This window comes from Roseimicrobium gellanilyticum, assembly GCF_003315205.1.
Classification (GTDB): Bacteria; Verrucomicrobiota; Verrucomicrobiia; order Verrucomicrobiales; family Verrucomicrobiaceae; genus Roseimicrobium; species Roseimicrobium gellanilyticum.
In genome coordinates this window covers 230,687-288,357 of sequence record NZ_QNRR01000004.1, presented here as the reverse complement: position 1 = coordinate 288,357, position 57,671 = coordinate 230,687, and the positions used below count along the sequence as shown (strand labels likewise).

Here is a 57,671-nt window from a genome sequence, read left to right as displayed (position 1 = left end):
CGCGGCGGCACGACCACTGCCGGACTTGTTCTGTTCCAGCTTGCAGATGTGGTGCGCGGACATCTTGTTGTTGCCGCCGTAGACTTCATCAATGCTCGCCAGCACGACGTTGTTCTCCGCAGCCCACTGGCGCATCTTGCCGAGCGTGGAGTCGTCCGGGGCATTGTTCAGCGCGTCACGGCTCTGGTCGGTCCAGAGCACCACGGTCCAGTCAGGATTGTCCCGCTTGTTCTTCGCCAGGGAATCCATGAAGGCCTTCTGCTTCGGCACCGTTTCATTGAGCGGATTGCCCACCCAGATGGAGTGCTGCAGTGGCGCGATGCCGTTGGAGAGAGGCTTCGGCGCCAGCTGATCCGGAGCGAGCTCGCCCACGTCCGGCATGTCGCGGTGCGGATCTTCATGCTTCCGCGCCATGTTAATCTTCTCAAAAAAAGCCTGGCCCTGATCCTGACCCAGGTTTCCAAAGTCATAGTCACTCAGAGGACTGTCTGGAACAGTGCTGATGAGACCAAAGGGATCGAGATTTTTCCACGTACCAAAATCAGGCTGTTCCCCTGTGGTATAGCCAGGATCCAGGCCCGGCATGATGTTGGTATCGATCAGATCGTTGATGACGGCGTCGGTTGGCATAATGGGAGAAGGTTCGGCGATGGATGGAGAGGCTGCCTCCGGAGCGCACACGCGCTGCAATGCAGAAGACCTAGCCTCGACAAAGGAAGCTGTTCGGCAAAATGTCGGAGAAGTTACAAAAAGATAGTGGTCTTTTTTCCAACGTTATATGGTCACCATAAATGCACCATTGGCACATAAACATTTCTGTATTTAAGGTGAACTTCCATAAAGCGAGCGCGCGGCACTGAGCATTTATGCAGGGCGCATGCCTGCCATTGCAAAAGCATGCTCCGCCACATTGCGATTCGCCCACGCAACCCTCTCAGCCACACTCCAGTGCACTACTTCGCGCCTTCGTCCTTCTTCGAATGCCGCGGATCGTAGTAGATGTGCACGTCCGCCTCCTTCGCACCGATGATCTCCTGGGCGCGTTTCAGTGCATTTCGCGTGGAGATATTCGGATTCTGCGCGCTGCCCATGAAGAAGTTTTCGCGACCGATGTCCTTGAGCACGCCGCTGTCGCGCAGCACGCGGTACACGTCCTTACCAGCACCGCTGATAATCAGGTCGCGCCCCGCTTTGCGCATGGTCTGCACCAGTTCCTCCAGGGCCATCACGCTCGTGGCATCGAGGTGGCGGGCATTCTTCAAGCGCAGGATGATGATGCGCAGGTTCGGGTCGGAGCAGGTGCGCTGAATCTGCGTCCGGAAGAGTTCCGCCGCACCGAAGAAGAGATCCCCCTCCACGTGTACAATGGAGATGGAAGGATGCTGGCGCTGGGCATTGAGGGCGGCCTCCGCGAGATTGCCTTCCTTGTTGAACTCATACTCCACCAGCGAGGGACGCGCGGCCTTCCGCAGGTAGAGCATGATGGCCACCCCCACCCCGGTGAAGATGGCCACGTGCAGCGGCACCAGCAGGGTGGCGATGAAGGTGACCATGAACACAAACGCGTCCGACTTCGTGGCACGCAGGCAGATGCGGATCTGCCTCCGGTGAATGAGGGAGATCGCGATGCAGATCACCAGCGTGGCGAGAGCCGCCTTCGGCAGATACACGATGAGCGGGCCGAGGGTGAGTGCACCGGTGAGGCATACAGCACCACCCACCAGGCTGGAAACAGCGGTGCGCGCACCGCTTTCAAAGTTCAACGCAGATCGCGTGAGGCTGCCACTGGCTGGCATGCCGGCGAGGTAGGCACAGGCGAGGTTTGCCGCGCCGAGGCTGAGCATGTCCTGATTGCCATCCACGCGGTAGTTGCCGCGGCTGGCGAGGGTCTTGGCCATGATGCTGTTCTCCAGATTCGCCACGAAGGCGATACCGAGGGCCAGGCCAAAGAGCTGGGCGAACTGGGAGGGCGCCTCCGAGGAGAGGAAGGACGGAAACGGCGGCAGGAGATTCGCCGCGTCCAGTTCCCCACTCGCAAAGGTAGGCAGGAAAATGTTGAAGCGCTGCAGCAGCAGGCACACGAGCGGCCCGGGCAGCATGCTGATGAGGAATGCGGGCCACTTCGGCTTCCAGTGGCGCAGGGCCACATAACATCCGGCGGTAGCGAGCGCCACGAGAAGGGCCCACCAGTTTGCCGCACTCAGGTGCGTGAGGAAGTTCCACACATTGCCAAAGACATTCCCAGGCGCGGTCTCCCCCTCCTTCACCCGGGTGGCCACCCGCTCCACACCGAGGAGCAAGGGGGCCTGGTTGATCACAATCATCACAGACGCGCCGGTCACATACGCCACGATGACGCTGCGGCTGATGTACTGCGCGAGATCCGCGATGCGGAAATAGGCGCCGAGGATGAGCATGGCCCCCACCAGAAAGACCAGCATGGGCATGAGCTGCAGCTGGTCCAGGTGAGGGTATGATGCAAAATAGGAGAAGATGATGAAGGCGGAGCCATTCGTAGGCCCCAACACCGTGTGACGGGAACTGGCCAGCCACGGACCAATCAGCGCGGAGATGGCGGAGCACATCACGCCATACCGCAGCGGCAAGCCCGCCATGGAGGCGAAGGCCATGCCCTGGCAGAAGCCGAGCAGCGCCACATTGATGCCCGCGCGCACGTCCGCCTTCGCCTTCACCGTATTGTACCCCGTGAGGGTGCGCTTCAGCGGGAAGGGGTCGAGCGGGTTCTCCAGGGCAAACTTGCGCGCGGCATCCCAGATGGTCCACAATCCGTGCCAGACTTTTGCCGTGCCTGCCTGCCAGTCCAAGTGCGTCCTTTCTGAGTCAGGCCACCGTATGGGCGCCCCGGGGTTGTTGCTCGCTCTGTGGTGCCTTCACATGTCACACCATGACCTACGTCTGCACCTACTTCTCCATGCCGAAGAAGTCACGAAAGACACGGAGATACACGTCACGCTTGAAGCGCGGCACCCAGCTCATGTCGAACTTTTCCGGCCGGATCCACTTCCACTTGTCGAATTCGCGGTGGGCCGTGTTCAGATTGACGTCCGAGTCGCGGCCAAGGAAGCGGCAGAGGTAGTATACCTGCTCCTGCCCGGCGTAGACGCCGTACTTCAGCCGGCCCTTGGGGAATTCATAGCGGTAGCCACCTTTGCGGTCGAGGATTTGGATGTTCTCGGGCTTGAGGCCGATTTCCTCCTCCACCTCGCGGTAGAGGGCCTCATCCCAGCCTTCCCCCATGTCCACCCCACCCTGTGGGAACTGCCACGCGCCCTTCAATCCGGCGCGCTGGGCCACCAGGATGTTGTTCTCCATGTTCAGGATGATGGCAGCGACGTTTGGCCGGTAGAGAATGGGGGCCGACGAAGGCACACCGCGACCTGCCGTCGTTCCCTCCGAGGGAACCGGCTGCTCAACCGTCACATCTTGAGGAGGGACTGGCATGGATTGGCCTTTTAAAATTTCTTCCATTTCCAAAGATTTGCAAACTGGTTTGTCAAGAACTCTTAAGTTTCTGGCCACAACCGTTCCGACCCGTTACCAAGCACGGGTCGGGCCGGATGGATACCTTTTTTCACTTGGCAGGGGCGGTCATTTGAGCTTCGTGGAGAACGACAAACCCCACCATGAAAGCGTTCATCTTTGACCTCGACGGCACCTTGATAGATTCCCTGGCGGACATCGCGGAGGCGGTGAACCGCATGCTGGTAGAGCGTGGCTTCCCCCGGGCACCCCTTTCCGCCTTCCCCCGCTACGTCGGCGACGGCGTGCGCCCCCTCGTGGAGCGCGCCCTCCCCCCGGAGGCCTTGGACAAGGTGGACATCGATGCCTGTGTGGCGGACTACCAGCGCCACTACAACGACACGTGGAAGGACGCGACCGTCCCCTACACCGGGATGCGCGAGACCCTGGCCGACCTGCGCGAGCGAGGCATGAAGCTGGCCGTGCTCTCCAACAAACCCGACCACTTTACGAAGCTCTGCTGCGCCCACTTCTTCCCGGAAGCAGGATTCGAGATCGTACTCGGCGCCCGCGCCAATGTGCCCCGCAAACCCCATCCCCAAGGCGCCTTTGACATCTGCGAGGCTCTCGGCGTGATACCCGCGGATTGCGCCTATGTAGGCGACTCAGGCATCGACATGGAACTCGCTGTGAATGCCGGCATGCTCCCCGTGGGCGTGCGCTGGGGCTTCCGCGGCGAAACTGAGCTGAAGGAAAATGGCGCACGGCAAATCGTGGCGCACCCGGATGATTTGTTGTGTCTGGTGAATGGGGTGTGTTGAGGGGCAGTAGCCACTGGTCGTCAGTCATTGGGCGGGAGGGCGCGGTTGGGAACTTCCTTCCTTCTCGTCCTCGAAACTCTCAGTCTCCGAAGTTCCTCTGCGTCTCTGTGTCTCTGTGTTGAATCCAATGCAGCCTGCCACACCCAGCATTGCCATCACATCATCCCACTCGCCCTCAGCACCGTCTCCTGCACCGCGAGGTCATGCTCCGGCGTGAACTCCCACGCCTTCTCCCCGCGAATCGCTTTCGCGAAGTCCACCCAATCCGCCGCATAGCGCGGCAGGTTCTCCACCTTCACGGTCTGGATGCCCTTCTTGTACTCGCCACGCGGACGATCCAGCATGAGCCGCACCACGGGAGCCTCCAGCGGCAGAATCTCCACGGTGCCCATGTTCCCGCACACCACGAACTGACGCCGCGCGCCGCCCTGTACTTCAATCATGGAGCTGCGCACCGTGGCGGTTGCCTTGGGATAGTCCAGCACGGCAAGCATGTTGTCCGCCCAACCATCCTTTCCGCGCTGGATGTGTGGCGACACTTTCTCCGGCTTTCCCAGCAGGCGCACCACGGAGTCGATGACATGGCAGCCCAGCTCAAACATCGAGCCGCCCTTGTACGGCAACATCTCCACGCGGCCCGCGTCATCCATGAACTTGCTCATCTCCGCATGGATCACGGAAATCTCGCCCAGCCATCCCTCGCGAACAGCTTTCACCGCGAGATCGAAGCCTGAGTTGTAGCGGAACATGTAGCCCATTTTCACAAGACGCTTCTTCGTCGTCGCCGTGTCCAGGATGCGCTTGAACTGCTCCAGCGATTCCCCTGCGGGTTTGTCGAGATGCAGGTGCAGTCCAGCATTCACCACCTTCTCCGCCGTGTTCAGCAGGTCACTCACATCCGTCTCCACCGACACCGCCTGCAATCCGGTCGTATTCAGCAGTTGCTCCTCCGTGAGCCAGGGCAGCCCGGCATACGCCTTGTCCTTCTCCACCTTCTTGCGCTGTGCTTCATCAGGCTCCACGATGCCCACGACCTCGTAGTCACCACACGCACGCAACGTTTCGAGCTGGCCGGAGGCATGTGCATGCTTCGTCCCGATCTGGCCTACACGAATAGGCTTCACACTGTCGCCGGCTCCGTGGATGGATGATGAGAATGCAGAGGCTCCTGCGCCCAAGGCGAGTGTGTGAAAAGTGCGGCGGTTCATCGTGTGATGGTGACAGTGATGGATGGGGTGCAAAGGCAAACGAAGCGCGTGGGGGGGGCCTTGCGGGATTTGGTGAGATCAAACCAAGCAGCCGCGCTGGAACGAGAACGAGCACGCTCTGAGCATGAAGGTCAGGTTAGCGAAATCGAAGCGGTGCCGAAGGCCTTGGACTGCGTGCAGCCTGCTGCCGCTTTACCAAAGTGCAGCAGGCTGCACGCAGTCCAAGGACGCTTCGCGTCACAGCATCCGAATCAGTCGTGAAACATTGCGTTTCCATCCGATATCACGCAGTTTTCCCAACCTGACTCCTATGCTCTTTGCGTGAACTCATCCGCATCCTCTCAGTCTCCGAAGTTCCTCTGCGTCTCTGTGTCTCTGCGTTGAATCCAATGCAGCCCACCACACCCAGCACCCTTGCATCAACCACCCCGCATCACACCACTTACTCACAACCACAATACGCCAAAACAAAAAACGCCGCCCCGTTCCCGAGGCGGCGTTTGTGAAATGAATTCTCGTCTTCGCGTCGACGGCTACTTCTTCGCCAGCGCCTCCAGATAATCCAGAAGGCTCGCAAACTCACGCACGGTCAGGTTGTTCACCAAGCCGGGCGGCATCATGGAGATGGGGAGCTTGTCGCGCTTCGTGATGTCCTTCACCGCATAGGTGAATTCCTGCGAGGCGATGTTGCGGATCTTCACACTGTCAGCGCTCTCCAGCGTGATGAAGCCCATCTGCTGGCTGCCGTCCTTCAGGGTGAAAAGCTCTGAGGCAAAGCCCTGCGCAATGGTCTTGTTCGGGTCGATGATGTTCTGCGCGAGTTCAGGGCGCTTGTAGGTCTGGGCAATGTTCCCCAGGTACGGTCCCTTCTGCGGCTGGTCCATGCTGGTGGTGTGGCAGGCCACACACGTCGCACGCGCAAAGATTTGCTCACCGAGTGCCACATCCCCCTTGGTCTTCAACACCTGGGCAATCACATCCTCCGGCTTCAAGGTGCCGATGAGCGGCCCACTCGCAGCCGTCTTCTTCTCCAGCTTCATCGCCTTCGCAGCGTTCTGCGCCGCGGAGGCCACGGTTTTGTCTGGGTCGTCCATCGCAGCCAGCACCTTGTCCGCATACGGATTGTGCTTCAGCGAAGCCACCGCCTTGAGGATTTGCGCGCGGCGTTTCACATCATGCTGCCAGCCGGCATCAAGCGCCTTGCCGGAGAGTTCGCGGGACTCAGGGCTGCCGCTGGTGCGGGCACTGAGATTGAGCAGAGCCATGTCAGCCCACTGTGCCGTCGGCGTGCCGACCTTCTCCGCTTCCACTTCAAGAAGCTGGTGATGGTTCTCCAGCTTCGGGGAGTTCAGGAAGGCATTGCGCGCAGCTTCCTGTTCCTTGCCTGCGCCCTGGGCCTTGGCCAGTGTCACCAGTGCGGTGAGGGAAGCCTTCGCACCATCCGCGCTGTCCGTCTTCGCAAGTGCGGCAATGGCTTGGGAAAGCACCGTCGCACTGCTCGACTCATTCTGCGCGGCAGCCACGAGGAGCGGCACACCGGCAGCAGGGATATTCTCCGCGGCAGCGAGCTGGCCAACGGCATCCGGGATGAGCTTGGCATCGTTCTTCGCCAGCGTGAGGATGCGCTCCAGCGCTTCATTGAACTGGATGCGGTTGCGATTCAACTCGCTCACGAGGAAGGAAGATTCTTCCGGCGTGGCTTTGCTCAGCACCTCCTTGATGGCAGCAGCCACCTTCGGAGTCTCACCCCAGGCTTCGGGCTGGTAATACGGTCCGCGTGTATCGGGACGGGTACCCCACGAGTCCCCCTTCCACTCGCCTTCATGGAAATGCAGACGGCACAGGGCGGAGAGGAGCAGCTTGCGAGGCTCGCTCGCGGTCGTTTCGTTGATGCGCTTGATCAGGCCATCCACCACGGCGGGCTCATGCATCTTCTGCAATGCGCGAGTGGCATTGAGCTTCACCTGCGCGGTGCTATCGGCGCTGTCGAAGAGCGCGAAGCACACTTCATAAGCCTTGAGCTTCGCAAGCGCCTGCACAGACACATGTTGTGTCACTGCATCCCCATCACCGAAGGCGAGCTTTGCATAGTTCTCCAGCACCTCCTTGGGCCAGTCCTTCACGTTCGCCATGAAGCGCGAAAGCTCTGCCAGCCCCGCAGGGGTCTGGAAGGCCTTGGGAATGGAGAATTCCTTTCCTTTGCCCGGAGGCACCACGATACTGGCAACGTCGGCGAGACCCTTCGCCGCGATGGCAGCGAAGACGGTGTCATCGTCGGCAATGGGCTTGTTGCCCACCGTCACCATCGCCTTTGCAGGCACCTGTGTCGCTGCGAAGTAGGCGGCGGCACGCGTGGCAAGTGGTGCCTCGGTATTGTGAATATAAGCACTCAGACCCTCTTGCGCATCCGTGGGCAGGCCACGACGCACGAGTTCACGCTGCGCTTCCATGCGGCGGCGGTTGCTCGGGCTCTCCATCAGCTTCACCAGCTCCGCATCGCTGGCCTTCGTGAAGTTCGGCAGCGGCTCTGCCTTGTAGCCCTTCGGCTTCACACAGACAATGTAGCCCACGTTCGGCCCTTCCCAGTTGAAGGTCGCGCCCTTCCAGCTTGCCAGGAATACGCGGCTCATGGCATCCACATCGCCATCCGTGGGACGAGTCATCTTAATGAAGGGCTTCGGAGCTTCCGTCTCCTCATAGGTCGCGCCCTTGCGCTTCACGCTGTGGTGCCACAGGGCACCCGTGCCCCAGTCCGCGGTGAAGGGAGCGTTGTTCCACTCGCCGAACCCGGGCTCATCAATGTACACCGCACCGCAGCCCGAGCCGCCACCGTAGTCGGCCAGCGGCTGGATGGCTTCGTCATTGAAATTCTTGTACAAGCGGGGATAACCGTGATCACCGAAGCCGCCGGTGAAGTGGTGGAAGCGCACGTTCCAACCGCCACCGTCGTTGGTGTTGTCACGCGTGAAGATGTCCATGAGAGGGCTCACGGCGACTTCGAGGATGTTGCGCGTGCCCGTGGAGTACAGCGAAAGACCGGTGCCATCAGGACGCAGGCGGATGACGCCGCCGCCTCGATGCTGCAGGTGCGTGCCATCGGTGCCTTCCGCATCCATGAAACCGAAGTCACCACCGGCGATGTACAACCAGCCATCGATGCCGAGGCTGAGACCATTCGTGGTGTGGTCTGCGGGACGATCCTTGTAGCCGAACGCAATTCCCTTGATGAGTGTCTTGCGCTCTTCCGCCTCGCCATCGCCATCCTTGTCGATGAAGACACTGAGATCGGGAGGATGCACGACATAGAGACGGTCGTTGTCCCACACGAGGCCACGAGGGGCGTCGAGATCCTTCACAAACTCCTTCACTTCATCGGCGCGTCCATCGCCATCCTTGTCACGCAGGCGCAGGATGCGGCCACGCTTCGGGCTGCGGCCCAGCGAGCCGTTGCCATCGCTGGAGACATAAAGGTCACCATTTGGCGCGGCGGCGATGAAGACAGGATAGTTTGCCATCTGCGGCGGAGCGAAGAGCGTGGCCTCGAAGCCATCCGGAACTTTCACATCCTTCAGGATTTCCGCTTCCTGTTCCGGTGTGAGCTTCACCACCTGCGGCGGCACGTTGCCCTCTTTGGAATAGGGGTCCGCCGCCTTAGCCTCTTCCTTCTTTGCTGCAGCCACCTGCTTGGCATTTGCCTGCGCGCCGAGGGACTTGATGCCTTCGCCCTTTAGCGATACCTCGCGAATGCTCGCCCATCCACCCTGTGAAGTGCCGAGCACGTTGACGCGCACAAACTTGATGTCCTTCCCCGTGAAGCTGTGTGTGCTGTCTCCGCCCTTGTCATTGTTCTTCGCATCCGCGAGCACGGTCCATTTCTTGCCATCGGCCGATCCCTCGACCACGTGCTTGTACGCATTGTTGCCGCTCTCCCACACGATGCTCGCGCCGGTGAGCTGCTGGGGTTTCTCAAACTCCACCTGGAGCCACTGTGGGAAGTCGCCGCCGTTCGCGCACCAGCGGGAGTTCTTGTCACCATCCACCGCACGCCAGGCGAAGTTACTCTTGGCGGACTCTTCGCTGGAAGCGGTGAGCTTCACGGGAGTCGCGTCCTTCGCGATGGCACCAGGCTGTGCCGCAGGAGCAGGAGCAGCGGCGGCAGCAGGTGCCTCGGGCTTGGGAAGATTCACGAATGTTCCCGGCTCACCCTTATACGGCTTGAGATAGTCGTCATTGAGCTTGCCGGCGGCCCAGAGCAGACCGCGTGTCACCAGGTCCAGGTAGCGCGCATCCGCCACGGTGTCGTTGTTGTGGCCAATGGTGGTGCTGAAGACCTTCGTCTTCTTGTCGCCATATTCATTCGTCCAGGCGACGATGTAGTCCACGTCCTTCGTGCTGCCGTCCTTCTGCTTGATGCGCTGCTTGCCCATGGCCAGCGGGTGCGCACCGAAGACGTTCACATTGTTGTACAACTCCTCCTTGATCGTGGTCCAGTCCTTGAGCGGCTTCGTGATGGGATGCTCCGCGTCAACGAACTTGATGTCGATGGGCTCCTGCGGCCCGTGGCCGGTCGATTGCAGGCCGATGTAGTCGAACCAGTCATTCTTCCCGATGCGGTAGGAATGCATCGCGCAGTGCAGGTTCACCCCGGGCAGGCCATTGCGGTGCGCATCCAGGATGTTCTGCACATACTGTGGCTCCTTCATGCTGGCCGCGCACTCATCGTGGATGATGATGTCGTAGCCCTTGGACCAGTCCTTGTTCTCGTAGATGGGGAAATGCGGGGCGGTGCCGCGGTCTTCTGCATGGATCACACTCACCTGCACATTCGCTCGTGCCTGGATGCCATCCTTCAGGATGACATGCTGCCTGGCATAGTCATGGCAGCAGCCGCCGCAGACGAGCAGCGCGCGGAGAGGTTTGGTTTCTGCGGAGTAGACCGTCGCCGTGAAGGCGCTGGTGATGAGTAAGGCGAGCGAGACTAGGGTGAGCTTCATTGAAAAACGGGAGAGCACAATACGCGGACTCAGGAGCATTTTTGCATCACATTTGGAGAATGTGACTATCACAGGTTGTCATGAGCGACTCTTCGCAGCACTCGACACACCTACACGCTTGAGGAACAACCCTCTGCGCATCTTCGCATTCTGAAGATGCGTGCCCCATCACGCCCGATGCTGGGCGTCGATGAAGGCCTTCACCGCTTCCGGAGTTGCTTCCAGCGGATGCGTTTCCAATGGCTTGCTCTTCAGCGCTTCCAGCGTGGGATGCGTGGGCTCAGCGCCCGTGGCGGACTGCACCACATCCGGAAACTTCGCAGGATGCGCCGTGGCGAGCACCACGCTCACGCGATCCGAAGCCATGCCAGTGAAGCCGCACGCGGTGTGGGGATCCATCACATAACCGTAGGAGGCATAGATGCGGCCAATGGTCTCACGAATCTCTGCGTCCGTCATGCGGGAGGCTTTCATCGCAGTCTGGCCAGAGGGAATGTTCACGGCATCGCCGCTGCGCATCTGCTCCATCACCTCACGCACCTTGGTGGCATCTTCGCCGAGCAGGAAATAGAGGTAGCGCTCAAAGTTCGACGCCGCCTGGATGTCCATGCTGGGCGCATAGCTGGGATGCACGTCTCCCTGGCGATACTCACCCGAGGTGAAGAATCGGTAGAGGATGTCATTCTGATTCGTCGCCACGCGGAAGGATCCTGCGGGCAGTCCCATGCGCTGTGCCATCCAACCGGCGAGCACGTTGCCGAAGTTTCCCGTGGGCACCACGAACTCCACCCCTCCCCTCGCCTCCGGCGGGAGGCGCAGCCATGCCCAGATGTAATACACGCACTGAGCGAGCACGCGGGCGATGTTGATGGAGTTCACTGCAGAGAGGTGCTGCGTCGCCGCAAAAGCGGTGTCACCAAAGGTCTGCTTCACCACACGCTGCGCATCATCGAACGTGCCCGGCACCGGGATGGCATACACATTCGACGCGCCCGTGCAGGCCATCTGGCGCTCCTGCAGCGGAGCCACGCGGCCATTCGGATACAGGATGAAAATGGAGATACCCTCCTGCCCCATGCAGCCATGGATGGCCGCCGAGCCCGTGTCCCCAGAGGTCGCACCCAGTACGGCGAGCCGCTTCCCCGTGTGCTCCACCTGGCGCTTGTACAGCAGGCCAAGGAGTTGCAGGGCGAAGTCCTTGAACGCCAGCGTGGGTCCGTGGAAGAGCTCCAGCACATACGTTTTCTCATCCAGCTTCCGCAGCGGAGCCACGTCGGGAGAATCAAAGCGCTCGTACGCCCTCTGCGTCAGCGAGTGCCACTCCTCACGAGGAATGTCCGGCGCAAAGAGTGTGAAAAATTCCGCCGCCAGCTCCGCGTAGCCCAGCTTCTCCCAATCCCCGAGCTTGCCACTGATGTCTGGCCATGAATCTGGCAGAAAGAGGCCGCCATCCGGCGCCAGACCAGCTTCGACCGCCTGGGAGAAGGTGTGAGGTTGCGTGAGGCCGCGTGTGGAGATGTACTGCATGGACTGGGAGGGCCGACAAGATGGCCGAACCCAGCCAGATCACCAAGCGGAAATGGTGAAGTTTGGGGCAGGAGCCTTTCCCTCGTCTGGGGTAGACTCCATGCAACTTGAAAGAGCTCCGAAGAACCGGCTCGCAGCGATCCTTAGAACTTCCAGTTCACATTTAGTGAGATGGTGTGCTCCGCATCCTCGTTGCGGCCGAAGTTCGCGTGGTAGTAGAGGCTGGTGGAGAAATGATCGCCGAACAGGGCATTCACCCCCACACCGGCATAGATGGCATCCTTGTCCGGAGTTTCGGTGATGTAGTTGAACGCAGGGCCGTTGCCACCATCGAGCGTGGCATGGATGCTCTCGCCACCCTGCATGAATTCGTGCTGCCAGAAGGCCCGCACCTCGGGGATCAACACCACTTCATCACTGAGCTGGAAGGTGCAGGCCACACGGGCGCCAAGGTAGGAACGCAGGCTTTCCTCCTCTGCGTCCCGCACATCCAGGCTCAGGCTGCCAGCGCCACGTTCCGTGAAGCCATCGAGCTCCACCTTCGTGTACTGCACGCTCAATGAGGGACCGAAGGTGAAGGGACCCGCGTGGAAATCATATCCCGTGCCGAGCATGGTGAAGAACTCCGTGCCATCCGTGTCGCTTCTCGCACTGCGGTTCAGCGTGGCCCAGCGGATGGAGCGCTGCACGTCATAGTCTGTGCTACCACCGCCCACCACGCCATGCGCGTAGAATCCGCCCAAGTCCACCGTGGCATACGCACCGAAGCGGACCGAATCCAGGTCGAGGTCTCCACCATGGTCATAGTCGCTCCAGCCTTCCTGATATCCCGCAAACAAGCCCACGGAGACATGCTCGCTGAGAGCGTAGTCGGCTCCGGCAAGATAGGTGCCGCTCTCGAAGTCCTCACCCGGAGTGAGGCTCAGTCCGCCCTCGGAGAACATGCCACTGCCCAGCACCCACGCATTCCAGCGAGGCTCATACGCGGCGGCCACTTGGGGAGCCTGCACGTGCTTCGCTCCCTTGCCTCCCACGGCAGGCACTTGCGATGGTGTCGCAGACGCTGTGGCGCTCTGAGTTCTCGTCCCCAGACGCCGGGCGCTGAGTTGCTGATGCAACAACTGCCCCTGGCTGTGACTCAGCTCGATGGCGGTGGTCAGTGCCGTTTCATAATATCCGGGCATGATGGCCGCAAAGGCTGCGGGATAGTGTTCCTCCGTCAGAAGGTCGAGCGCCAGCGTCACTTCCCCGATGTCTCCATCCTCAATGCCAATCCACTGGTCCAGCGCCTGCGCCACACGCGTTTCATTGCCTGTGTGTGCCACCAAGGTGTAGCTGGTGGGAGCCACGAGCAGGATGCCGGCGTGACCAGCATTGAGGAAGCGACCACGGAAGCGCTCATCCTGCGGCATGAGGATGCGGTCAAACTTCCCCACGATCCGGCCTGCCTGCAGGAAGGGCACCTGCTGGCCGAAGGCGAACTGGTTGCCGCCATAGTTGCGCACATCCAGCGTGCCATCGAGACGTGCCGTGCCCCTGATCTGCAGACGGTCGAATACGCGTGGACTGGCGACTTCGATTCGCAGCGTGCCCGTGCGGGTCTGCGTGTAATTGCCATGAATGCTCAGCGTGCCGGGCGAGTTCCCCGGAGAGACGAGGCCAGCGTTGATCACATGGCCCACAATCAAGCCGCTGCCACCGAGCACACCGCCACTCCCCACATGCACGCTGCTAGTGTGCAGCGTGCCATTCACCAGCATCGTGCCTTGATTGATGAAACTCGCGCCGCCTACTTGCAAAAACGTATTTGCCACCAGCAAGCCACTGCCGTTCTTGTGGAAGTCACCAGGCACAATCACGCTACCACCGTTGATGCTCGCACTGCCACCCGTGACGGTGAAGTTGCCACTCGTCACCCTCAGGTTGTTGTACACCTGCAGTGTGCTGCCAGGATGGAAGGTGAGCGAGTTCACCATGTTGCTCTGCGCGGGATTGCCAGTCGTGACAGCGCCATCCACCAGGAAGTTCGCCATCGGCGGTGTACCGGTGGGCAGGGCATTCTGAATGATGCGCCCGCCGATCAGGCTTCCATCATAGAAGTTGAAATACAGCTCGGTAAAGTCCTCGCTCATAAGGAAGGAGCCCGTGGCACCACTGAAGCTCAGAAGACCCAGATCCCACGGCGTTCCGGGGTCGAGACCATCGATCAACAGGAACATCTGAGTGCTGTTCAATCCCCCCAGATTGTTGAAGGAGAACAGTGCGGGGGCGCTGAGCGTGCCGAGGCCATCGTCCACAAAGATGGTATCCGACACACCACCAGCGCCGAGGTCCATGAGCAGGCCACCACCTTGCAGACGGAGGCTATCTACGGTGACATCCAGCACCGTGCCTGCACCGCCCGGGCTGAATGCCCCACCCGTCACTGTCACCGAGGAACTGGCCAGGTTCATTCCCGCAAGAGTGCCCGCATGGATGATGGTGTTGCCACTGTGGGTGAAATTCTGGTCGAGCGTCCAGGTGCCCGTGCCCTGCTTGATGAGCGTGCCGTTGAAGGTCGTGGTTCCCGTGACCGCGGCGGAGTAGAGTTGGGTGCCCGCGCCATCAAGCGTGAAGGTGACGGCACTGTTGGTGCTCATGTTCAGGTCACCCGTGATTTCACTTCCGGTGAAGAGTGTCACGGCGTTGGCATAGTCACCCATCACCACCCCACGCTGGATGATGCCGCCGCCGCTGGCACTGCCATTGATCAACGTACCGGCAGCTCCCGCAAAGCTGACTCCCACCCCGTGGCTGCCCATGGCGCCACCACCACTCGTGCCACCGCGATTGCCGCCCGCGATGGTACCTTCATTCGTTAGAGCGCCTCCGCCGGTGAAACTAACTCCCGCACCACCATTGCTACCGCCAGCGAAGGCGCCACTCGCGCCACCATTACCACCTACGATGGTGCCTCCATTCGTCAGCGTTCCGGAGTCCCCAAAGGAAACCCCTGCGGCACCGTTTTTGCCGACGCCAAAGGCGGCGCCAGTGCTCCCGCCATTCCCGCCGGTGATGGTGCCGGAGCTTTGATTGGTGACTGTTCCGCCTGCCGCGAAGTCGATGCCAGCGGCAGCAGCGCCCGGGGTTGAGTTCGCTCCCCGGCCACCGTCGCCGCCTGCTATTGCGCCGGCATTGGTCACGGTGCCCGCCGCGCCAAAGCTCACCCCCGCAGCTCCATCGCCACCAACGTTACTACCATTGGCGCCAGTCAGCGGGGGGCTGCCACCATCACCGCCGCTGATGGCTCCAGTGCTGTTGTTGGTCAGGGTGCCCCCAAGGGCGAACACCACTCCCACGCCCCCACCACCACTGGTGGCAGAGCCCATCGTGGCACCCGATGCATTGAGCACGTCCAGTTCGTGCGAACCAGAGCCCCCCGCTCCACCGGTGATGATGCCATCATTGGTGACCGCGCCGAGAGCACCAAAGACCACACCCGCTCCACCAGTCCCGCCCCAGTTGGCGCCGCCTTGGGCGCTGTGGGTGATTGCGGTACTGCCGTTGCCACCTGCGCCACCGTTGATTCCTCCCGTGTTGGTCAGGGTACCGCCTAAATCAAAATAGAGGCCCGTCCCGCCATTGCCACCGGCGGTCATGCCGCCCACGCCATCATTGGTGAGATTGGAGAGACTGTTTCCTCCCACACCGCCATTCACGGTGCCGGTATTCTCCAGCAAGGAACCAGCGTCACTGAAGGTGATGGCCGTGCCCCCATTCCCACCCATGGAGCCGCCGCTGATGGCTCCCGTGCCCACTTGCACGGTGGAACTCCCTCCGGATCCGCCATTGATGGTACCAGCATTGGATTGCGCACCATTGGTAAAGATGATCGCCGTGGCACCATTCCCGGCCTGTGTGATGCTTCCGCTGCCATCCGCAGTGGCTGCGGTATCCGCTCCGTTTCCACCAGTCACCGTAGCACTTGCCATGGTGTTAAAAGTTGCGCCACTGTTCACCGTCACGGCGACGGTCGAAGGGAGAACAGACGTCCCATCTCTTCCGACCAAGGCAGCAGGGTCGACGCCGTTGCCAAGTTGCAGAACTCCTCCATTCACCGTCGTGCCACCCGTAAAGGTATTCACCCCAGTGAGCACGATCGTCCCGCTACCCGTTTTGCTCAGTCCCCCATCGCCAGTGAGGGGCACATCAAGGGTGGCTGTCAGTCCTGCATCGATACGGAACTCCGCTCCACCCACAGCCAGTGAGAAGGCACCGTTGTTGTCCGCATCAGCCAGGAGATACCCATCCGTACTGAAATGCAGGCCGCTGATGGTCTGAGTGCCATCCACCTCCACCGTGCCACCGGCTGTGCCGCTGAAGACCGCCGTGAGATCACTCCACACGTTCTGGCCGTTGCCATTGCCGTCCGTCCAGTTGGAATTCGTAGCATTCCAGATGCCGCTGCCCCCATTGACCTCACCGTTGGTAGCAGGACCATTTCCATCCCAGAATTGCAGACCCGTGTAGTCAGCAGTCAAATTCACCTCCCCTAGGGTCGACGTATCCAGCGTGAAGTTGTAGCCAGCCAGGAGATTGCCTAGTTCGAGACCATTGTTCGTCAGATCTCCATCGTAGTTGATCAACCGGAACGTACCGGAACCAAAACCTCCGGCATTGGCGACATTGAGTACTCCATCCAGCACCAGATCTCCCGTCCCGCCCGAGCCGCTCTCCACGCTGATGAGATCGCTGTCGACCCCTGCGGTGCCAGCGGGATCCCCCAGTTCAAAATCAAGCAGTGATCCATTGCTCAGAATCAGTTCATCTACCGTCAGAGTGCCGGGGCTACTGCCAGGCGCGAGAGTCCCGCCATCAGCCACGGTGATCGCCCCCGTAATCTCGCCTGAACCACCCAATGCGCCCCCGTTGTGAACCTCGATGTCTGAAGTCATGGAACCGTCGACTTGCAGGAGGCCGGCCTCGATCGTGGTGCTGCCACTATGGCTCCACGCCTCATCAAGAATCCAGGTGCCGGCCCCTTGCTTGATGAGCGCACCATTGAAGACCGTCCCGTCCGTGACTGCAGCGGAGTAGAGCTGGCTGCCCGTGCTGCCATCCAGCGTGAGCGTCGTTGTCGTGTTGTTGCTCATGTTCAAGCCGCCCACGATCTCACTGCCGATGAACAGAGTCACGGCATTGGCAGCATCGGCCATCTCCACGCCGCCATGGATCGTGCCACCGCCACTGTTGCTGCCGTTGGTCAATGTTCCCGCAGCGTCACTGAACCTGACACCAATCCCGACCACCCCTGAAGTGGTACTTCCAATGCCACCCGCTCCGCGGCTGATGGTCCCGGTGTTGGTCAGCGTGCCACCGTTGACAAAGACGACACCAGCACCGCCGCCCCCTCCGGTTCCAGCATGGACGCCAATGCCGGTACCGTCACCTCCGTTGCCAGCCGTGATGGTACCGCTGTTGGTCAGCGTTCCACCACTCGCGAGTTCCACGCCCGCTCCGCCCGCGCCTCCAGTACCGGAGCCACCTGAATCACGGCCAATGCCAAGGCCACCGTCCTCGCCACTGATGGTACCACTGTTGATCAATTCGCCACTGCCCGTGAACCTCACCCCCGCACCACCGCCGCCACCGTAGCTGTGGCCAAAACCCTGGCCGCTGCCACCTTTACCGCCCTGGCCGCCGGTGATGGTGCCAGCATTGGTCAACAAGCCACTGCTCGTGAAATATACCCCCGCTGCTCCGGAGCCACCATTTGGAGAGCCCCCGTCGCCTCCTTTGCCGCCCTTGATCGTTCCGCCGTTGTTATTGGTCAGTTCGCCAATGGTCGTGAAAAACACCCCCGAGGCTCCACTGCCACCGACTCCATAAATATCGAAGCCACCAACGCCGCCAGCGATGGCGCCACTGTTGGTCAGTGCGCCCTCGCCATTAAATTCTACACCTGCTCCGCCACGGCCACCATACACTCCCATGCCGTTGCCCCCGTTGCCGCCGTCGATGGTACCGCTTCCATGGTTGGTCAGTTCGCCACCGTCCCGGAAGAATACCCCCGCTGCTGCAAGGCCGCCGTAGCCGTATTCGCCGCTGCCGCTGCCACCGTTGCCGCCCTTGATGGTGCCTTCGTTGGTGATGGTGCCGCCGTTCCGAAGTACCACCCCTTCCGCTCCGTCCCCCGCATAGGCGAGCCCGAAGGTATTGCCCCCATTAGACCTGAAGGTATCGGTATCGCCGCCATGGCCACCGGAGATGATGCCGGTATTGGCGTTGGTAATGGTGCCGCCGTTGTAGAACATGACTCCCACGCCGCCATCGCCACCGTACCCGTTGTTCTGGTCGCCAATGCCCCAACTGTTATCAAGACCACCGCCATCGGCAAAGCCACCGTTGCCTCCGGAGATGAGGCCGGCATTGGTCAGTGTCCCAACGCCGAGGAATGATGCTCCTGCTCCGCCATCACCGGTTTCCATGGTTCCGGGGCCCAGGTCTTCATTCCCCTCGATATCGCGCAAACCGTCGCCACCGTTGCCTCCGCGGATGATGCCGCTGACCGTATTGATCAGTGTGCTGCTATTCCCAAAACTCACTCCCGTTCCTCCCCAACCACTGTAGGCATCTCCGAAGATTTCAATGGATACGTAACCTCCATTACCCCCACTGATGGTGCCAGCATTGGTCAGTGTTCCGCTCCCATTGAATATTGTTCCTGCTCCGCCAGAGCCACCCATGCTATCCCCATAGGTCGCGATGGAGGCATCTCCACCTTTACCGCCCGTGACTGTGGCATTGGCCAGGACGTTGAAGGTGCCACCATTGTTGTTGATGGTCACCCCTACGAGACCGGTGCCACCTATGGCAAAAGCGTCATCTTCCAGAGCCAGAACATCGTTTCCATTTTTTCCACCAAGCGATGCCGCATCAATACCGTTGCCGAGTTGCAGGCTTCCCGCGTTGACTGTGGTGCCACCAGTGTGGGTATTCACCCCGGTCAGTATCGTCTTTCCGGTGCCGAAAAAGTTCACCGTCGTAGAGCCGGAAATGACCACCGCAGCACCGGTAGCCGTGCCATCCTTCGTGAAGTAGTACTCCGCGTCTGTGTGGTTGAAGTTCAGCACCGCCGTGCCTGCGCCGCCGTGCACTCCGCTGGCATTCAGGACACCGGCATTTGTGTTGCCCTCAATGAAAAGGGTACCGGTGGAGCCAGACTGACTGGCCAGGGTGATCAGCGAAGTCCCATTGTTTACGCTCAGCACACCACCGTCCAAGATGGCAAGACTACCGACAGATGTCGTTCCCAAGGTGATGGATGAGGCATTCCCGACGGTCGTGAGATTCGCTATGCCGCCATTGTTGATGATCGCATGATCTCCGATTTGCGGTGGAGCCAGCAACGACCAGTTCGCGCCATTTTCCCAGGCACCAGCACCGACGTTAATCCAACTGTTGTCCGCCGCCGCAACTGGCTTGGGAGCGAGAGAACCGAGTACCAGCAACAGCAGCAGTAGCGCCGGGGCAAACGGGAACCTCTCATGGTGTGACGTATGAATGGATGCAGGGGCAGACCTCGGGGGTAGATTCATGGGAGAGGTGTTGGGAGAAAGAAATTTCCCACTTAGCAGTGCGTGTGAGTCTGCCTGAACCCAGAGCGCATCAGGCCCACGTCGCGGATTCTTTTACCGCGAAGAGCCAGTGCCTGAAGTTGAGAACGACGGTTCAGTGAGAGTTGACTGGTTTTGCACCTAGAGAACGGTAAATATGGAAATTCCTTAGTATTCTAAAGCCCATTTTAGGGCATTCCGCACGAGAGTCAGGTGAGGACTCTCCTTATCGAGATCCGTTCTGCTTCGGCGTTTAAAAATGCGGCTGCCTCTTGCGACTCATGCGGACGCAGCACTCTGCGAACGGGCGGGGAACAGGAAGGCCTACGACAGGATGAGCCCTATCACGGCTAGAGCGACGTACAGGCGCTGTCACACAGCCTTCGCCAGGACTCTCTGCACTGCATCGCTGGCAGAGTTGATGGGCGGCAGATTCAGCACGGAGACATAGTGCTCAGCAGCGTCGTCCTTGTGCACCCAGGCATAGGCACGGTCCGCAGTTTCATGCCCGGTCAGGCGAAAGATCTCCACCTGTCCACTCCACAGCGTGCGACCATCCCGCACCTCATGCACCAGCGTGCTCTGCAAATGCTCCGCTGCGCATCCGTGCACGGACTGTACCGCACGGCGTAGGGCAGCGATTTTCAGGGGCATGGGAAAAGTCTGCCGAACACGAGCAGTTTGATCAACCCTAAGGCACCCTTCATTAGATCTAAGGATTGCAGGATCCAACCTCAGACATTGATGTAAGCAAGCACTCGCAAAGAATTGAGCGCTAGGAGATCCCACTACTTTCCGCGCAAAACGCAGGAATTACTCGATCGACGTGTTTATTTTTGCAGACAATTCTTTTCTTTATGAAACAAATAATGCACATCTTGTTGATCCATTTGCAGGCTGAATGCATGTTTACCGTCCAATCTTGACTGTTATGGACACACACAAGTCCTCCGAACTGGGCAATGCGAAGTGGCGGGTACAGTTTCTCCAACGAGTACTTCATGTCCACCGATGTACGACAGGTTTTCACGGTGAAGCGTGGACGGTACATGAGAAGCACTTCCTTCAGCAGATTGCGGCGGCCGAAGAGTGCCTTCACGAATTGGAAGCCTCGTGTGCAGAGGTGGTGGAAGCGCCTGTCGACATACCGCGTCCCTACCGCGCCAGTGGCACCCCGGGCGACGGACCGGGGCTGATTTCTCGGGGTGTCTACGCCCAGTACCCGGCCCCTTTCAGGACGGCAAATGTCTTCTCAAGCGGCTCTCTGTCTGAGTAATCAGCAACCACGGAGTGCTTGAGTACAATGGACTCTGACATCTTTTTACGCAAGGGACGTGCGCGCCCGCTGCACACGGTTCCAGGCGCACTCCCTTACGTCGAGTCCGACCGATGGTCGTGATGTCAAGCCGTACAGGGCTGACTGCGCCTTGGCCATCTTCCAAGGAAAGGCAGGGCCAGGCCCATACCCCAGCCGTAAAGCCGCACCAGTTCCGACCTTCTTGGAAGACGGTTTCCGGCGCATTCCTCCTTGCGTTGGAGCCCCTTTGACCGCAGTAGAAACGGGTCACATGCTCACGCTGCACAAAGTCACCAAGTCCTTCGCCAACCGCGTCCTTTTCAAGGATGCGGCCATGACCATCAACTACGCGGAAAAAGCCGCCCTCGTGGGGCCGAACGGTGCGGGCAAGTCGACCCTTTTCTCCCTCATCCTGAAACAGGACACGCCCGACTCCGGCGAGATCCAACGCGATGAATGGACGACCCTCGGCCACCTTCGCCAGGAAGCAGAGCCTTCGGGAAACGAAACCATCCTCGACATCGCCGTCGGCAAAGCGGGTGAGATGGAACGGCTGGAGGCCATCCTGAAGGACTATGAATCCCGCAGTGACGTCTCCGCTCCGGAGTACCTCGAGGCGCATGCCAAGCACGATGCCCTACAGGACCCCAAGGCCGAGGCGAAGGCAAAGAAGATTCTCGCGGGCTTCGGCTTCAAGCCTGAGCAACTCAACCAGCCTGCGCGTGAGTTCAGCGGTGGCTGGATCATGCGCGCGCACCTGGCACAGCTTCTCGTCATCGAGCCGGACCTGCTGCTGCTGGACGAACCCACGAACCACCTGGACCTCATGTCCCTCATGTGGTTCCGCAACTACCTGAAGCATTACCCCGGCGCGCTGCTCCTCATTTCGCACGACCGCGACTTCATGGATGAGCTCATCGAGCAGGTCTACGAGGTGGATGACGGCCAGCTCACCGCCTACAGCGGGAACTACTCCGAGTACCTGAAGCAACGCGAGGAGAATCACGAGCGCGCTATGACGGCGTACAAGAACCAGCAGCGCGAGATCGAGCAGATTCAGGACTTCATCGACAAGTTCCGCTCCGTGGCCTCCAAGGCCGCGCAAGCGCAGAGCCGCGAGAAGCAGCTCGCGAAAATGGACAAGCTCGACAAGCCGAAGCCGCTGAGAAAAGCCTTCCGCTTCAACTTCCCCCAACCTGCCCGTAGCGGGCAGCGTGTCATCGGACTCACGGGCATTCACCAGGCGTATGGGGAAAAGAAAGTGTACGAAAATCTCGACCTCGATGTGGAGCGCGGTGAGCGCACTGCCTTGGTGGGACCGAACGGCGCAGGCAAGTCCACACTGCTGAAGATCCTCGCCGGCATCATCCCTTTCCAGAAGGGCGAACGGCGTCTCGGCACGAACACGAAGCTGGGCTACTTCTCCCAGCACCGCTCGGACACACTCGACCCTGAGAAGACCATTCTCGAAGAAGTGCGCGATGCGTCACCGGAACTGCGCGACGATGACATCCGCTCCATCCTCGGCTCCTTCCTCTTCAAGCGCGAAGACGTGTTCAAGAAGACCAAGGTGTTGAGCGGTGGTGAGAAGAGCCGCGTGAACCTCGTGAAGTTCCTCGTGGATCCGCCGAACATCCTGCTGATGGACGAGCCCACGACGCACCTGGACATCTGGAGCATCGAAGGCCTCATCCTCGCCCTGCAGCGCTTCGAAGGCACGCTGGTCTTCATCAGCCACGACGTGCACTTCATCCGTTCCATCGCGACGAAGGTGCTGCACATCAACACCGGCAAGGTCATGCCGTATGCCGGTGGCTATGATTACTACCTGGAGAAGGCGGGTGTCGCAGAAGAAGACGCACGCGCGGCGGTGATTGCGTCGTTGTGAGGAACTCTCTGTGCGTGGGGGAAATCTGCACGTGTCCCATGCAGTGTAGCTCAGCGGTTGGTTCACACCGTAGTGGATGTGGTCACGTGCGGTGAGTTCAACACAGAGACGCAGAGACACAGAGGGGACTTCGAAGACTGAGGGATGCGAAATTCGCAGTCCGAAGTGCCGGTGGCGTATGACGCCGATTCTGGCGCAAACCGAGAACTGTATTTTCAGTTTCAGTCTCCGAAGTTTCCTCTGCGTCTCTGCGTCTCTGTGTTGAATCCAGTGCAGCCCGCCACACCCACCACCATCAGAGCCAACCCTCCCCCGTCTCAGCACCCCAACCGACTTCCAACCCCTCCCTTTCACAATTGCGACAGAGTCTCATTATCTTCTTGCACTTTCCACCTTCCCTGCCAACATCCCACTCACCCCCCCTGAGCACCGGCCACCTTCTCCCCCCTTCCCGCCCAACTATGTCTGCCATCAAGCGCTGCCGTCCGCTGCTGGGTACCTTCGTGGAAATCTCCCTGTCTGACCCCGACCTTCCCGAACGCGACTTGGAGGACATGGCCGACCTCGCCTTCGGGCGGATTGCACGAGTGCAGTCGCTGATGAGTTTCCATGACCCCTCCAGCGAGCTCTCCCGCCTCAACGCCTGCGGTCATCTCCATCCCCTGCCGGTGAATGAATGGACGCATGAGGTCATTGGGGAGGCCGTGCGTCTCAGCCGGGTCTCTGAGGGCATCTTCGATATCGCATCGCCTGCGGACGAAGCCATGGCCGGTAAAGGCAACTTCCGCGACATCGTGATGCACCGGGATGGCCGCGTGAGCTTCCGCCGCCAACTCTCACTCGATCTCAGCGTCATCTCCCGCGGCTACGCCGTGGACAAGGCGGCCGACCTTCTCGCTGCGCAGAACGTCCGCCAGGCCACCATCAATGCGGGCGGCGACATTCGCTTCGTCGGCTCCCGTCCTTCCAATCTCTCCATCGGCGCTCCCGTGGCCTCGCAGCAGGTGCAGCTTCACGCCCAAGTCACCGGCCCCGCCGTCGCCACCACGTCGGCTTGCATCTCCAATCGTCGTCATCATTGGAAAAAAGTGAGCGACATCCTGCATCCCCGCACGCAGAAGCCGATGAAGTCGAATGTAAGCGTCAGCGTCTTCGCCAACACCTGCGTGCAGGCAGATGCCCTCGCCTGGGTCGTGCTGCTGGATGAGCCGCAATCATGGCAGTCTCTACTGGCGAAAGAGAAAGCCAGCGCCGTGTTTGTCACCGCGAAGGGTGAGATGGTAAGGTTCCCCGCCGCGGCATAGCGCAGCGAGCCATGCCATTGTTGAGTTGCCCCCATCAAACAAAGCAATAGGCTGCGACATTCACGCGGTCATATGCAGTGTCTGACCAAATCCCAATACTCCGAATGGCTGAGGCAGTATCAAATCATTGAAGAGCCGTACTCCCGTGAGGAGGCTCACAGGATGTTCCGTTTGCAGTTTGAGGCGCCCGAGTACGCACGAGCGCAGTCAGCCGTGGTGCGGTGGCTTTTTCGAACGTTCGGCAAGTTCGACGGTGCCCTCGTTGTGTTTTCCGACTGGCCCCTCTACGAACCGGATGAGATGGCAATCATCACAGGTCTAAGGAGGGGGCACGGTGATCGGCGTAACTTGATTGATGCCCCCGGTCACTTGTTCGGCAAACATGAAGAAGCGGAAGCGATTGGCCATTGCTATCTGGCCCTCCTATTTGGATGGAATGTGTATCTCTATCTTCCCAGCGGAGCAGTGACTGTGCAATTCTGGGAGGGAGATCTAGTGGACGTCTGGACGGGAGATAAACAGCTGGAGAATTCCATCCGCGAAGTCGCCGAACGGTTTCATCTTCAGATCAAGCCTTGATAGGACATCTGAAGCATTCTCCCTTCACAACAAAAAAAACCGCCGGCATCACCCGGCGGTTTTTTGTGGCTTGAGCAGTCGGTCAACTCTCTCGCCAGACAACAAGCATCACATTACATCCTATCACAGAAACTTACACCAGACCGTGGGTCTGGGCGTACTTGAGAATGTCCACCGTGGTGCGGAGGCCGGTCTTGCAGCACAGGTTGTGCTTGTGCACGGCCACCGTCTTCGGGCTGAGGCAGAGGTCGCTGGCGACCTGCTTGGGCGTCTTGCCACGGGCGATCTGGAGCATCACTTCCAGCTCACGGTTGGAGAGGCGCTCATGGGCCAGCGGGGTGGAATTCTTCGAGCGGGTGTCCTGGGAATACTTTTCCGCGAGGTCCTTCGAGATGTAGGAGCGGCCATCGCGAGTGGAGCGGATGGCATCGAACAATTCGGAGGAAGGAGCATCCTTCGCCACATAGGCCTTGGCACCGAGCTGCATGGAGCGGGAAACAAACGTGGCTTCCTGGTGCACGGACACGGCAATCACCACCGGAGGATTCGGCAGGGTGCGCAGTTCCATCGTTAGCTCCATGCCGGAGCGATCGCCCAGCTCAATGTCCACGAGGGCGACTTCGTAGTTGTTGCGACGAGCGGCGCCAAGCGCCTCGGTGCACGAACCAGTCACCTCGACGGTAGCGTCGGGGAACTCTCTCCGGAGCATGGTGGCAAAAGCCTCACGTACCAGCGCATGGTCGTCAACCACCAGGATATTGAAGTTGGGTCCTGTTTTCATGTTGAGGGTCATTGAAGGGGAGTTTGTAGCTGAGATCATCATCAAGACTTGGCTGGAAGGGACATGTGCAAATGCACGGAGCTGGCACCATCTGGATCCGTGGACGAGACAAAAAGTCGAGCCGGGAGCACAGAGATACGTGCTTTGATCCAGGAGAGTTCGGCATCATCACCATGGGCGATGGCTGCAGAATCCTCTCCATCGTGAAGCAGGACAAATTCCAACGCATCACTGGAGAAGCGGCAATGAATGGAAACCATGGAGGACAGACCGGTGCGCACACACCTGCCGGCCAGTGCCTCAAGGATACGATAGACGCTGAGGCGTTTCTCCAAGGGAAGAGTAAACTCGTTCCCCTCCACGGTGAGGCTGACCTCCGCCGTACCGGCCTCGGTCATCTTCTTCGCAAGCTTGTCGAGTGCAAACACCAATCCAAACGCCTTGAGAGCGAGAGGATATTGTTCCTCCGTGATCTCGCGGACGACCTGCACGGCCTGCCTGAGTGAAGACTCCAGCTTGAGGATGGACTCCTTGATGGCATTCAGTTCATCGCCTTGCTCGCAACCCATGCGGGCCATTTCACTCAGGGACGTGCAAACCACCAATCCCCCTGCCACATCGCGATGGAGACGCTGTGCCAGCAGGAGCCTGCGTTGGTCATCTTCAGCCAACAACTCCCCCACTGCGGCACATGGAAGATCTGCGCAAAGCGCCTCGATCATCGTGCCGTCAGTCACACCATCGTCGTCTACCGGCGTCGACACTGGTGGTGCTACGTTCATGACAGGGTTGGTGGCAAGACTAAATGAATCCTAAAGAAAAGGAAAGCACTGAACCATCAAACTTCAGGATCAAAGCATGATGAAATTAATGTAAAATTATGGCTAATATGAAAGCATTAAACTGCATGCAGACATCTAAATAACGATTCATATTAAATGAACCGTGTAGGATTGGACTTTAGATGTTTTTCTTATTGATATTTAGGCCAGCCCTCCGCGCAACCTGCACATCCCCCTTAATTACTCGTGACAGTTGTGGGCTCCCGGGGCGCTTCAATGGTGTCCGCCAAGGCCGTCAAAAGATCCTCTGCCGTATAAGGCTTGTGTAGGAAGTGCTTCACACCCAAGCTCCTGGCTTCGGCAGCAAGCTCGTTGTTCAACCCACTCGCACCCACAAACCGGAGGCTGGAGTCGATGCGGCGCAGTTCGCGAATCATGGCGGGGCCATCCATTATAGGCATCATCATGTCCGTAAAAACTACGGAAGGTCGCTCCTGACAGTTCTGAAAAAGCTCTACTGCCTCTGCCCCGTTTGAGGCGGTCAGCACACGGTAGCCAAATGTTTCCAGAATATGGCTGCCGGTTTCACGGATTGGTTTCTCATCGTCGACCACCAGCACAAGCTCGCCGCGGCCATCCCGCCTGCCCTGCTGCTTCTCCTGTTCCTTCGCTTCCGGTCCGCTGGGGCGGGCGGGAAGGAGGATGCGGAAAACGGTGCCTTCACCGGGCTGGCTATCCACTTCGATCACACCCCGGTGCGACTTCACGATCCCGATGGTGGTGGAGAGGCCGAGGCCTGTCCCCTTGCCGAATTCCTTCGTCGTGAAGAAGGGCTCGAAAATACGATCGCGAATATCAAGAGGGATGCCGGTGCCGGTATCCCGGACCTCCATCACCACGCATGGCCCCGGTTTGGCCTCGGGATGAAGCCGCACATACCGATCGTCGATGATCGTGTTGCTCAATCCGATACACAGCAGGCCGCCGTTGGGCATGGCATCGCGGGCATTCACGCACAGGTTCAGCAGCATCTGGTGGAGCTGTGTGGGGTCACCATTCAGCTCCCAGAGATCGTCCGCATACGCCACACGGAACTCGATGTTCTTCGGGAAGGTCTCTTTGACGATGCGCTCGATCTCCTTCACGATGTTCTTCGGGCGCAGGTGGATGCTCTTGCCTTCCACACCGCGGGCGAAGCTCAGAATCTGCTGCACCATGTCCGCCCCACGATTGGTATTGGACTCCAGCGTCTTGAGCATCTCCTTGTCGCGCGGAGCATTGAGCTTCATCTTGAGGATGCTCAACGCCATCATGATGGGCGCGAGGATGTTGTTCAGGTCATGAGCGATGCCGCCGGCCAGTGTGCCGATGCTCTCCATGCGCTGGGCACGCAGGAACTGGGACTCGAGCTGGCGCTTTTCCGTCACATCCGTGATGAATCCCTCCAGGAAGTCCGCCTTGCCGTGCTCGGAGAAAATGCCCTGGCCACGTTCCCAGATCCAGCGCTCCTTGCCGTCCTTGGCGCGGATGCGGTAGGTGGCCTCATAGGTGCGGTCTCCAGCCAGTGCTTCGCCGATGGCGCCCTGCACCGCCACGAGGTCATCCGGGTGCATCAGGCTGGCAAAGCTCACCTGGCTGTTGCCCATGAGTTCACAAGGTTCGTAGCCGCTGATTTCCGCGCAGCCTTCGCTGACGAACTCCAGCGTGCGCGCCTTGTCATTCCGGCAGCGGAAGGCGGCTCCCGGCAGATTGCTCAGGAGGGTCGTGAGCATGCGCTCGTTCTCCGCCAGCGCATCCACCGCCTGGAGGCGCGCCTTTTCCTTTTCCCAGGATTCTATGGCAAAGGAGAGGTTCTCCGCGAGCATGTTCAGCACGCGCAGTTCCTCGTGCTTGAAGAACTGGGCCTCGTCCGCATACAGCACAATGCAGCCAATGCACTTGCCGTCAGGCTTCAATGGAAAAGCAGCGCAGGATCGGAAGCCGCAGGTCATGGCCTCCTTCCGGAATTGGAAGGAAGCGTCCTCCTCGACGTCGTTGCACACGGCCGTCTGATTGGTGCGCAACGTCTGTCCGCAGACCCCAAAACCTTGTTCCACCAGATCGGGCGTCTTGGAGACAAAGTCCATGTACCCCTGGTCCACGCCTGCCTTGGCCACCGCACGCACCTGGCCGGTGGCGGAATCATACGCCGCCACCCATGCCATCCTCAGCATGCCCGTATCGACGGCAATCTGCGTGGCTGCCTCATAGACGCGCTGCGGATCACGCACGCGGACCATCACGTCATTGATGCTGCTCGCGACGGCATAGAGACGGTTGAGGCGGCGCACCCGCTCCTCAGACATCTTCAAGTCGTGGATGTCCAGGTGCGAGCCCGCCATGCGGCAGGGATCACCGTCGGCATTCCAGATGGCCTGGCCACGCGCGGAGAACCAGTGGTAGCCATCCTTCTTTGTGAGGAACCGGTAGTCGACACGGTACGGCTCCTTGAAATGCAGGTGCCGCTCCATGGACTCACGCACCTGGGGAAGGTCGTCCGGGTGGATCCGGCGCTCCCAGGCGTACACCGTGTTGGGCAGCTCATCCTGACTGTATCCAGTCATCTCACGGAATCGTGGAGAGTAATACACCGCGCCGGAGACCAGGTCCCAGTCCCACACCCCTGCCGCCGAGGCGCTGGCAGCCAGGGCGTAGCGCTCCTCACTGATGCGCAGCGCACTCTCCGCCATGTGCCGCTCCAGGGCGGCGGCGGCACGCGCGGCGAAGATCTGGAAGATGGTCTGGAACTGCTCAATCTGATCCATCGGCCGGTCATTGAAGGCCGAGAGGATGCCGATGGTGCGACCGTCTCCGCTGTGGAGCGGAACGCCGATATAGCTGTCGACGCCCTGATCCTTGAAGTAGAGATCATCCGGGAATTGCTTCTGCACTCCGGTGGAGAAGAAGCACACTTCACCATCGAAGGCCTTGTGGCAGGGCGTGCCAACGAGCGAGTAGGTGATGTTCTCCAGAATGGCGCCATCACCCGCGAAGCCCAGCGTGCGCGCCATGCGGTCACGCTCGGGCACGAGCATGGCCACGCAGGCAAATTTCATCTCCAGGATGCGGGCCAGGTTCAGGCACAGGAACTGGAAGAAGGCCTCATCACTCGATCCAGCCACCCCCTGCGCCATGGCGCGCAGCGCATCTTCAATCCTGCGCTCGTTCGTAATGTCCGTGGCCAGCGAAAGGATGGAGAGGAGTTCTCCCTTTTCATCCAGAATGGCCGAATTGTGCCATTCACAAATACGCACCCGCCTGTCTTTTGTCAGGTTGCGGTTGATGCAGCTGTTCCGGGACTCGGTACGCTCCTGCAGACGGCGGATGTTGGCCGCGACCAGCATCTCGTCCTCGGGATGGATGAATTCCAACTCGGAAATCAGGCGCCCTCTCACCTCCTCCGCTCTCCAGCCAAAGATGCGCTCGGCTTGCGGTGACCAGTTCTTCACGCGGAAGTCCGCATCTGTCTCCATCAGGGCGAGCGCGCTGCTCTCCAAGTGGAAGAGCAGAGCCGCGTGCGCTTTTTGCAGCGCCTCCTCATGCTCACGACGGGAGGTGACATCGCGGATGTTGCCAATGATTGCCGTGGGCCTGCCCGAAGGATCACGCACCACCGAGCAACTGTCACTCATCCAGCGGAAGCCGGTGTTCCTATTAAGGAAGCGATACTCCACCACGGGCTTGTAGTGATGATCGTCAGAGGCCTCGATCACCAACCGGTCGAGCCTTGCGCAGTGGGCATCCACATCGTCCGGATGGATGCGGGAGACGAAAAGGCGCAGGCCGCCATCCATGAGTTCCGTCATGGAGAGCCCCAGCATCTGTTCCACGGCCGGGCTCAGGTAATCATAGGAGAGGCTCTGCAGGTTCAGGCAGTAGACGGGATCCCGGCTGCTGCCCAGAAGCAGGCGGAAGCGCTCTTCACTCTGGCGCAGGGCGTACTCAGCCAGCTTGCGCCGCGAGATGTCGCGCACCGAGACGACCAGCCGCACCTGCCCATCCAGCACCGCCTGGCTCATGTGCACCTCCACCCAAAAGAGGGAGCCGGAGCGAGCCTTGGCCTGCCACTCGAAGAGCTGCATGCCATCATGGAACGTGCGCTGCATCCAGCGTAGCGCATCCTCCTGACTGTAGGGAGAAACGTTGGAACTGATGTCCGCCACTGTGCAGCGGCACATTTCCCCAGGGCTGTAGCCGTAGAGCTCGCATGCACGCCGGTTGGCATGCAGAATCGCCCCCGTGGACGCATCATGAATGAAGATGGCGTCGCCAAGGCAATCAAAGACACCCTGGATCCAGCCCATACCCTGCCGCGGCTGCTCTGCGGCAAAGTTGCTTCCCACGCGTCGAGTGACCAGTCCTTCCATGTTTCGGGGTAAGAGTAGGACGATGCGCCGCGTCAGGCTCTAGGAGTGGCAGGCACCTTCCGTCCGCATGGTGGGGCTACCCGGGGCGCTTTGCACGTTTTTTTCCGCGGGGTCTGCACTATGAACCGCGGCTTGCACCGCTTGAATCAGAGGTTTCATGCCGCGCTCCTTGTTCACGTACTGATGGACGCCAAGGTCTTGCAGCGCAGGCGCTACTTCCTCCGCCTCATAGCTGCTGAAGACTACGACCTTCAAACCCTGCTTCATATAGGGCTGCCATCCTTCAATGATGTCCGTTGCCATGCCATCCGGGAGGGTCATGTCCAGCAGTGCCACGGCAAGCGACTCTACTGGCGCGACTGTGCGCGCGGTCATGACACTGTCTGCCTCCACGATCTGGCAGTCAGGCAGCATTTTGGACAGGGTCGCTGCTACGATCTGCCGGTAGGAGTCGTTATCCTCCACCAGGAGAATGGTCTTGGGTTGCGGAGATTCCTGGAGAGGGGTGTTCACAGTTCAAAATTGGGCAAAGATGGACCGCTGTGAGCCTTCGTCACAGAACAGTAAAATATCAGCGGCGCCTTCTAAAAAATCAATAAACTTTGTTTATTCTCATAAGTTCCCCATGTATGTAACGCAGGAATTATCTACTAAATGAACATTCAGACTCTGGAGGTGCATCTTGACCTCATCCTCCAGCACCTCGTTATTTTTAAGATAGTAAAAGTTCCCTCAAAGGCATCCCAACCCCCAAGTTCAGATACTCCCCGGGTTCTCAAGCAACAAAGATGATCACCTCCTTGGCTTCACCCTCCACGGATTCCCCAGTCAGCCCGCCCACCGCAGGGCAAGCTTCTCAGACGGCCAGCACGGAACGCAGCACCTTCCTCTCTCGTGCCGGCCACGAGATGCGCAACCCCCTGTCCAATATCCTCGCTCTCGTGGAGGGGATTCAAGATGGCATCTACGGCGACATCGGCCTGCGCCAGAGTGAAGCGCTCGGTACCATCTCCGAAAATGCCCAGCGCCTGCTGACCTTGGTCAACGGATTCCTGGACGCGGAAAAGATCCACGTCGGCGGCATCGCGTTGCAAAGTCAGACCTTCGATCTGGAGGAGCTGGCTGCCCAGGCCTCCAAGCAACTCCGACCCATCGCCGAGAGCCGGTCTCTGGATCTCCGGCACGCTGTGTCGCCCCAAGCCATCACCACTGAGGGAGATTGCAAGCGTCTGCTGCAGATCATGCTTGAGGTGCTCGGCTGCGTCCTGGTCTCCGTACCGGCCAAAGGGAAAGCGCAACTGGACGTCATCGCCGATCCCGCGCGGCAATCTTTGATTATTCGCGCCTGGGGAGGCTCACCCACCCTGACAATCTCCGCACAGGATGAGACCACTCCCTCCGCCGTCGCGATGGATCGTCTGCGCAAACTCAAAGGCATTGGCGTTTCCCTGGTCGAAACCTTGATCAAACTCCATGGTGATGGGGAGTTGGTGGCCTGTGAACTGCCGGGAAATGGCCTGCTCGTAAAAGCACGGCTCCCTCTGAACTGCTCTTTGGCAACGGACGCTCAAGGTGCCACCATCTACAGCGCATCAGATTTGGAAGACACCTTTGCCTCTTCCGGTAGCGACAGCGAGTCCCATGCCACCGGCTCACCGCTCATCCTGCTGGTGGACGATGAAGATGTGCTGCGCAACATCACCCACGACTATTTGGAGAGTGTCGGTTATCGCGTGCTCGCCGCAACAAACGGTCGCGAAGCGCTCGAACTGGCGAACCACGAAACGCCGGACCTCGTGATCATGGACATGCTGATGCCGATCATGGACGGCATGGAGACGCTGCAAAAGATCCGCCAGAGTTCCAGTCCTTCACTCGCACAGGTGCCCATCATCGCCATGTCCGGTCTCGCCGTGCCTGCAGAGCGGGACAAATGTATGGCAGCCGGAGCGGACGCCTGTCTCGTAAAGCCATTTGGCATCAAACAACTCGAAATGGCAATGAACCAATTCTTAAGTTCCCGGCACACCAACACTTCAGCATAACCACGCGCGATAAACTGTCTGTCTGATCCGGATTTGCGATCACCCGAAACCATGAATGCACCCTGTAAATGCAGTTCGTTGATTTTCCATAGTTGAACTGCTGCAAAACATGAAATTTCCACGCTGCAAGATGGACCTGATTGCCGACGCGTGTATAAACATCGCAATCATCACCACCTTCACACATTTTTTTGCAACCGACCGCGTGATGCCCACGGCGTGCTAACATGGAGAATTCTGAAAATCCCCTGCCCATAAACACTTCCGGCGGAGAGCGTCTCAGTCTCATCATCTGCCGGAACAGCCAAGGAGCGGAGGTTCGCGGCACGCTGCACCGACTCACTCGCTACCTCGCGGTCTTCGAGGTCTACAATCCGTACAGCATTGTGCAGCTCTCGGAAGTCTTGAATGACTTCCGCATCCTGATGAACGAGCGCGTGGTGTACTCTGGTCGCGCAGTGATCGCGAACCTGGTGAACACCGGGATCATGCTTATCTGCGAGGCGTCACTCGCGGATGATGGCTGGATCGATGTCGATATCCTTGCGCCGGCGCAGAACAAGGACCGGCTGCTCTCTGAGTTCGCTGAATTCCTTCGCGAGACCGAGAAAAACTATGCCGTTGCTCCGGATTTCAAGCTGGTGGTCGCGGATATCCACACACTGCTCTCGGACCTGCGCCGCTGGATGGAGCAAGTCGAACTGGGCGTGCGCTCACTTCCTGCAGGAGATCGACTCACGGCAGAGCGGGAAACCATCAAGCAACTTGAAGTACCGATCATTCCCGCAGTGACCCCGCTGTTGGAGCGATTCGAGACCACGGCCGTGAGCATTGCTCCGGAACTGCAACCGGTGCACAGCAGCTATATCAAAAGGCAAATCCATCCGCTGGTGCTGTGCTCGCCCTTTGTGTACCGCATTTTCCAGAAGCCTCTCGGCTACGCGGGCGACTACGAGATGGTAAGCATGATGCTTAGAGACCCTTATGAGGGCAGCTCCATGTTCGCGAAGATCCTGAACCGGCTCTTCCTCGACATCCCACCGGTGGTCGCCCACCGCAACCGCATCACCTACCTTACCGAGCGTCTGCACAATGAGACCTCGCGCGTGACGAACCAGGGGAAGATTGCCAGGATCTTCAACCTGGGTTGCGGTCCGGCGAAGGAAGTGCAGGAATTCCTGATCACGGATGGACTGAGTGACAATGCGGAACTCTCCCTTCTGGACTTCAACGACGAGACGATCACCAATACCACCCGCATTCTTGAGGATCTGCGAGGACGTCACCGCCGCCGCACCGGCTTGAAGTTCATCAAGCGATCTGTGCACCAGATTCTGAAGGAATCCTCGAAGAAGGGCGCGGGCTTCGAAGTGGGAGGTTACGACTTCGTCTACTGCGCAGGTTTGTTTGACTACCTGTCCGATCGTATCTGCCGCCGTCTCATGGAGGTATTCTATGATCTGCTGGCCCCAGGTGGTCTGCTCGTGGCCACGAATGTGGACACCTCCAACCCGTCACGCCTGTGGATGGAGTACGTGGTGGAGTGGCACCTGGTGTACCGCAACAAACAACAGTTCCTCCGCCTCGCGCCGGAAAGCGCACCACCTGGAAGCTGCTCCGTGAGCTCGGATTCGACGGGAGTGAATATTTTCCTCGAAGTACGCAAGCCCGAGAATGGCTAATGTGTCCATAGAGCCGCATGCCGGCTTGCAGAATTCGTTCGACGCGTACGAACGGCCGATTCGAATTCGCAACTACAAGCTGGGCTGCATCCTGGCAGCCACTTTCATGCCCCTCGGCGCCAGTGTGGACATCCTGGTGTATGGGCAGGAAGCCATGTGGCAGTGGCTCCCCATCCGCTTCCTGACTTCAGGAATCGTCATGCTGCTGTGGCTGATACTGCACCTGAAGCCGGAGATCCCGTTCTACCGGCTGGTGGGCATCATGGCCATGTTCGTCCCCGCACTCTGCATGTGCTGGATCATCTACTCAAAGGATGGCGCGGTATCTCCCTACTATGCGGCTCTGAACCTGGTGATGCTCGGCTCCGGCATTGTGATGCGCTGGCCTCTGGTGGACAGTGTTGCCATCCTGCTGCTGACCCTGACCGCCTACGGCATTGCCAGTCTGGCGCACGGCACCATCTCGGACTGGAGCATCTTCTACAACAATGTGTACTTCCTGCTGCTTACCGGCGCGATCATCGTCGCCGGTACCTGGCAGTACAATGCTGTGCGGCGCTCCGAGTTTGACCTGCGCTACCGACTGGACCAAAACCGCGAGGAACTGGAACGCACGAACCAGAAGCTGCGCGAGATGGATGAAGTGAAGAGCCGCTTCTTCGCAAACATCAGCCACGAACTCCGGACTCCCCTCACCCTGCTCATCGCTCCGCTGGAGGCCATGCTGAGCCCGAAGCCGAAGTCCGACACGGAGCAGAAGGAACTCCTGGATACGATGCACGGCAATGCGATGCGCCTGCTCAAGCTCATCAACGACCTCCTCGATCTCGTGCGCCTGGAGTCCGGCCGCGTGCAGGTGAAGGAACATCGCGTGATGGTGAAGGAATTCGTGGAAGGCATCGGTACCGCCGTGCGCGCCATGGCGAAGGACAAACGCATCCGTTTGGAGACACACGTGGATCCGACTCTGGGTGCGGCGAAACTCGACTCGGAAAAGCTCGAGCGCATCAGCCTGAACCTGCTCTCCAATGCCATGAAATTCACCGCCGCTGGTGGCAAGGTGGAGTTCAATGCCACGCGCGATGGCGACTGGGTCGAATTCGACGTGCGGGATACAGGCATGGGCATCGATGCGGCACAACTGCCCCATATTTTCGACCGCTTCTGGCAGGCGGACACCTCCTCCCAGCGCAAGTTCCAGGGCATGGGCATCGGCCTTGCCCTGGTGAAAGAACTCGCGGAAGCGCAAGGCGGCACCGTAAAAGCCACCAGTGAAGTGGGACGCGGCACCACGATGTCCGTGAGGCTCCCCTACGTCGACGCCCCGGAAGAGCTGGAAGAACCTCCCATGGTGGAAACTCCGGATGACCTCGAGATGGGAGGCAACGGCACGACCCAGGAATGGATCAGCGGATTGTATCGGCGCGCGGAAATGTTCCCCGCCATCACTTCGCTTCAGGCCAGTCTGCGTCCCATCGAGACCGGCATTGGCCGCAGTCGCAAGCCGAAGCTGCTCATCGCCGATGACGAGCCGGACATGTTGCGATTCCTCAAGAGCCAGCTCACGGCCAACTTCGAAGTCCTCGAGGCGGTGGATGGTCTACAGGCCGTGGAGAAGGCAGCGCAGTTCCTCCCGGACATCATCCTCTCGGATATGATGATGCCGGAGAAGGATGGTCTGCAGGTCTGCCGCGAGCTGCGTGAACGTGTGTCCACACGCTCCATCCCCATTGTGCTGCTCACCGCCCGCGCGGATGAAAAGACGAAGATGGACTGCCTCCAGGCGGGTGCGAGCGACTTCCTCGGCAAGCCATTCTCACTCACGGAAATCTCCGTCCGCCTGAAGAACCTGGTGGACTCCCACCTGTATCAAAGAGAGCTCGCCGTGCAGAAGCAGCAGCTCGAAGCCGCCCTCGAGCAGGTGAAGGAGACGGAAGTGCTCATGGTGCGCAACGAGAAGCTGGCCGCACTGGGCCGCATGAGCGCCGGCCTCATCCACGAAATCAACAACCCGCTGAACTATGCCAGCCAGGGCCTGCACCTGCTGGGCCAGGTGACGGACATGCTGCCAGAGTCCGAGCGCGCCGACTTTGCCGATACCCTCAAGGACGTGCACGATGGAGTGAAGCGCGTGGCCCGCATCATCTCCGACCTGCGCGGCTTCACCCGCATGACGCACGAGACTTCCCAGGTCTTCGAATTCAAGCCTGTGGCGGAAACCGTGCTGCGGTTCTTCTCTCATGAGTGGAAGGATGGCATCGCTGCAGAAATCCATGTGCCGGAGGGCATGGAAGTCCGGGGAGACAGCAACCAGATCGTCCAGGTGCTGGTCAATTTGGTGCAGAACTCCATTGACGCCATGCGCACCAAGCAGTATCCGGATGGAGAGTCCCCCCTCATCAGCATCAGTGCCGCACCGGCAGGAAGCAAGGTCATGGTAACCCTGCGAGACAATGGCCCCGGTATCTCTGAGGAGATCCGAAACAAGGTCTTCGACCCCTTCTTCACCACCAAGGACGTGGGTTCCGGCATGGGCCTGGGCCTCTCCATCTGCCACCGCATCGTTTCTGAGCACGGCGGGCGCATTGATGTCCGCAGCCAGCCCGGAGTTTTTACTGAATTTGAACTGGAATTCCCTTCCCCTGACGCCAGGGGCACGTTTGAATAATCCCCCGAAAAAAAGCCCCCAGCACCCCACGACGCCATGCACAACTTTTACGACATGAAGCGCTACTCCGTCCTCTACGTCGACGACGAGGAGATGGCCCTCAAGTACTTCGAAAAAACCTTCGGCCGCGAGTTTAACATCATCACCGCGAACAATGCCGCGGACGGCTTGAAGATCATCGAGGAGAGGGGCGACGAGCTCGGCGTACTCATCACGGACCAGCGCATGCCCGGCGAAAAGGGAGTGCACCTTCTGGAGCGTGCCCGCCAGTTGCGCCCCCGCCTCGTGCGCATGCTCATCACCGCGTACGCGGACTTCGGCGTGACGGTGGATGCCGTGAACCTCGGCAGCATTTTCCGCTACATCTCCAAGCCCCTGCAGGTGGATGATATGCGCAACACGCTGCACCGCGCCATGGAGTACTACATTCTCCAGCAGGAGCGTGATGAACTGCTGCGCGAGAAGCTCTCGGTGCTGCAGAACGTGCTTATCACCGACCGTGTGATCAGCCTCGGCGTACTCGCCAGTGGTGTGGGCAAGAACCTGAACAATCCCCTCCATGCCGTTCAGTCCTTCCTGGAACTGACCCCCGGTCGCCTGCGCCCCGTGGAGACAGACCAAACGCGCCTGCGCGATCCCCAGTTCTGGCGCGACTTCCATGACCAGATCTCCAATCGCGTGAATCAGGTGGGCAGCCTCCTCGGCGAAGTGCAGAGCGACGGCGGAGCCAGCACCTCCTTCAACCCCGGCTCCATTGTCGAGGAAGCCGCTGCGGCCAAGAAAGCCGCCGCCTCGGCGAAGGGGGTGGAGCTCGCCACACAGATCGACGCCTCCTCCCCCGCCGTGACCGGTGACGCGGGTGCCTTCCGCAAGCTGGTGGACCTGCTTATCGACTCAGCGCTCACGGCGGATGCTTCGGGCAGCCAGGCGTCCATTTCGGTCAAGCCTGTCGCAGCACAGGACGGCACGAAGGCCGTCGCCATCCAGTACGCGGATAATAGCCCCGGACTGTCCATTGACGCCCTGCGTTCTGTGTTCGACCCGTTCTTTGACCGTCCAGAAGGCCTGCACCCGTCCGCAGTCAATCTGCTGGGAGCGCACCTCCTCGCGCACCATCTCGGTGGAAACATCACTTCCGGGCCAACCAATGGCGGACTGAACCTCGTGGTGACCCTTCCGGTTTCCTCTGAAGGTGTGAAGCCTTTCACCACTCGCGATTTCGTGAGCAAAGTGCTGATGAATGACTCCCTCTGGGAGCGGCTGCTGCCCATCCATTGAGTTGAGCCTTAGGTAAATCCCTCTTCTTTAGCCAACACGTATTATTTTCACTAAAACTGAAATTACTAGACGTTTTCTAAAAACTGTGTAATTATTCAGGACATCGTAAATCGATGTTTGGACAGCGAAATGCTTGTCCCAAACCTGATGACCGCAGCACTCACACCCACCACGACGACCCGGAGGGAGAAAGTCTCTTTTCTTTCGATGGGACAACGGATCCAGGCCCTCCTCCAGCTTCCAGCTGAGGAGGAGGAGTCTCCCCATCCGGTCTTGATCGTCAGCCACGGTGCGGGTGAGTTTAAGGAAAACTACATTGAGCTCGCTGAATACCTGGCTCACCGGGGCATCGCGACTCTGATGCTGGATATGCACGGGCACGGCGAAAGCGAGGGCCCGGAGTATTGCATCCAGATGAAGGAATGGGTGTCCGACATCAAGGCCGCGATCAACTTCATCGAACAACGGGTCGACCTCGACAATCATCGGGTGGGTGCCTTTGGCCTCTCCTCTGGTGGCACCGCCATTCTGGAAGCAGCAGTCGTGGACTCACGCCTGAAGGCGCTCGTGGCGCTCGACGCTACCGTCATGGATACCCTGCCCTTTGGGGTCTCCGTCCTGATGCGCAGTCTCTCCGCTCTGGGCAGCGTGAAGCGCCTCCTCACCGGCAAGCACCTGCGCATCTCCCTGATCTCCATGCTGGATGGTCTGAAGCTCGCTTCCGATCCGGAGATCAACAAAAAGCTGCAGAGAGACCCCGGCAAATTGCGCGCTTTTGCAGGCTTCCCACTTCCCGGCGCGTCCCAAGCCTTCATCGTCAATACCATCAAGCGCGTCGACCGCATCAAAGCTCCTACCCTGGTCATCTGGGGGGAGGATGATGAACTGGATCCGATCAGCACCGCCCATCGACTGCATGACTCACTGAAGTGCGTGAAAGGCCTCGAAATTGTGGCCGGCAACGGACACGTGGGGCACCTCGATCGCAATCGCGAGCGTGTGTTTGAACTTACGGCCAACTGGCTTCGCAAGCACCTGGCTTGATGTTTCCTGCCGTTTGATGCGCATTCTTCAGACGGCCCTTGCGCAGTTCCAACACCCGTGTTCTCTGTCGGTGTGATGATGATTCTGGGAGCCGACGCGAAGAACTTGGACCGTGAGGAAAAATGGAGGCTCCTTTCTCCGCATTTTCTCAAGCACGGGACCGAGGCACTCGCTTACGCGACCCTGCAGCAGGGCATGGAATACTTCGTCCATGACCTGGGATACATCTCCTTTACCAGCGTCACCCATCCCGTCTTTGCACGGAGCCTGAAGCGCATCGTCCTCTCCGACCCGGTGTGCGCACCGGGGAACATGCGGGCTTTGATCGAGGCCTTCATGAAGGAGAATCCCAGCGCGGTCTTCGCGGTGATCTCCGAGGAGTGCGCACGCATCCTGCGTCAGCTCGGCTTCAAGGCGAACACGGTGGGCTATGAACCCGTGCTCGATGTCCAGTCCTACAACACGAAGGGAAACTGGAAGGAGCTGGACATGATCAAGCGCGCGCGCAACGAGGCGAAGCGCGAGGGCATCACCATTCGCGAGGTGGACATCACCACCGTGCCGAAGGAACAGCTCAACGAACTCTCCGCCCGCTGGATTGGTGGCAAGAAGGTGAACGATCGCGAGATCTGGGTGTATGCCCGCCGCCCGGTGTATGAGCAGGAGCATGGCGTGCGCAAGTTTGTCGCCTTCGACAAGGATGGCGTGGCCGTGGGGTATGTGTTCTACGACCCCATGTATCGCGATGGCAAGCCCTTCGGCTACTCGGCGAATACGGTGCGATGCGATGAGCAGCGCTACGGCCGCCTCGCCACTGCGATCCACATGACGGCCATGGATGTCTTCAAGCCGGAAGGCATCGAGTTGTTGAACCTGCTCATGTGCCCCTTCGTCAAGCTGGACTACGGCATCTACAACGATGACTGGGCGACGAAGATGTTCTTCGCCATCAGCGAGCGCTACGGCAACGAAATCTACAACTTCAAGGGCCTTTCCTTCCACAAGTCCAAGTACCGTGGTGTCGACCGCCCGGTGTATTTCGCCTCGAACAGTCCCCTGCCTTCCAATGACGTCTACCTCGCATTCCTGACGTCGGACATTGCCAACAGCTACTTCTCCACCATGGGTCGCCTGCTGAAAGGCGTGATCAAGGAGACGCTGAAGTAGGGAACAAAGACCTCACGACGAGGAGATATCGGTGATGCCAAACCGATGGAAAACCCCGTCATCGTGTGTCACCTTTCTTCCGATGATGAAGAAAGAAAGTATCACCCTCCCTGGCACCTGCTTCATTCTCTCTCTTGTGGTTTTCCTGGCCTATGTGTGGCTTAGCGGCGACCGGCTGCCGGAACGTGTGGCCACGCATTTCAAAACGAATGGGACCGCGGATGCGTGGATGGACCGCCATGAGCACCTGTGGTCCATGACGGCTGCGGGCATCGGACTTCCCATGCTCATCGTCGGCGCCTTCCTGATCGTCCGGAAAGTGCCCGCACGGTTTGTAAACCTGCCCTATCGTGAATACTGGCTGGCGGAAGAGCGTCGTCCCATGACCATGGCCTGGATGACCCGCGCGGCGCTCTGGCTGGGCTGTGGTATCACGCTTGGCATGGGAGTCCTGTACGAACTCATCCTGCGCGCCAATGCCCTCACGCCAGCAACACTTGAGTCCGGTCCGGTGATGCTTGTCGTGGCCATCATGATGGGTTCGACGGTGATCTTTGTCATTGCGACGGTGCTGCACTTTTACAGGCCACCGACCGCGTGAAGTGATAGGGTCCCAACTCCTCACACCACCCATGGCCGCCAAGCCCACGCTACGACTCTACAATCACCATCCAGATGCCAAGGGCGCGCCCATGCCACTGTGGCGTCGTGTGGCAAAACGCGCCCTGCCCAAGGTGCTCGCTGAGGCCACCTCACCCGACGCGCCGCTGCTGCACCTGGAAGAAGTGGAGTTCTCCTTCGTGAATGATGCCGCCATCGCCACCGTGCATGGCGACTTCATGAACGACCCCACGCCAACGGACGTGATCACCTTCCACCACGGCGAGGTCCTTATCTCTCTCGACACCGCCAAACGCCAGGGCTCGGAGCATGGCCAGCCTTGGGAGAAGGAGACGGCATTGTATGTGATTCACGGCCTCCTGCATCTCGCCGGCTGGGATGATCGCGAGGAGGAAGAGCGGAAGAAGATGCACGCGATCCAGGAAAGGATTCTTGGGGAAGTGTGGGAGGTATAGCTGAGCGTGATCCCGTGCGGTGCGCTTCTGGAAGGGGAAACGCAAAGCAGCAGAGCAGCGAAGAATTGCAGCAGGAGGTTAGGCGTCCCGCCTGACAGTGGATGTTAGGCCTCCGGCCTGACCAGCAAGTGACTCGTGGCTTGCACCTCACGCTCGGCGTGGCACACGCACTGGAGTCATTCGAGGGTTAACCGCAAAGAGGCAGAGATGCACAGGTGGGTGCGATGTGACCCACATCGTGCGTGGATGGGCTTTTGTCGCAAAGCAGCGAAAGCAGCAGAGCAGCAAAGGTGGTGAGTTATCAGCAGAGAAAGGAGAGCGGCCTTTCCAGGCCGCATGGTGGCTGTCACTCTTGATTCACGATTACCATGACCTGTCTGTCAGGGGCGTGCGACCCTGCGGCCTGGAAAGGCCACTCTCCTTTTTGATTGCTCGGCCCCTCCAACATTTTTGCACTGGCGTCGCGAGCATGTCTGCCTTCATTATTCGACCATGGGACTCTTCTCCAAAAAGCCGGAACAGTGACGTGAGCTGCACGTGTTGGTGCAGGGACTGGACATCAAGCACGATGTCGCTGAGGAGATGTGGGAGATTGAATACGCGGGGGAATCGTTTTTCTCGAATGGCACACGTTTCTCCGTGCCCACCCTTCAAGAGCTCGACCACTGCCTTGCCGTCATCGCGAACTCGAAGGAGAAATGCGGCGGCGCATTGAGGAGTATTTCGGGGACTTCAAGCCCGGTGAAGATCGCGAAAGGATGCTCCGGGACTTGAGCTACATCATCAGCATCGAAGAATGGGCGAGCGAGCAACATTTCGAAGTGACGTGGAGCGGAGACAAACACTGGGGCGACATGCAGGTGGATTTCGTCATCGAGGGCGAGCAGATCGTGGATGAGGTGTGGGGAGATTGAGGGTGGCGCGGGAGGGATGAGGGAGAGGTGTGCGCCCCAACCGCGACCAGCGGTCGCAGCCACAGACTGAGGCTGGCTGGCGCAAAGTGCCTGCGAGGACATGCAGGCATCCTTGGGAGGAAGGGCGCATGCTGTGGCTGCGACCGGTGGCCGCGGAGGAGTTGACCTCCCCTGCTGCTGTCGGGTCAGAAGACCCAACGCCCACTGTCAGGCCCGAAGGCCTAACCTCCGTAAAATTTCTTTGCTGCTTTCCGACGAAAACAAAACAGGCGGCACCCACACGTGCCGCCTGTTGTTCAATTCAAGATTTCTGGAACTCTACTCGCACGCGGCGAGCGACCATTGATCACTTCGGCAGCATCGCCAGATACTGATCCGTGAGGCTCTTCACCTTGTCACGGAGCGGAGGAAGCTGGGGCTCGAGTTTGGCAAGAGCAGCCTTGGATTCGGCGATGGTCTTCTCACCATCGGCAATGGCCTTGGTAGACTTTTCAATGGCCGCCTGGCTGTCCGTGACGCGCTTCTTCTGCGCGGCCACGTCGGCCATGGCCTTGCCCACATCGGCGCGCTTGGCTTCCACGATCTTCATATCGGCAGCGAGCTTCGCGCGGACTTCGGCGAGCTGCTTCTCCACGGGTTCCAGGGCGCCTTTGATCTTCGCGATCTCAGCCTGCACCGGCTGGGCCTTGGCGGCGAAGTCCTTCTCGGCATTGCCAGGGTCAGCCTGCTTCTCAGCACGGGCGACCTTCTGCTTCTCAATCTGCGCAGCGAGGTTGTCGCGCTGGTTGCGAAGAGGTGCGGCAATCTTCTCCGCGTTCTCAAAGTCACCCCGCGTGGCACGCATGCGGGTTTCCTTCTCCTTCACGGCATTGGTCGCGGCAGCAATCGCCTTCTCGGCATCGGACGCAGCCTTGCGCGCAGTTTCCAGCGCGGCCTTGGCGGCAGCTTCGTCATTCTGCTTCACCTTCACGGCCTGCTCGAGCGCAGCCACAGCAGCAGCGGATTCACCGGCCTTCTTCTCGGCAGCGGCCACAGCCCCCTTGAGGTCATTCACCTGCTTTTGAGCAGAAGCAACCTGGTCCGCATTGTTCGTTGCAGTGACAGCGGCAAGGTCCTTCTCCTTCTGCGCGAGCTCACCCTTCTTCGCCACGAGTGCGGCGTCAGCTTCCTGACGGGCCTTGGAGGCCGGCGGCACAGCCTTCTGCGCAGTCTCAGTGGCGGCGTGGGCAGCGGCGAGCGCAGCGTCCTTCGTCTTCTGCTCCGCAGCCTTCGCTTGGGAGGCCTTGGTGGCAGCGGCGTGCTGTTCCTGTGCGGTCTTCAGTTCACCTTCTGCCTTGGCGAAGACAGTCTTCTTTTCATCCGACTGCTTCTGCGGACCGGCGACCTTGCCATTCACGTCATTGAGCTGCTTGTTCAGCGCATCGATCTGCTTGGAGATGTCCTCCACAGCCTTCTGTGCGGCAGCCACGCGAGCGGCTTTCTCCTGCTCGAAGCCCTTGAGCTCCGCTTCCTTCGAGGTGAGGGCGGTCTTGTGCTTCGCCTCCTCGGCTGCGAGCGTACCTTCCTGCGCCTTCGTGGGGTCGATGATCTTCTCCACACCGGGCAGTTCGCCCTGCACCTTCGCGAGAGCGGCTTCCAGTCCGGGGATCGCTGCGGTGGCTTCGGCAATGGCCTTCTTGCTCGACTCAATCGTCGCAGCTGAACTGGTCTTCGTTTCCTCCGAGTCCTTCACGGCATCCTGGTAACCGGTGACCTCTGCTTCGAGTTGGGCCAGCTTGTCCTTCTCCGCGAGCAGTCCGAGGTTGAACTGCGCGGCACGCAGCAGGGTGGGCTGCTTCTGCAGGGTGGCGATGAGGGCCTTGTGATCCTCCACCTTCTTCTGAGCAGGGGCCACGCCGTTGCGCACTTCCCCGAGTTGCTTCTCGGTTTCGGCGATGTTCTTCGGCCAGGCTTCGACAGCCTTCTTCGCGTTCTCAAGTTCCTTCGGCTTGTTCGCCTTCTCGGTGTTGGTCTTCGCGATGAGATCCTGCACATCCTTGATGGCCTTGTCGAACTCCGCGACGGGCTTCGGCGCCGTGGCGATGGCTTGCTTCAGAGGAGCCAGGGCAGCGCGCTGGGCGTCCACCACGGTCTTCTTCTCGCCGACCTTCTTTTCGGCTTCAGCCTTCTGGGGAGCTTCCTCGGGCTTCGTGAATTTCGCAGCTTCACCTTCCAGCGCCTTCAGCTCAGCTTCCACCTTGGCGAGTGCACCTTCCTTCTCCTTCACCTGCGCCGTGGTCTGCTCATGCTTCTTGATGGCATCCACCTGTGCCTGCCGCTTGGCCTTGGCGTCGTTGAGTTGCTTGTCGAGCTCCGCAAGCTTCGCGGGATAGCCCTTGAGGGTTTCCTCAATGGCTTTGCGGTTCGCTTCGGTATCGGCAAATTGCTTCTTCTGATCTGCGAGCTGCTTTTCCTTCGCGGCCACGGCATCCTGGGCGGCCTTCGCCTCAGCTTCCACGGCGGGAACCTGCGCGGTGAGTTCCGCCACGCGTTTCTCCGTTTCAACGATGCGCTGGGCAATCGGCGAAGGGTTGCTGGAGAGCGTACCCTTTTCTGCGAACTTATTTTCCAAGTTCAGGATCTTGAGTTCACCCCGCCAGTTGGCGGACACGGCGCCCTTCGAGTCGCTGAGGGCCACGACCTTCGTCACCACATCTCCCTGGCTGGGGGATTCGGAGAGCTTGTTGCCATTGGCATCCCAGAGCTTCACCTGACCATCGCGACCGGAGGTGAGGATCTTGCCGTCCGGAGTGAAGGCCACGCTCTGCACGCCATTTCCATGGGCTGCCCAGCTCTTCACCTGCTTCCCTTCATTCATCTCCCAGAGGATGATGGTGCCGTCTTCGCTGGCGGAGGCGAGCATATTGCCATCGCTGCGCCAGGCGAGATCCACACAGGAAGCCTTGTGCTGGCCGAGGGCGAAGTACTCACCCCCGTTGGCAGCTTCCCACACGTTCACATTGCCGTTGCGGTCCGCGCTGGCGAGCAGCACGCCGTCCGGGCTGAACTCGGTGGCAAGCACCCACTCCGTGTGCTTGTTGATGACATAGAGTTCCTCGCCTGTGTTGATGTCATACGCCTTCACCTTCTTCGAAGGCGTGCCGATGACCACCTTGCTGTGATCCGCGGTGATATCTGCGGACATCACGCAGTCCATCTCTTTGCCCACTTCGGTGATGCGCTTGCCGGTCTTCACGTCCCAGACCACCGCGTGGCCAAACTTCCCACCGCGTCCGCCACCCATCACGAGGAGCGCGCCGCTGCTGCTGAACTTCAGCGTGCGGGCATACCCTTCCGTGTAGGGGAAGATGCCGACGAGTTGCTGGCTTTCGGTATCATAAAGGAGCACCTGCTTCGGTGCGGCGATGGCCACAAGGTTCGTCCATGGGCTTGCGGCCATGGCGGTGATTGCGGTGGTGCGAGGGGTCACGACCACCGGCTCCAGCAGCACGTGCTCAGGACGAGCGATGGGACCTTCCGGCTTGCCCGCGCCGACGGCCACATTGAGGTCGATCTTCGGCTTGTTGGATTTCTTGGCGAGGCTGGACTTCGTTTCCAGCAGGCCACCATCGATCCACTTCGACATCAGTGCGATGTCCGCAGCCGAGAGGGGGGAACCTTCCGGCGGCATGAAGGGCTCCTCCAACTTTTTGGTGGTCGTCACCATGCGGCTGCCGCCCGAATTGCCTGCTTCCACAACGGCGCCACCGCCGCCGCCATTCATCATAGCGCCGAAGGAGGTGAGGTCCAGGTCACCCTTCTTCTTGTCCGGGTTGTGGCAGGAAAAGCACTTGTTTTCCAGCATCGGCTTGATGTGGTCCACATAGGTGATCTTCTCTCCATCCTGGGCAACGAGCAAGCCACTGGACGTGAAGGAGATGGCGATGAGGGAAGCAGGGAGTTTGATATTCATGCGGGTGGGCACCTAGCAATTACGGTCAATCGAAGGGAATTGTTTCGGTGGGATGAAGGAGTTTAAGGCAATGATCCGGCGTTGCGAGGCGCGTGCAGCCACCGCAGGAGCGCTTCCCCAAGCGTGCTACACTTCCTCGCAGGCACTTTGTGATCGTCAGCCTCAGCCCGAGCGTGTGGCTGCGACCGGTGGTCGCGGATGGGTTGACCTCACCTACAGCACTGTCTGGCAGGAGATGCGTGGACGGCGCTCACCTTGCAAATGGTGGACGGAGCATAAGCGCGCAGAATGATGGGGAGGTGGCTGAATGGCAGAAACATGTTCTTACCCTTTTCGCTGGCAGCGACGAAGGCGCACTGCCAGCCAACATGAGGCTCTGACCTCCTTCATTCTGCATCAGAATTTGATAGCACAATGAAGAGTTCGGCGGAGGATGGCGCAACATGCCATCCATTCCACTGAGTTCTGGTGTGATACTCGCCGCGCGTGCGTCGTTCGACCAGGACAGCACGCTATTGTTTGTCGGCCTGCTCGTGTTTGCCTCGGTGTGGCTGACCTCCACCCTTCTGTCGTACGGCGCTCTGGCGCTGGCGGTACAGACCCGCTTCTCCCGGCGCGCTCGCATTCGCCCCTATGCGAAGAGGAGGCGCGTGCCACGGATGCTGCGCACGGCGTATCGGCAGGGTCTGGTGGCCCTGGTGTGCGTGGCTCCCTACCTAGGGTACAATCTCTACCGCTTCGTCACGAGTCGCACCACCTGGGACTACCAGCAGATCGCGGAGATTGGCAGGGATCTGGGCGAGTATGTCGCCCTGGCCGGACCTTTTGCAGCAGCAGCCATCGTGCCGCTGGGCGTGAGCTGGCTGTGGATGAGCCAGCTTCACCGCGAACCGCTTCCGGTTGGAAATACATCGGCAACAGCGTCGGAACCAGGCTCAAGTTGGAACTGAGTTGCCCTGCGAATGGCTCTCGTAGCATATATTGTCTACTTCCCTCTCTGGACGCTTGCCACCCTTGGAGCCTATGGCGGCCTCATCATCGCTCTCTTTACACGGTACAGGACAGACATGGACCGCAACGAATTGCCTGGAGTGCTTCGCGGAAGTTCAAGACTCGGACTGGCAGCCCTGATGTTCACCCTGGTCATGATGTGCTTTGAGATCGCAGAGCACGCACCCCTGGATATTCCATTCGATCCCGCCTCCCTCGAATACATGACGCTTTGGAGCAGGGTCATTGCCATCAGCGCATCCATGCTGTCGGTATTTGCAGTGATCACGGTCATACCCACGGGATGGTGCCTGATCTGGGAGGCACGCCTTAGGCGTAAACACCAGTCCACTGCGCCACGCGATTCTTGACGACCGCATGCCACCCGCTAGCATCCGGAGGCGGTTTACTGATGCCTTCGCGGAAAGAATTTCGATATGCCTTCCTTTGGTTCATCCGTCATGAAGTCCCCATTCCCTCTGGTGGCGTCGTTTGGACTCGCACTGGTCCTGCTTGCCACACTCCCATCCACGGCCACTGCCCAGCCGGCCCCTGATGCGTCCCGCGTGCAAGTCACCGGTACCGTGGTAGACGAGCAAGGCAAACCGGTGGCCCGGGTCCGGGTGCAGGATCTGGATGGAGAGGCGCCTGCAGTGGTCACGGATGAAGCTGGGAAATTTGTCTTCCTACCCGCGCAGCCGGACTTCAATCATCTCGTGCTGAGCGCGACCGAACCCGAAGGCACAAGATCCGGCTACGATCGCATCTACAATCACACCGTGGAGCCTAACCTACGGGAGTGCCGCATCGTACTGAAGCCCATGCACACGCTGACGGTTCACGTGAAGGGGGCCCGGGACGCTGCCATCAAGGATGCCTTCGTGGGTGTGGAGCACCAGTATGACTTTGTCTCCACCGGAAAGACCACCAGCGAAGGGAAGGCCGTGCTACGTATTCCCGCGGATGCGAAGATACGATATGTGCTGGCTCTGAAAGCGGGCGAAGGCTTCGACTACATTGAGAACTTCCTCCCGGGGAACAAATACAAGGAGAGTGAGTCCCTGCCCGCCGAAGTCACCATGCGCCTGAACGGTGCGCGGCGGGTGCATATTCGCGCGGAAGATGCCTCTGGAAAACCGCTTCCGGGCATGACCTTCACCCCATGGACACTCAAGATCTTCGGCAAGCAGCATGAAATCAACATCAGCGGCGCCACCCCGGGCCTGGGCATGCCACGCACCACCGATGACTCGGGCATCGCCACATTTGATTGGCTACCCGTCGACAGCGTAGGAAACACCTCATTCCTGCTGGTGGACTCGAATGCCTACCACCAGCCCAGGGATCCGCATCTCACCTTCGGAGAGGTGGAAAAGACGGATACCCCAATCCTGAAGACGCGGCTGCTGCGCACAGTAACGTTGCGAGGGAAGGTGGTGAAGCCGGATGGCACGCCTGCTCCGGGCATCTTGATACAAGCAGAGGGCAAGGGTGCGACCAATCACTACTGCCGGGAGAAAACCCGCAGCGCGTCCGACGGCACCTTCCAGTTCATCCTGTATCCGGAGCAGAGCTACATCATCGCCGTCCTGGACGATGATTGGGCAGCCAGGAGCATCACTGGCCTCTTCTTGAAGGATGGCGCCGCACCGGAGGAGATCACACTTTCACTCTGCAAGGGCACATTCATCCACGGTATGGTGACGCAGGGGCCAGGGCACACCCCGGTGACCGAAGCCACGGTGGTGGTGGTGCAAAAGGGCTCATCCATTGAGCCGCCAGCCGACCCCGAGCAAGCCCTGTACGCTGAGAAAGAAGAAAGCCTGGTCCGCTGGACCGGTACGGATGGAGAGGGAAGGTATCGCATCCGGGTGGGACCGGGAGTCTACGAGATCGACGGGGAGCCCCGCAGTGGGATGCGCGACGTGGTAGTCAAGGATGAGCCAACCCTCAAAGTGGACCTTCACAGTCCCAAGTGAGCGGAGTCTTTTTCGCCGTCAGGGAACGCGGCGCGACCACTCCAGATCAATTTTGATAGATGGCGCGATCGTGATCGTTGGTGAGGGCAGTCAGACTTCACCTGAAGATGCACTCCGCGTTTCACAACTTCCTCATCGCCGTCACTGTACTCGCCGCAGCCACCACCACGGCCGTTGCCCAGGCACCAGCCTCACCCATGCCAGTGGACAATGACCTGCCTCAGCCCATCAGCGAGCAGGATACGGCGGAACTGCTGATGCACTCCCCGTTCACCCGGAATCTGAACCTGGAAGACTCCCTCCAGCTCACGGGCGTGGCTTATGTGGAAGGCAAGCCAGTTGCCACCGTGTACAATCGCGATACACGCCAGAGCTTTGTAGTCTCAGACCAGCCCAATGCGAGTGGATGGACTCTGAAGGACGTGGCCCCCAGCACCGATCTGAAGACGGCGCATGTGACCATGATGATTGGCCCCGAGGAAATCCGGCTGGCCTATGGCAACGAACAGATCACCCCAGGCGCTGCCAAGAAAGGCGTGCCCACAGCGAACATGGCCCGCACAGACCTGCCCTCCGGCCAGATGCCCATGGTGGCCCACAACCGTGGAGGTGACAGCAATCACATGACCCCCAGTGGGAAGATTCGTACTTCCTCCTACCTCGGTGAGAACGGTCGCGAAATGTATGCCTCGCTGTCTGACAAGGCGCGGGACAAGTTCAAGGAAGTCGTGCGCGCACGCTTCGAGCAGAAGCCGGACATGACGGAGGAACAACGGAACGCGTATGCCCAGAAGGTCTTCAAGAGCATCAAGGACTCGGACACCAAGGCGACCACGAATGCCGGCAATGACAGGAAGCCGGACCGCAGGAGCCGGTAAAATCTCCCGCTCAGCGCGGTGATTTTTCTTCGGTACCACGGAATATTCTTCCGGCTGGCAGCGTCCTAGTGGCATGCTTCCGGCCATGCTCACATCTCATTCCCGCACTTCATGTTCGCGGGTCTCTCCTCGCCCACACACCTGGCGTGGGATGCATCTCGTCGTGGCAGCCGCACTCGCGGCTTTCTTGCACTCCAGTGGTCCTATGCTGCACGCGAACACCTTCGTGAGTGAAGTGGATGGCGTGCGATACGAGTGCGAAGTGCCCAACGATGCGATCGCAGCATCCGGCGGCTACCTGCAATACAAGGTGGCACCGGATCACACATTCGTTTCTGAACCGAAAGGCAAGGTGTCTCTCGCCCAAGCCATGGCGCTGGCAGAAAAGGAGGCCATTCGCATCCTGAAGGAAGGGTACACCGCGGAAGACCCTCGCTGGATTCTCACCAGAGCGGAGCGCAAGCAGCAGCAGGACACCAAGGGAAATCCCGTGGGGTTCTACTATGGGTTCAACTTCAACACCCGCGACGGGGTCTACAGCTCCAAAGACTACAAAGGTGCCGCCGGATACTTGCAAATCATCGTGCTGCTCGACGGCACCGTGATGCAGAACATCGCCAGGCCGAAGTGACCCCACCGCTGACGTGTATGTTTGTGTCCGTTCCTCCTGCTAAAGGAACGCCCGGGCAAGAGGCATCGCGCAGGAGCGTTTCGATGTGATGCGCCATTTCCAAACCTGCCTCGCTGCCGCACTTGTCACTCTGGCATATCCAAACATCACCTCCGGCCAGGCACCGCTGACTGCACCGCCCTCCGCCGGAGTGCTGCCTCCCAAGCCCGGCGCGGTGGTCGTGCATGCAGCGAAACATGCCACGCTACAGGAGGCATTCGATGCGGTGCCGGACGGAGGTGGCGTGGTGCTGCTACCACCGGGGAACTTTGAGATCACCCAGCCGCTGCGCGTGAAGACCTCGGAGACACGCATCGTGGGCGCAGGCGCAGCGACGTGCATCATCAACAAGAACGACAAGGGTGAACCTGCCCTCATCATCCGGCCGGCAAATCTGGACACGGATAAGAAAGCCGTGCTCTGGCGCGTGCAACTCGCCGACTTCCGCATCATGGGCCAGGAGAAGAGCGGCGACGGGATCGTGGCGGAAAAGGTCCAGGAGATCTACCTGGAAGGCATGTCCGTGGACCACCACGGTGGTAATGGATTGAGCCTGCTGCAATGCTTCGAGGATGCACGTGTGGCGGACTGCATCTTCACGTACAACAAGACCAACGGCATCAATATCTTTGACTGCCATGACATCGTCGTGAACGCGAATCACTTCGAGGAGAATCAAGACGCCCTGCGCTGTGTGGATTCCTTCAACCTGTGCATGAATGGCAACAACATTGATGACCACCTGCGTCATGGCGTGATCATTGAGAACACCTACGGCTCCGTGGTGAGTGGGAACATGATTGAGGAATGCAATGGCACCGCGCTCATTCTTGACCGCGACTGCTACGGCATCACGCTGAGTGCAAATGTCATCGCCCACCATCTGGAGGGGGGCATTGACCTGCGCGACGCACACGGCTGCGGGGTAAGCGCCAACACCTTCACCATTGCCCACAAGTTCTCCGTGCGAGTGAGCAAGGATTCCGGCCGCAACACGATCTCTGCGAACAATTTCTGCAACACCTACATCGGTGGTGGCAAGGACAAGCGTCCCGCAGAAGGCAAGACACCCATGAGCATTGATGAGGGCACCGGCGTTTTGCTGGAAGGCGCGGAGTTTTGCAGCATCACGGGAAACACCTTCTCAGGACTCTCCACCGCCGCCATATGGAGCATCTCGCCATGCCGGGGCCTGGTCGTGAGCAGCAACGTGGCGACGGATTGCGGCAGGAAATTGCCAAAGGACAGCAAGTGGATTGCGCTCGACGATGCCAAGGCGAGCGTGGTGAAGGACAATGTGATGGAGTAGGGTGATCGCTGTCGGCGTACAGCTCCGACGACTATCTCTTCCCCCTCACCGAGGCAGTTCCCTTCCTGCCACTCGCGGTGCCCAGTCCTTTCGCGACATCCCGCAGCACTTCGCGAAACTTCTCACCCGCAGGTGTGATGTCCCCTTGCGCAGCAGTCGCTATTCCCACGCTCTGCGCGATGGGGCAGCCCGTGATGGGACGATAGAGCAGGCGGTCGCCTGTGATGCCCCGGAAGAGTTCAGTGACCACCGCCACTCCCCTGCCCGATTCCACGCCGGTGATGAGGGTATTCGCTCCATCGACCTCCGCGGCAATGCGCAGGCGGAGTTTGGACGGCGCGAATATCCTATCCAGGATCACATGATACTCGGAGTAGTCGCGCTTGCGCAGAGCCACGAGGGGCTCTGAGGCCACTTCTGCCAGGGACACGGCCTTCAGCTTCGCGAAGCGATGCCCAGGAGCCAGAGCCACACAGAAGGGATACTGCCGCAGCTCTTCATACGCCACGCCAGTGATGGGTGCATCCCAAGCAGACTGTGCGGTGATGGCCAGATGCAGTGCACCTTCGCGGAGACCGGCGTACATTTCATCTCCGGCCAGGTCATGAAGCACCACATGAACGCGCGGCGCAGCCTCTTGAAATGAAGCGAGCGCACGCGGCAGGATTTCACTCGTGGGTGTGGGCGCATACCCCACATGCAGCTCGCCGTACTCGCCACGGGCGAGCGCACGCACCTTTTCCACGGCTTCGTCCGCACGAGTGAGAAGATCTTTCACTTCGGCCAGGAAGAGCTTTCCCTCGGCCGTCAGCGCTACCCCACGCGGACTGCGCACGAGCAGGTCCACGCCGATTTCATCCTCCAGATCCTGCACCTGGCGGCTCAGCGCAGGCTGCGCTACGCGGAGTTGCGCCGCCGCCTTCGTGAAGTTCAGCGCCTCTGCCACCGCCTGGAAGTATCTCAGATGCCGCAGTTCCATCGCAGCCATGCTAGCGAAGGCGGGTTGGGATTCAACACAGACACACGAAGCCCACCCAAAAGGCCGCGCTCCCTTCGGCGACCTCCCCACCTCAAGCATCTCGCCCCTCACGCAAACCGCATCAGCGTCCCGCGCCACTGCTTTGCCTCGGCCGCAGGGCCCGCGCCGAAGAGCCGCTTAAACTCACGGCTGAACTGCGAGACGCTCTCATACCCCACCTCCGCGGCAGCCGCGCCAGCGCTCGCGCCTTCGTGCACCATGAGCATGCGAGCCTTGTGCAGCTTCACATTCTTCACATATTGCAGCGGCGAGGAGGAGGTCACCGCCTTGAAGTGTGCGTGGAAGGTGGAGACACTCATCCCAGCCTCGCGAGCAAGCTCCTCCACTTCATAGGTCTCCGCATACTCCGTATGCATGCGCTGCAGCACACGACTGATTTGCCCAAAGTGGCTGTGCGGCGCGGAGAGCGCGCGCAGGTTGTGCCCCAGTTTCCCCTGCAGCACACGATACGTGATCTCACGCACAATCTGCGGCCCCAGGATGCGAGCCTCCTCCACACTCGTCAGCGCCTCCAGCAGGCGCATCGTGGCGCTCGCCAGTCCCTCATCCACCGCCGTGCTCTCAATCGCCTGCGGACGCGGACCGTTCAATGGCTGCGCGGTGCCCATCTGCATGAGCAACTCCGTCACCATCGCTGGTGTCACACTGATAGAAATGCCCAGCAGGGGTTCCTCCTCGCTTCCTTCCGTCTCGCACTCGAAAGGCAACGGCACGGATAATACAAGATAGTGGTTCGCATCATAAACAAAGGTGCGTCCCCCCAAGTAACCCATCTTCCTCCCCTGGCACACGATGAAGATGCCCGGCTCATACGCGATGGGACTGCGAGGCACATGCCGTGGGGCGCGCATGAACCGCACTCCCGGCAGCCGTGACGCACAGAAGCCCTCTCCCTGCGCCAGTTCCGAGAGCAAGGAAACCATGCGGGGATACGCTGGCGGCGGGGGCGGCGCGGGACGGGAGAGGCGAGGTTGACTCTTTTGTTTCATTCCAGGATTAGGCAACACCACACCCACCTTCCCCACAACCCTTTTCCCCATTCCCGGAGAATCAGGCAAGTCTTCTGGAGGTCTGTGTATGGCGCTTTTTCGCCAGTGGAGCTACAGGTGTCAGCGTCGGTTCGGAAGGGAATTCACCCTTCACCGCTGAAAGCCCCATCTCTTATGAACACCATCTCCATTGAAAACAAAGTCATCCTCATCACTGGCGCCAGCAGTGGCATCGGTGAAGCCACCGCCCGCCATCTCGCCGCCCGGGGTGGGAAGCTGCTCCTCGGTGCACGCCGCACCGACCGCCTGGAGAAGCTGGTCGCCGAGATTCGCGAAGCAGGTGGCACCGCCGAGTACAAGGCTCTCGACGTGGCCGACCTCGCCAGCGTGCAATCCTTCGCGGACTATGCGCTCGAGACCTTTGGCCGCATCGACGTCCTCATCAACAACGCCGGCGTCATGCCCCTCTCCCCCATGCATGAGCTGAAGATCAGCGAGTGGAACCAGATGATCGACGTGAACATCCGCGGCGTGCTCCACGGCATCGCCTCCGTGCTGCCCCACATGCGTGAGCACAAGTCCGGCCAGATCATCAATGTATCCTCCATCGGTGGGCACCAGGTGTGGCCCACCTGTGCGGTGTACTGCGGCACGAAGTTCGCCGTGCTCGCCATCTCCGAAGGCCTCCGGCTGGAGAACAAGGATGTGCGTGTCACCGTCATCTCCCCCGGCGTGGTGGAGTCGGAACTCGCCCACACCATCTCCGACCCGGCCACACGCGAAGCGATTGATGACTTCCGCAAGGTCGCTCTCACGCCCGACTCCATCGCCCGCGCCATGGCCTATGCCATCGAGCAGCCCGCCGATGTGGACGTGAATGAAATCATCGTGCGTCCCACCGCTGGCAATCAGTAACCGCGCCTCTCCATTCGATTCCTTTTCATCGTCATCTCAAATCCAGTTCTGATACGCTCATGAAACACGAGAACAAAATCGCCCTCGTCACCGGAAGCAGCCGTGGCCTGGGCAGGAATATCGCCCTGCAGCTCGCCCGCTCCGGAGCAGACGTCATCGTCACCTACCGCAAGGGCAAGGAGGAAGGCGACGCCGTCGTGGCGGAAATCACCTCGCTCGGCCGCAAGGCCGTGGCATTGCAGATCGACACCTCGCTGACGAAGACGTTTGAAGCCTTCGCCACCACGCTGAAGGAAACGCTGCAATCCAACTGGCAGCGTGACACCTTCGACTTTCTGGTGAACAACGCCGGCATCGACATCGCCGCACCCTTCGCCGAGACCACGGAGGACCAATTCGACAGCCTCATGAACGTGCACTTCAAGGGCGTCTTCTTCCTCACCCAGCGCCTGCTTCCCTTGATTGCGGATGGCGGACGCATTGTGAATACCTCCACTGGTCTCGCCCGCTTCAGCATCCCCGGCTATGCCGCCTATGCCTCCATGAAGGGCGCGATTGAAGTGCTCACTCGCTACCTCGCGAAGGAACTCGGCAAGCGCCGCATCAACGTGAACGCCGTGGCTCCCGGTGCCATTGAGACGGACTTCACGAAGGAAGCGCTTTCCCACCCCGGCATGCGCGACATCCTCAGTGCAAACACCGCCCTCGGTCGCGTCGGCGTGCCGGATGACATCGGCGGCGTGGTGAGCTTCCTCTGCTCCGAAGAAGGGCGCTGGGTAAACGCGCAGCGGCTTGAGGCGTCGGGCGGGATGTTCTTGTGAAAAGAGGAGAACCTGAGAGTTCACCATTCATCGCTCATCTCAAGGAATGGGGGCATTCATGCCTCCATTTTTTGTCTGATCATTTGCTGCTTGGTTGCTTTGCGCTGGAAACTCGCCGACGCGATCCCACCCATCACGTGCCCTGCGCATCTTTGCCTCCTCTGCATCGGAGGATTCACCAAGGTTAGTTACATCCACAGCCTCGCCAGCCACACCTTCTCCCACCTTTGCGTCCTTTGCTCCTCTGCATCTTTGCGGTTAACGCGAGTCGTCCCTGTAGCATCATTTTCTCCCGTCAGGCCAGAGGCCCAACGCCCGCTGTCAGGCCGGGAGGCCTAACCTCCCTTTTATGAGCCATACCTGAAAAGCATGGCTGCCCAAGGATCATGGTATTGGGCCGATTCCAGCTTCGCGGTTACCTCTGTTTCAATGCCAAGACAGGAGAAACAAGAAAGAACATCATGAGCACGAACACGAATATCACTACCAAGAAACTCACCGGCAAGGTCGCTCTTGTCACTGGCGGCTCCCGCAGCATCGGCGCGGCGATTGCGAAACGCCTCGCGGCTGATGGTGCGAGCGTTGCCATCACCTACACCTCCTCACCAGACAAGGCAGATGCCGTGGTGAAGGACATCGAAGCGGCAGGTGGCAAAGCCATCGCCATCCAGGCCGATGCCGCGAATGAAGAAGCCGTGCGCCTCTCCGTCGCGAAGACCGTTGGTGCGTTTGGCCGCCTCGACATCCTCGTCAACAACGCTGGCGTCGCTGCCATGGCACCCATCACGGAGTTTGCGATGGCCGACTTCGAAAAGGTCATCGGCGTCAATGTGCGCGGCGTTTTCATCGCCACGCAAGAAGCCGCGCGCCACATGCGGGACCATGGCCGCATCATCCACATCGGCAGCACGAACAGCGACCGCATGCCTTTCCTCGGTGGCTCCGTCTACGCGATGAGCAAGTCTGCCCTCGAAGGCTTCACCAAAGGCGCAGCCCGTGACCTCGGTGCTCGTGGCATCACGGTGAACAATGTGCAGCCCGGCCCAATCGACACGGACATGAATCCTGCGGACACGGATTTCGCCAAAACGCTCATCCCTCTCCTGGCCCTCCAGCGTTATGGACATACAGAGGAGATTGCGAACTTCGTTGCCTTCCTCGCGAGCCCGGAAGCCAGCTACATCACGGGTGCGAGTTTGCTCGCGGATGGTGGGTTTGCTGCATAAGGGATTGTCATTAGTCATCAGTCACTGGTCATCAGTCACTGGTCACTGGTCACTGGTCACTGGTCACTGGTCACTGGTCACTGGTCATTGGTCATTGGTCATTGGTCGGCACCCGCGAGGTGCAGCCAATGACCAACTGCATTCTTCGAGAGCTACTGACTACTGACTACTGACTACTGACTACTGACTACTGACCAATGACCATTCCCCTTGACCTGCACCCCATCACAGCGGATCAGAACTGCCCCTCCCCACGCCTCCCCATGTCCGTCGTCAAAGAACCCGTCAGCGGCTCGAATCCCTTTTACGGATGCGCCATCATGATCATCGCCGCGCTCACGTTCGGTGGCATTGTGGGATGGATGCT

Annotated in this window: 38 protein-coding genes (2 of these 38 running past the window's edge); 23 read left to right on the top strand and 15 right to left on the bottom strand. The window is 59.7% G+C overall.

The annotated features are described in order from the left end of the window. The 3 genes from DES53_RS13655 to DES53_RS13645 form a co-directional block, all read right to left on the bottom strand. A protein-coding gene (locus tag DES53_RS13655) for a TcdA/TcdB catalytic glycosyltransferase domain-containing protein (protein ID WP_147263396.1) crosses the window boundary here: on the bottom strand, window positions 1-630 show its 5' portion. 2,307 nt of this gene lie to the left of the window's left edge; 630 of the gene's 2,937 nt are visible here — the first part of the coding sequence; it begins with the start codon at window positions 628-630; its stop codon lies off the left edge, out of view. Between the two features lie 323 nt (window positions 631-953). Next, window positions 954-2,825 (bottom strand): SulP family inorganic anion transporter, encoded by a 1,872-nt coding sequence (locus tag DES53_RS13650; RefSeq protein ID WP_113958825.1) that lies wholly within the window; start codon window positions 2,823-2,825, stop codon window positions 954-956. 97 nt (window positions 2,826-2,922) lie between these two features. Beyond that, on the bottom strand, window positions 2,923-3,462 hold the full coding sequence (locus DES53_RS13645) for an RNA pyrophosphohydrolase (RefSeq protein WP_113959077.1): 540 nt from the start codon (window positions 3,460-3,462) through the stop codon (window positions 2,923-2,925). A 182-nt stretch (window positions 3,463-3,644) separates the two neighbouring features. On the opposite strand from DES53_RS13645, the gene DES53_RS13640 reads away from it, so the two are divergent. After that, window positions 3,645-4,301, top strand: coding sequence for an HAD family hydrolase (locus DES53_RS13640; RefSeq protein WP_113958824.1), 657 nt, complete (start codon window positions 3,645-3,647; stop codon window positions 4,299-4,301). A 155-nt stretch (window positions 4,302-4,456) separates the two neighbouring features. On the opposite strand, the gene DES53_RS13635 is transcribed toward DES53_RS13640, so the two are convergent. The 5 genes from DES53_RS13635 to DES53_RS13615 all read right to left on the bottom strand — a co-directional run bounded on the left by DES53_RS13635 (window position 4,457) and on the right by DES53_RS13615 (window position 20,279). Continuing rightward, entirely contained in the window at window positions 4,457-5,509 is a 1,053-nt protein-coding gene (locus DES53_RS13635; RefSeq protein ID WP_113958823.1) for a Gfo/Idh/MocA family protein, read from the bottom strand. Between the two features lie 533 nt (window positions 5,510-6,042). Beyond that, window positions 6,043-10,503 carry a DUF7133 domain-containing protein gene (locus DES53_RS13630; protein WP_113958822.1) on the bottom strand — a complete coding sequence of 1,487 codons (4,461 nt, stop codon included), beginning with the start codon at window positions 10,501-10,503 and terminating at the stop codon, window positions 6,043-6,045. A 168-nt stretch (window positions 10,504-10,671) separates the two neighbouring features. Further along, complete coding sequence (thrC, locus tag DES53_RS13625; RefSeq protein ID WP_113958821.1) at window positions 10,672-12,030, bottom strand: threonine synthase; 1,359 nt, start codon at window positions 12,028-12,030, stop codon at window positions 10,672-10,674. Between the two features lie 143 nt (window positions 12,031-12,173). Continuing rightward, window positions 12,174-19,607: an autotransporter-associated beta strand repeat-containing protein gene (locus tag DES53_RS13620; RefSeq protein ID WP_113958820.1), complete on the bottom strand. Its 7,434-nt coding sequence runs from the start codon at window positions 19,605-19,607 to the stop codon at window positions 12,174-12,176. Between the two features lie 390 nt (window positions 19,608-19,997). Next, window positions 19,998-20,279, bottom strand: coding sequence for a hypothetical protein (locus DES53_RS13615; protein WP_113958819.1), 282 nt, complete (start codon window positions 20,277-20,279; stop codon window positions 19,998-20,000). Between the two features lie 914 nt (window positions 20,280-21,193). Here DES53_RS13615 and DES53_RS13605 point away from each other — a divergent pair. The 3 genes from DES53_RS13605 (at window position 21,194) to DES53_RS13595 (ending at window position 24,693) form a co-directional block, all read left to right on the top strand. Next, window positions 21,194-22,810 carry an ABC-F family ATP-binding cassette domain-containing protein gene (locus DES53_RS13605; protein ID WP_113958817.1) on the top strand — a complete coding sequence of 539 codons (1,617 nt, stop codon included), beginning with the start codon at window positions 21,194-21,196 and terminating at the stop codon, window positions 22,808-22,810. A gap of 461 nt (window positions 22,811-23,271) precedes the next feature. After that, window positions 23,272-24,114, top strand: a complete 843-nt coding sequence (locus DES53_RS13600) for an FAD:protein FMN transferase (protein WP_113958816.1) — start codon at window positions 23,272-23,274, stop codon at window positions 24,112-24,114. A gap of 162 nt (window positions 24,115-24,276) precedes the next feature. Further along, the gene (locus DES53_RS13595) at window positions 24,277-24,693 is read left to right on the top strand and encodes a hypothetical protein (protein ID WP_211325541.1); all 417 of its coding nucleotides are present in this window, start codon (window positions 24,277-24,279) and stop codon (window positions 24,691-24,693) included. A gap of 133 nt (window positions 24,694-24,826) precedes the next feature. Here the strand turns inward: DES53_RS13595 and DES53_RS13590 are convergent, their stop codons facing one another. The 4 genes from DES53_RS13590 to DES53_RS13575 form a co-directional block, all read right to left on the bottom strand. Beyond that, entirely contained in the window at window positions 24,827-25,474 is a 648-nt protein-coding gene (locus tag DES53_RS13590) for a response regulator transcription factor (protein WP_170157095.1), read from the bottom strand. A 41-nt stretch (window positions 25,475-25,515) separates the two neighbouring features. Continuing rightward, window positions 25,516-26,256 (bottom strand): sensor histidine kinase, encoded by a 741-nt coding sequence (locus DES53_RS13585; RefSeq protein ID WP_113958813.1) that lies wholly within the window; start codon window positions 26,254-26,256, stop codon window positions 25,516-25,518. Between the two features lie 236 nt (window positions 26,257-26,492). Beyond that, complete coding sequence (locus DES53_RS13580; protein WP_113958812.1) at window positions 26,493-30,662, bottom strand: PAS domain-containing protein; 4,170 nt, start codon at window positions 30,660-30,662, stop codon at window positions 26,493-26,495. 39 nt (window positions 30,663-30,701) lie between these two features. Further along, on the bottom strand, window positions 30,702-31,175 hold the full coding sequence (locus DES53_RS13575) for a response regulator (RefSeq protein WP_113958811.1): 474 nt from the start codon (window positions 31,173-31,175) through the stop codon (window positions 30,702-30,704). Window positions 31,176-31,462: 287 nt separating this feature from the next. Between DES53_RS13575 and DES53_RS13570 the strand changes: the two genes are divergently transcribed. The 9 genes from DES53_RS13570 to DES53_RS13525 all read left to right on the top strand — a co-directional run bounded on the left by DES53_RS13570 (window position 31,463) and on the right by DES53_RS13525 (window position 42,536). Then, complete coding sequence (locus DES53_RS13570; RefSeq protein ID WP_211325540.1) at window positions 31,463-32,707, top strand: response regulator; 1,245 nt, start codon at window positions 31,463-31,465, stop codon at window positions 32,705-32,707. A 227-nt stretch (window positions 32,708-32,934) separates the two neighbouring features. Beyond that, on the top strand, window positions 32,935-34,389 hold the full coding sequence (locus DES53_RS13565; RefSeq protein WP_113958809.1) for a class I SAM-dependent methyltransferase: 1,455 nt from the start codon (window positions 32,935-32,937) through the stop codon (window positions 34,387-34,389). 106 nt (window positions 34,390-34,495) lie between these two features. Further along, window positions 34,496-37,057 carry an ATP-binding protein gene (locus DES53_RS13560; protein ID WP_170157094.1) on the top strand — a complete coding sequence of 854 codons (2,562 nt, stop codon included), beginning with the start codon at window positions 34,496-34,498 and terminating at the stop codon, window positions 37,055-37,057. A 36-nt stretch (window positions 37,058-37,093) separates the two neighbouring features. Then, complete coding sequence (locus DES53_RS13555; RefSeq protein WP_113958807.1) at window positions 37,094-38,335, top strand: hybrid sensor histidine kinase/response regulator; 1,242 nt, start codon at window positions 37,094-37,096, stop codon at window positions 38,333-38,335. A gap of 129 nt (window positions 38,336-38,464) precedes the next feature. Next, window positions 38,465-39,379 (top strand): alpha/beta hydrolase, encoded by a 915-nt coding sequence (locus tag DES53_RS13550; RefSeq protein WP_113958806.1) that lies wholly within the window; start codon window positions 38,465-38,467, stop codon window positions 39,377-39,379. Window positions 39,380-39,436: 57 nt separating this feature from the next. Further along, window positions 39,437-40,546, top strand: coding sequence for a DUF2156 domain-containing protein (locus DES53_RS13545; protein WP_147263395.1), 1,110 nt, complete (start codon window positions 39,437-39,439; stop codon window positions 40,544-40,546). A gap of 82 nt (window positions 40,547-40,628) precedes the next feature. Next, window positions 40,629-41,147 carry a DUF1648 domain-containing protein gene (locus DES53_RS13540; RefSeq protein ID WP_170157092.1) on the top strand — a complete coding sequence of 173 codons (519 nt, stop codon included), beginning with the start codon at window positions 40,629-40,631 and terminating at the stop codon, window positions 41,145-41,147. 31 nt (window positions 41,148-41,178) lie between these two features. Next, window positions 41,179-41,622, top strand: a complete 444-nt coding sequence (ybeY, locus tag DES53_RS13535) for an rRNA maturation RNase YbeY (RefSeq protein WP_113958803.1) — start codon at window positions 41,179-41,181, stop codon at window positions 41,620-41,622. A gap of 698 nt (window positions 41,623-42,320) precedes the next feature. Further along, entirely contained in the window at window positions 42,321-42,536 is a 216-nt protein-coding gene (locus DES53_RS13525) for a hypothetical protein (RefSeq protein WP_113958801.1), read from the top strand. A 346-nt stretch (window positions 42,537-42,882) separates the two neighbouring features. On the opposite strand, the gene DES53_RS13520 is transcribed toward DES53_RS13525, so the two are convergent. Then, the gene (locus DES53_RS13520; protein WP_113958800.1) at window positions 42,883-46,488 is read right to left on the bottom strand and encodes a WD40 domain-containing protein; all 3,606 of its coding nucleotides are present in this window, start codon (window positions 46,486-46,488) and stop codon (window positions 42,883-42,885) included. A 443-nt stretch (window positions 46,489-46,931) separates the two neighbouring features. Between DES53_RS13520 and DES53_RS13515 the strand changes: the two genes are divergently transcribed. The 6 genes from DES53_RS13515 (at window position 46,932) to DES53_RS13490 (ending at window position 52,314) form a co-directional block, all read left to right on the top strand. Then, window positions 46,932-47,438 (top strand): hypothetical protein, encoded by a 507-nt coding sequence (locus DES53_RS13515; RefSeq protein ID WP_113958799.1) that lies wholly within the window; start codon window positions 46,932-46,934, stop codon window positions 47,436-47,438. A gap of 117 nt (window positions 47,439-47,555) precedes the next feature. Then, window positions 47,556-47,849: a hypothetical protein gene (locus DES53_RS13510; protein WP_147263394.1), complete on the top strand. Its 294-nt coding sequence runs from the start codon at window positions 47,556-47,558 to the stop codon at window positions 47,847-47,849. Window positions 47,850-47,939: 90 nt separating this feature from the next. Then, window positions 47,940-49,457: a carboxypeptidase-like regulatory domain-containing protein gene (locus tag DES53_RS13505; RefSeq protein WP_113958797.1), complete on the top strand. Its 1,518-nt coding sequence runs from the start codon at window positions 47,940-47,942 to the stop codon at window positions 49,455-49,457. Window positions 49,458-49,564: 107 nt separating this feature from the next. Beyond that, window positions 49,565-50,335 (top strand): hypothetical protein, encoded by a 771-nt coding sequence (locus DES53_RS13500; protein ID WP_113958796.1) that lies wholly within the window; start codon window positions 49,565-49,567, stop codon window positions 50,333-50,335. A 163-nt stretch (window positions 50,336-50,498) separates the two neighbouring features. Further along, window positions 50,499-50,966: a hypothetical protein gene (locus tag DES53_RS13495; RefSeq protein ID WP_147263393.1), complete on the top strand. Its 468-nt coding sequence runs from the start codon at window positions 50,499-50,501 to the stop codon at window positions 50,964-50,966. An 88-nt stretch (window positions 50,967-51,054) separates the two neighbouring features. After that, a complete protein-coding gene (locus DES53_RS13490; RefSeq protein WP_113958794.1) occupies window positions 51,055-52,314 on the top strand; it encodes a right-handed parallel beta-helix repeat-containing protein in 1,260 nt (419 codons plus the stop codon). A gap of 31 nt (window positions 52,315-52,345) precedes the next feature. On the opposite strand, the gene DES53_RS13485 is transcribed toward DES53_RS13490, so the two are convergent. Together DES53_RS13485 and DES53_RS13480 are read right to left on the bottom strand one after the other, a co-directional pair. After that, a complete protein-coding gene (locus DES53_RS13485) occupies window positions 52,346-53,302 on the bottom strand; it encodes a LysR family transcriptional regulator (protein ID WP_245958170.1) in 957 nt (318 codons plus the stop codon). 98 nt (window positions 53,303-53,400) lie between these two features. Further along, window positions 53,401-54,276 carry an AraC family transcriptional regulator gene (locus tag DES53_RS13480; protein WP_245958169.1) on the bottom strand — a complete coding sequence of 292 codons (876 nt, stop codon included), beginning with the start codon at window positions 54,274-54,276 and terminating at the stop codon, window positions 53,401-53,403. Between the two features lie 240 nt (window positions 54,277-54,516). On the opposite strand from DES53_RS13480, the gene DES53_RS13475 reads away from it, so the two are divergent. The 4 genes from DES53_RS13475 to DES53_RS13450 all read left to right on the top strand — a co-directional run. Next, window positions 54,517-55,257, top strand: a complete 741-nt coding sequence (locus DES53_RS13475) for an SDR family oxidoreductase (protein WP_113958793.1) — start codon at window positions 54,517-54,519, stop codon at window positions 55,255-55,257. Between the two features lie 59 nt (window positions 55,258-55,316). Continuing rightward, on the top strand, window positions 55,317-56,078 hold the full coding sequence (locus DES53_RS13470) for an SDR family NAD(P)-dependent oxidoreductase (protein ID WP_113958792.1): 762 nt from the start codon (window positions 55,317-55,319) through the stop codon (window positions 56,076-56,078). Window positions 56,079-56,557: 479 nt separating this feature from the next. Further along, window positions 56,558-57,304, top strand: a complete 747-nt coding sequence (locus DES53_RS13460; protein WP_113959074.1) for an SDR family oxidoreductase — start codon at window positions 56,558-56,560, stop codon at window positions 57,302-57,304. Between the two features lie 263 nt (window positions 57,305-57,567). Further along, window positions 57,568-57,671, top strand: partial view of a hypothetical protein gene (locus DES53_RS13450; protein ID WP_170157090.1) — the start only. The gene runs 583 nt beyond the window's last position; 104 of the gene's 687 nt are visible here — the first part of the coding sequence; it begins with the start codon at window positions 57,568-57,570; the stop codon falls past the right edge of the window.

Excerpts from the sequence above, each read along its gene's own strand:
- DES53_RS13520 (WP_113958800.1), bottom strand. The coding sequence starts at position 46,488 with ATGAATATCAAACTCCCTGCTTCCCTCATCGCCATCTCCTTCACGTCC.
- DES53_RS13620 (WP_113958820.1), bottom strand. The coding sequence starts at position 19,607 with ATGAATCTACCCCCGAGGTCTGCCCCTGCATCCATTCATACGTCACAC.
- DES53_RS13550 (WP_113958806.1), top strand. The coding sequence starts at position 38,465 with ATGCTTGTCCCAAACCTGATGACCGCAGCACTCACACCCACCACGACG.
- DES53_RS13590 (WP_170157095.1), bottom strand. The coding sequence starts at position 25,474 with ATGAAAACAGGACCCAACTTCAATATCCTGGTGGTTGACGACCATGCG.
- DES53_RS13510 (WP_147263394.1), top strand. The coding sequence starts at position 47,556 with ATGGACCGCAACGAATTGCCTGGAGTGCTTCGCGGAAGTTCAAGACTC.
- DES53_RS13640 (WP_113958824.1), top strand. The coding sequence starts at position 3,645 with ATGAAAGCGTTCATCTTTGACCTCGACGGCACCTTGATAGATTCCCTG.
- DES53_RS13565 (WP_113958809.1), top strand. The coding sequence starts at position 32,935 with ATGGAGAATTCTGAAAATCCCCTGCCCATAAACACTTCCGGCGGAGAG.
- DES53_RS13615 (WP_113958819.1), bottom strand. The coding sequence starts at position 20,279 with ATGCCCCTGAAAATCGCTGCCCTACGCCGTGCGGTACAGTCCGTGCAC.
- DES53_RS13635 (WP_113958823.1), bottom strand. The coding sequence starts at position 5,509 with ATGAACCGCCGCACTTTTCACACACTCGCCTTGGGCGCAGGAGCCTCT.
- ybeY (WP_113958803.1), top strand. The coding sequence starts at position 41,179 with ATGGCCGCCAAGCCCACGCTACGACTCTACAATCACCATCCAGATGCC.
- DES53_RS13645 (WP_113959077.1), bottom strand. The coding sequence starts at position 3,462 with ATGCCAGTCCCTCCTCAAGATGTGACGGTTGAGCAGCCGGTTCCCTCG.
- DES53_RS13525 (WP_113958801.1), top strand. The coding sequence starts at position 42,321 with ATGCGGCGGCGCATTGAGGAGTATTTCGGGGACTTCAAGCCCGGTGAA.
- thrC (WP_113958821.1), bottom strand. The coding sequence starts at position 12,030 with ATGCAGTACATCTCCACACGCGGCCTCACGCAACCTCACACCTTCTCC.
- DES53_RS13560 (WP_170157094.1), top strand. The coding sequence starts at position 34,496 with ATGCCCCTCGGCGCCAGTGTGGACATCCTGGTGTATGGGCAGGAAGCC.
- DES53_RS13540 (WP_170157092.1), top strand. The coding sequence starts at position 40,629 with ATGATGAAGAAAGAAAGTATCACCCTCCCTGGCACCTGCTTCATTCTC.
- DES53_RS13475 (WP_113958793.1), top strand. The coding sequence starts at position 54,517 with ATGAACACCATCTCCATTGAAAACAAAGTCATCCTCATCACTGGCGCC.
- DES53_RS13480 (WP_245958169.1), bottom strand. The coding sequence starts at position 54,276 with ATGGTTTCCTTGCTCTCGGAACTGGCGCAGGGAGAGGGCTTCTGTGCG.
- DES53_RS13470 (WP_113958792.1), top strand. The coding sequence starts at position 55,317 with ATGAAACACGAGAACAAAATCGCCCTCGTCACCGGAAGCAGCCGTGGC.
- DES53_RS13595 (WP_211325541.1), top strand. The coding sequence starts at position 24,277 with ATGTTCCGTTTGCAGTTTGAGGCGCCCGAGTACGCACGAGCGCAGTCA.
- DES53_RS13555 (WP_113958807.1), top strand. The coding sequence starts at position 37,094 with ATGCACAACTTTTACGACATGAAGCGCTACTCCGTCCTCTACGTCGAC.
- DES53_RS13630 (WP_113958822.1), bottom strand. The coding sequence starts at position 10,503 with ATGAAGCTCACCCTAGTCTCGCTCGCCTTACTCATCACCAGCGCCTTC.
- DES53_RS13605 (WP_113958817.1), top strand. The coding sequence starts at position 21,194 with ATGCTCACGCTGCACAAAGTCACCAAGTCCTTCGCCAACCGCGTCCTT.
- DES53_RS13490 (WP_113958794.1), top strand. The coding sequence starts at position 51,055 with ATGCGCCATTTCCAAACCTGCCTCGCTGCCGCACTTGTCACTCTGGCA.
- DES53_RS13500 (WP_113958796.1), top strand. The coding sequence starts at position 49,565 with ATGCACTCCGCGTTTCACAACTTCCTCATCGCCGTCACTGTACTCGCC.
- DES53_RS13505 (WP_113958797.1), top strand. The coding sequence starts at position 47,940 with ATGAAGTCCCCATTCCCTCTGGTGGCGTCGTTTGGACTCGCACTGGTC.
- DES53_RS13485 (WP_245958170.1), bottom strand. The coding sequence starts at position 53,302 with ATGGCTGCGATGGAACTGCGGCATCTGAGATACTTCCAGGCGGTGGCA.
- DES53_RS13515 (WP_113958799.1), top strand. The coding sequence starts at position 46,932 with ATGCCATCCATTCCACTGAGTTCTGGTGTGATACTCGCCGCGCGTGCG.
- DES53_RS13600 (WP_113958816.1), top strand. The coding sequence starts at position 23,272 with ATGTCTGCCATCAAGCGCTGCCGTCCGCTGCTGGGTACCTTCGTGGAA.
- DES53_RS13580 (WP_113958812.1), bottom strand. The coding sequence starts at position 30,662 with ATGGAAGGACTGGTCACTCGACGCGTGGGAAGCAACTTTGCCGCAGAG.
- DES53_RS13585 (WP_113958813.1), bottom strand. The coding sequence starts at position 26,256 with ATGAACGTAGCACCACCAGTGTCGACGCCGGTAGACGACGATGGTGTG.